Here is a 57,671-nt window from a genome sequence, read left to right as displayed (position 1 = left end):
GATGACGGGGTTGATTGAGCTCATCTCTGCATAGACGGGGATGGGCTGCGGACGCGCTTGGGCATGGTTCAGTAGGGCGGTGCCACCACTACGCGAGCCGGTGAACCCGACGGCTTGAATCTCTGGGTGCTTCACTAGCGCTTGGCCCACTTCACGTCCTGACCCAAATATCAGGGAGAAGACGCCCTCAGGCAGCTCGCAGCGTTTCACTGCCTTTTGAATAGCCCGACCGACCAATTCACTGGTGCCGGGGTGAGCAGAGTGTGCTTTCACAATCACCGGGCAGCCTGCTGCGAGTGCTGACGCCGTATCTCCCCCTGCGACAGAGAAGGCCAGTGGGAAGTTGCTGGCGCCAAATACAGCGACTGGCCCCAGTGGAATCTGCTGCTGTCGAAGATCTGCACGAGGCAAGGGAGCCCGCTCTGGCTGTGCTGGATCAATCCGCACATCGAGCCATTCCCCGGTACGAAGCGTATTGGCAAACAGGTGAAGTTGACCGCAAGTCCTTCCACGCTCTCCCTCAAGGCGTGCTGACGGGAGCCCTGTTTCTTGAAGAGCACGTTGAGTGAGATGCTCACCGAGCAACTCGATCTCTTCGGCAATACATTCCAGGAACTGCGCGCGTTTCTCGATCGACGTTGAGCGATAAACCTCAAAAGCGTCGCTTGCCAACAGGCATGCCTTGTTGACATCGGATGACTTACCGCCTGGATAAGCGGGACTGAGTTGCTGATTGTCAGCAGGGTTGATGGCATAAATAGGGGCTTGGTCGCCCAGTATCGCGGATTGACCGATTAGCATCTTTCCTTCCAATAGCATATTAAATCTCCGTAGTAGTAAGAGGGGGAAATCTTTACAGTAATGATGATAGTTCTTGATAAAGATGGTCAGGTAGCCAGACACCCTCGCGCTGAGAGCGTTCGCGTGCCTCGTAACGCCGCTGTGAGGGGAGGCGTGCACCTTGTGATGTAATGGAGGTGAACACCTCTTCGGCTTGCTGGAGGAAGTGTTCCGTCCTCTCGCCAAGGAAGCGCTTCGGATCCATGGCGATCAGTAGCTCTCCGTGGTACGGGGAGCCTCCTGCCCCTGCATCATGCTTGAGTGACTGGGCACTGGTCAGGTCGCCGATCAACGGGCCTGCAATCAATTCAATCATGGTGGACAGGGCAGATCCCTTATGGCCGCCGAACGTCAACATAGCGCCTTCCAGCACGGCTTCAGGGTCGCGAGAGGGATGGCCACAACGATCAATTCCCCAGCCTTCAGGCAATGCCTTGTTCTCTCGCCGATGTAGCTCGATATCCCCTCGCGCGATGGCACTGGTAGCAAAGTCGAAGAGGTAAGGTGGGCTGGCAGCGCGAGGCCAGCCAAAGGCCAGCGGGTTGGTGCCAAGTACCGGTAAGATTCCACCCGCCGGGGCGACCCACGCATGGCTTGGGTTGCAGGCAAGCCCGACTAACCCGTGGCCGGTAATGGCTTCTATCTCTATCCACAGGGCAGAGAAATGGACGCAGTGATTGATCGCCATTGCCGCGATACCCTGTGTCCGAGCCTTGGAGGCGAGTAATGGCAAGCCTGATTCGAAGGCGAGTTGGGAAAAACCGCCCTGAGCATCGACTCGGACGATACCGGGGGCAATGTCGTCGATTATCGGTGCGGCTTCTGCATTGACTTTGCCAGCGGCGAGTGTCTTGATGCAATTGAGCAATCGATAAAGGCCATGAGATCGGCATTCATCACGCTCGCCAGCGACAACGGCACGGGCCAGTGCCTGGGATTGTTCCTGGCTGAACCCGTGGCGACTCAATACGTTCAAGGCCAGCGTATGGGCTTCGTCTAGCGTTAGAGGATGCATGCTCAACTCCTCACGACAGATGCATCGGCCCCTTTCGAGAGGGGCCGATGATGAATGGAGCAAGGGGGGAGAGTTAGACCAGGTTTTCTGCCTTTGACCAATGTGCATACCAGCTGCGGAACTGGTCGTACTGCATCTCTACATAGCGTTGCTGAGATTTACTCAGTTTGTCTGTCTCATTGAAGTGTAAGGCGTATTCGTTATCCCCATTGATGACCATCAGGTGCTTGTAATACAAAACGAGGTCGGCTCCTTCATCGAAAGAGGATAAAACATTTAGGGCCTCTTCCAGTTCCTGGGCCTGGCGGCGTGCAGTGGCATCTCCCTTGGCGGCCTTCTTGCTAAGTTCCACCATCTTGAGAACTTCTTTTGGAAGTGCGTTACCGATACCAGTAATCGCTCCCGTTGCACCACAGTTGACGAAGCCATGATAGACCGCAGTATCGACACCCACCATCAGAGTCACATCTTCATCTTGAGAGGTAATGTTTTCTGCGGCATAGCGGAGTGCCTCTGCGCCACCGAATTCTTTGAAACCAATCAGATTCTGGTGATCTTTGCGCAAATCAAAGAATAAGTCAGCGCGCGTTTCGAAGCCATAATGAGGGCTGTTGTAGATCACGGACGGAAGGTCAGGTGCGGCTTCCAGGATGGCCGAGAAATGCGCTTTCTGTGCGGTAATGGAAGAGCCACGCGATAACACACGAGGAATGACCATGAGACCGGCGGCGCCGACTTTATGCGCATGTGCAGCATGAGACACCGCTTCTTTTGAGTTGACTGCGCCAGTGCCCACAATCGTCGGTATCCCCGCTTCTACCAGTCGTGCCACGCCTTCCTGTCGCTGCGCTTCTGTCAGTAACGGCCAATCCCCCATGGAACCGCAATACACGACACCACTCATGCCGGCCTCAATCAGTGCATGCCCTTTCGCAACAAGTGCGTCGAAGTCAGGCTGACGTTCTGCGTTGCAAGGAGTCATGAGAGCCGGGATACAGCCAGTAAAAATGGAATGATTCATTGTTTATCCTAATTTTATAAAGGGTGTTTAATGCGAGCTCTTGAGAGCTGACGTATTGTTGTATGCGTTTGTATGAAACCGCACTAGTGGTGTATTCCCCAGGCGAAGGGGTCATCGTCATCAATTACTAATATACTTTCTGCACTGATATAGGCATGGCCTTTGATAGAGGGGATGAGGTCAGTGCCTTCTTGTGTAAAGAAAGCTTCAAATATACCACCACAGATACCTTCCTGCCGCCAAGTATGGCCAGGGGACAGTGCACCTTCAGCCGCAAGGCATGCTAATTTCGCACTTGTCCCAGTACCGCATGGTGAGCGGTCGTAGGCTTTTCCCGGACACAGTACAAAATTTCGACTATCGGAATTACTTCCTTTTGCAAATAGCTCGATGTGATCAATGTCGCCGCCACATTCCCCCTGTATATTTTGTTGAATCAATGCCTGCCTAACAGACCAGGAATATTCTGTTAGGGCATCAACATTTTCCAAGCTGAGTTGCTGGCCATGGTCGCTGATCAAAAAGAACCAGTTACCCCCCCAGGCAATATCTCCCTTAACGATCCCATGCTCCGGAAGCGTTACTTCTACTTCTTTCCGGAAGCGATATGAGGGCACGTTGTGAACGGTAACCGCGCCATCTTCATCTAGTTGCACCGTTACGGTTCCTACCGGGGTGTCGATCTTGTGAATGCCTGAGGTGATCTTTCCTGTATGGGCAAGAGAGGCGACTAACCCCATCGTGGCGTGACCACACATGCCCAGGTATCCACTGTTATTGAAAAATATGACCCCGCACAGGGAGTCCGGGGCCGTGGCCTCGCACAATAGTGCCCCCACCAGCACGTCATTCCCACGCGGCTCAAGAACGGTAGCCCGTCGCCAAGCATCGTGGTTCTCACGTAGATCAATGAGTTTCTCGGCTACAGTGCTGCCCCTGAGAGCCGGGAACCCATCAAGCACCAGGCGCGTCGGCTCACCGGCAGTATGAGAGTCAATGACATGCACACGCTTCATGGGACACCTTTAGAGTTGTTGTGGCGGAACGAGGGCACGCTGCGCCTCATTTGGATGATTTATATTTTATACAATCTTCAATGAGAGAAGGGAAGAGGAGCTGGTGCCTCATATGAGATCACGATAGGAGAGGAGGAGGGCCAGTGAAGTGCCAGGCCGCGTGGTTCTTGGGGTGGCTGAGGAATGGGCTTAAGCGTGTAAGGTGGGTATAGGAGACTAAAGTTTAACCAAGATGGGGTATTGTTAGACCAGATCCGGCAGTGAGAGCACCCGATGAGAGTGACAGCGTCATCGAGGGTGATAGTTCACTGATAAGCCGCTCAAGTGCGAAGCCCTGCAGGTGCTGAAGAGATAGCGTTTGAGGTCTCGTTAGGTTTTGTACGAAAAGTCATTTTTGCTAATGTCACCCATGCATATCCAGCATAGGTGCGGCATGGCAGGACGCTACGAAATCTCGGATAGCCAATGGCAGTTGATCGAAGACATTGTCTCACCGGCTCAATCGATGGGCAGGCCCAGGAAAGACGACAGACAGAAACTGAACGGCATCTTTTGGGCCCTATGTTCTGGCGCCAAGTGGCGCGACCTTCCCGAACGTTATGGCCCTTGGAGTACTGTCTACGCCAGGTTCCGACAATGGCGTGATGACGGTACCTTTGAGGCAGTCTTGTCGCGGCTTCAACTTCGGCTTCGTGAAGATGGCCTGATGGATCTCGAGACTTAGATGATCGACTCAACCGCCGTTCGTGCAACACGCGCCTCCGCTGGTGGAGGCAAAAAGGGGGATCTGAAGACCCCTTAGACCATGCGTTGGGCCGGAGTCGTGGCGGCATCACGACCAAAATCCATTTGATCTGTGATCGCCTTGGCTGGCCCGTCGCCTTCACGCTGTCGGCGGGGCAAGAGTCGGATACACGGTACTTCATGCCCACTCTGGTAAAGGTTCATCTACCAGGAAGTCTTGGTCGGCCACGAAAACGTTGCCGCTACATCGTGGCAGACAAGGGCTATGACAGTGACGAGTTGCACCGTTACTGCGACCGTGTACGAATCAAGCCGGTCATCGCTCAACGAAACATGAAGCGGAAACCCCGGCCAGGTTTCCCACGCGGTTTCGATAAACCCATGTACCGCCAGCGAAATATCGTGGAGCGCTCTTTCAGTTGGCTGAAAGAGTTCCGTCGTATTGCGACGCGATATGAGAAGTTGGCCCGTAGCTTTTATGCGATGGTATGCGTAGCTTGCATACGCCGCTGCCTACCAGCCGACTTTTCGTACAGAACCTAGGGCTACTCAAGTGAAATAGTGGTGCAAAAGCGTTCGCTCCCGGGAAATATCGCGACGATTGTCCGAACGATACGCATTACACAGCAAGTTGACCCCTATCGGGATAGTCCCGTGTCGGCGACTCACGCGTCTGCTGTCTCGCCGCCGTCGTCTTCCTTGAGCGAGCCTTCTGCCAGAGGGGATGAGAAAGGTTGCGGGTCGTGAGAGGCAGACCTTGCGTCACTTTCCATAGTAAAGGGCAGTAGGGCTGACAACAGGACCGCCGCGAACAGCGAGAACAATGAATCGAAGTGTTTCATGTGCATACCCCTCTAGACCATGAGTGTGTCTACAGAGCCTATGCCGCCCAAGGCCTGATTGCCTTTCGGTAATCTCGATATGGGCTAGTGGCGCAACCGATGTCACCCCCTTCAGGCGTAGTAACCTAGGTATCAGCGAGCGTCGGGTTCTCGCTCGGTATCATTCCAGTCGATCACATGGCTGATGATCTTCCAGCCGGCCTTGCGTGCCGCTTTCTCGGCATGGATGCGCGCTTCCATTCGCGAGATGCTGTCGGTCTGAACCGTGAAGGGCACTTCCAATGCCAGCCGCTTCTGCTTGACGCCAAGCGTCACACGCAGTCCCTTGAGGGGAGTGGTGGTCTCTCTGGCGCGTGGTGCTTCAGGACGCGCGCGAGGAGCGGACTCACGGGAGGTTGAGCTGGCGGTTCTGTTGGTACTGCGCACGAACTTGTCGAGTTCGCGTTTCATGCTTTCTTCGAATTGGTCGACTGACATGTCACTCATCTGGGTAACCCCGTTTGATCAAAGGAATTCACATCTGAAGCAGCAGGGAGTCAACACACAAAGGTGGTGATGACTTGCGAGATTTCGGTAAGGCGTGTCTTGCCGGTAAATTCAAATCTCACTGTACCGAGTGCCGAGAAATAGATCGTGAGCTCTGAATCAAGATCAAAGGTGCCGGAAGTTTCGATGGAATAGGTTTCAATCTTCTTGTAAGGGAGGGAGGTGAAGTCTTTCTTGCTGCCCGTCAATCCTTGAACATTGACAGCGATAATACGCTTGTTGGTAAACACGACCCCGTCACGCATTGATTTATAGGCTGATATGATTTCTTCGCCATCGATCAGCAGGTCATTGACGCGTTCGGCATATTCATCGTTCTGTTTGAGTTTAAAAAAGCCTTTATTATTGAAATCTATCATTGTATTACCTTGTGATTCGACAGTGCTGCCATCTGGGGATACTTCGCTAGCGCATGAGCAGGGGCCATCCCTCGGCCTCTGGCGGGACATGCGGTTTTTTCAGTATCACGACTAGAATAATCCATCCCGCGCCAACGGAGTAGCCCCGTGCTCTGACACCAGAGCTCCGGAGCGATCAAGTGTGCTGCATGGCCGTGCAAGAAGGGAGAACGCGGAATGCACACCGGCCTCTCTGGTCAGCATGACGCTTGCTGTCCGATCTCGGAAGGCCACCTTCCTTCACTCGGTCGGCCAGACCTCTTCGAGACTTTGCAGGGCGGCTTCGACACAGGGTTCGTGTTGCTTGTCGTGACGCCATACCACGCTCAAGGCGCAGGGCAGGCGGGTGTCCGGCACGATATTGAGGCCACGTTCCTGACGCTCGGCCAGCGCCATTACATCGCGGGCCAGTGTCAGCCCGACGCCGGCACGCACCAGGTCCAGCATGCAGACTTCCTGATCCACCTGCGCGACGCGATGAGGCGTGCACTGACTGTCGCGCATGGCATGCGCCAGCAGGCGTGAGTGAACGGAGTTTTCCGGCGTCACGATCCATGGCAGGGCGGCCAGGGAGGGCCAGTCAGTCTCCGTCAGGCGCGATGACCAGCCGCTGGGGGCGAGAATGAAATAGTCGAAGAATGCCAGCTCGCGATAACAGAGGGAGTCATCGCGCGGGCCTTCTCCGGGGGGAGCGAGGTAGAAGCCGATTTCCAGCTCATTCTGGCGCAGCGCCTTGAGGACGCAGCCGCTCATGCCGTGGTGGAGTTCCGTTTCCAGATTGGGCGCACGCTCCAGCAGATGGCGCAGCAAGCTGCCCAGACGAATGAATTCTGGGTCGACGATGGTGCCGATGCGCAGCTTGCCGCGCACTGTGCTGTGCAGTGCCGCGGCGGCCTGCTCGAAGCTACGTGCGCTGGCCAGGGTCTTCTCGGCACTGGGCAGCAAGGCCTGGCCATCGGCCGTCAACAACAGGCCATGGGGGTGACGCTCGAACAGGCTCAACCCCAGGCCTTCCTGCAATTGCTTGAGCTTGAGGCTGATCGCGGGCTGGGTGAGGTGCAACGCCTGCGCCGCTCGCGACACGCTACCGGTGCGCGCCACGGTGACAAAGGCATTGAGTCGGGACAGATCCTGCATCAGTGACATCCATGTGTTTGGCATTTTCTGGCCGGCGAGAGACGTGCTGCTGGCCCTGCATCACGCATTGTGGCCTGAATGCGTTCGCTGCCACCTATTGGCCATTGGTCGCGGTAAGCCGTGTTCACCCGGGTCAGGCCTCGTGATCGAAGCGCCTGCCGCTGTCGAAACCTCTTCCTTCTTATTCGTTGTAACTAATTGATTGTAAACGATTAACTGTTGCTCTGGTTTTCGAGGGGAGCGGAGAAATTTCTGAGCGAAATCGGATATCAGCAATCGTTATATCTCACCCAAGAATTACTCAATTGCACCCTGCGCGTGGCGGCGTAATTTCATGAACACCTGCTGATGGCATGTCCTCGTTCGTCATTGACCAGGCGAAGGACCTTCAGCGCCAGACATGTGCATTACACAGGCTTATTCCTATAAAACACCGCCAGCGGAGATCAGCACCATGACGACAGCAGCCAACGCTATCCAGCATTTCATCAACGGCCAGGTGACCCGAGGCGATTCCAGCGCCACTCAGGATGTCTTCAATCCGGCCACTGGCAAGGTGACCGGCCAGGTCGCGCTGGCACGCAACAGTGATGTCGATGCCGCCGTGGCTGCTGCCGACGCCGCTTTCCCGGCCTGGGCCGACACGCCGCCGATTCGCCGTGCCCGAGTGATGTTCAAGTTTCTCGCACTGCTCAACGAGCACAAGGACGAGCTGGCGGAGGCGATCACCCGCGAGCACGGCAAGGTGTTCACCGACGCCCAGGGCGAAGTGGCACGCGGCATCGATATCGTCGAATTCGCCTGCGGTATCCCGCAGCTGCTCAAGGGTGACTTCACCGACCAGGTCAGCACCGGTATCGACAACTGGACGATGCGCCAGCCGCTGGGCGTCGTCGCCGGCATCACGCCGTTCAACTTCCCGGTGATGGTGCCGATGTGGATGTTCCCGGTCGCCATCGCGGCAGGCAACAGCTTCGTGCTCAAGCCGAGCCCGCTGGACCCCAGCGCCTCGGTGATGATGGCGGACCTGCTCAAGCAGGCGGGCCTGCCGGATGGCGTCTTCAACGTGGTGCAGGGCGACAAGGATTCCGTCGAGGCGCTGATCGATCACCCCAAGGTGCGCGCCCTGTCCTTCGTGGGCTCGACCCCGATCGCCAACCTGATCTACGAGCGCGGCGCACGTCACGGCAAGCGCATCCAGGCACTGGGCGGCGCCAAGAACCACATGGTGGTGATGCCGGACGCCAACCTGGACAAGGCGGTGGATGCCCTGATCGGCGCGGCCTACGGCTCCGCCGGCGAGCGCTGCATGGCTATCAGCGTCGCGGTGATGGTGGGCGATGTGGCGGACACCCTGGTGCCGCGTCTGGCCGAGCGTGCCCGCGAGCTCAAGATCAAGGACGGCATGAACCTGGACGCCGAGATGGGTCCGATCGTCACCCGTCAGGCGCATGAGCGTATCTGCGGTTACATCGAAAAGGGCGTCGCGGAAGGCGCCGAGATGATCGTCGACGGGCGTGAGTTCACCGGCAACGACATCGGCGGCGACAGCACTGAAGGCTTCTGGATGGGCGGCACGCTGTTCGATCACGTCACGCCGGACATGACCATCTACAAGGAAGAGATCTTCGGCCCGGTTCTGGCCTGTGTCCGCGTGCCGGACGTCGCGACCGCCATCCAGCTGATCAACGACCACGAATTCGGCAACGGCGTGAGCTGCTTCACCGAGAGCGGCAGTGTCGCGCGTGAATTCGGGCGCCGCATCCAGGTCGGCATGGTCGGCATCAACGTGCCGATTCCGGTCCCGATGGCCTGGCACGGTTTCGGTGGCTGGAAGAGCTCCCTGTTCGGGGATACCCACGCCTACGGAGAAGAGGGTGTGCGTTTCTATACCAAGCAGAAGTCCATCATGCAGCGCTGGTCGGATTCCATCGATGCCGGTGCCGAATTCGCCATGCCGACGGCCAAGTAAGTCGCTCGCGACTGGGCCATCTGCACTGTCGCCATCTGCATCGTAGTCATCTGCATTCTGGTTACCTACCAGCATACGCCAGCTGTCTGGAGAGGGACGCGCCATGTCAGACAACAAGAACAACCCGCATCGATCCCCGGAGGGCGAGCAGGACGCTCGCCCCGCCAAACCGGGCAACGATCTCTCTGAATTCGATTACATCATCGTGGGCGCCGGTTCCGCCGGCTGCCTGATGGCCAATCGCCTCAGCGCCAACCCTGACCACCGCGTGTTGCTGGTCGAGGCGGGCGGACGTGACAACTACCACTGGATTCACATTCCGGTGGGCTATCTGTACTGCATCAACAACCCGCGCACCGACTGGATGTTCCGCACCGAGCCGGACAAGGGCCTCAACGGCCGTTCGCTGATCTATCCGCGCGGCAAGACGCTGGGCGGCTGTTCCAGCATCAACGGCATGATCTACATGCGCGGCCAGGCGCGGGATTACGATCACTGGGCCGAGGTGTCCGGAGACGACGAGTGGCGTTGGGAGCAGTGTCTGGCTGACTTCATGCGTCACGAGGATCACGCGCTACTGGATGACGGCGCCAGCAGTGATCCTGAGCAGCGTGATTTCCATGGTCACGGTGGGGAATGGCGCGTCGAGCGTCAACGCCTCAACTGGGAAGTGCTGGATGACTTCGCCAGTGCGGCCGAGCAGGCCGGCATTCCGCGCACTAAGGATTTCAATCGCGGCAGCAATGAAGGGGTGGCCTATTTCGAGGTCAACCAGCGTGCAGGCTGGCGCTGGAACACGGCCAAGGCCTTCCTGCGCCCCGCGCTCAAGCGCAGCAACCTGACCCTGTGGCATTCCACCCAGGTCAATCGTCTGCTGTTTGAGGGCGGCGAGCAGGGCATGGGGGCTGAAACAGGGGCGGCGAAAGAAGCTACCGATCTGCGCTGCTCGGGGCTGCAGGTCGTGCGTGACGGCAAGGTCATCAACCTCTCGGCGAAGCGTGAGGTCGTGCTGTGTGCCGGCGCCATCGGCTCGCCACATCTGCTGCAGGTTTCGGGCGTCGGGCCCAGGGCATTGCTGGAGGAACATGGTGTCGAGGTGGTCAAGGACCTGCCCGGTGTCGGCGAGAACCTGCAGGACCACCTGCAGATCCGCTCGGTCTACAAGGTCACCAATGCCAAGACCCTGAACGCCATGGCCAGCACCTTGCTGGGCAAGATGGGCATCGGCATGCAGTACCTGTTCAAGCGTTCCGGGCCGATGAGCATGGCACCGTCGCAGCTGGGGGCCTTCACGCGCAGCAGCGATGACTACGCCCATCCCAACATCCAGTACCACGTCCAGCCGCTGAGCCTCGAGGCCTTCGGGCAGCCGTTGCATCCCTTCCCGGCGATCACCGCGAGCGTCTGCAATCTCAACCCCACCAGCCGTGGCACGGTGCGTCTGCAGAGCGCCGACCCGCGCCAGGCCCCGGCCATCGCGCCCAACTACCTGAGCACCGAGGAAGACCGCAAGGTCGCGGCCGATTCCTTGCGGGTCACGCGGCGTATCGCCTCCCAGCCTGCCTTTGCGCGCTACAAGCCCGAGGAGATCAAGCCGGGGGTCGAGTACCAGACTGATGAAGAGCTCGCCAGGCTCGCCGGCGATATCGGCACCACCATCTTCCATCCGGTGGGCACCACGCGCATGGGGCGCGCGGATGACCCGATGGCGGTGGTCGACAGCCGTCTGCGTGTGCGCGGTATCCAGGGATTGCGGGTGGCGGATGCCGGCATCATGCCGACCATCGTCAGCGGCAATACCAACTCGCCGACCCTGATGATCGCGGAAAAAGCCGCGGGATGGATCCTGAACGCACAGTAATACGCCACGACTTTGGGAGTTGACCGATGGCCATCTCGACGCAGACGGAACTCAAGAAGGGGCCACTGGACGGGATCACCGTGCTGGATTTCTCACGGGTACTCGCCGGGCCTTATTGCACCATGGTCCTGGCTGACCTGGGCGCGCGTGTCATCAAGGTGGAGAAGATCGGGACCGGAGACGATACCCGCGAATTCGGTCCCTTCGTGGAGGGAGAAAGCGCCTATTTCAGCTGCTTCAACCGCAACAAGGAAAGCATCGTGCTGGACATCAAGTCGCCTCGTGACCGCGAGCTGCTTGAGCGCCTGCTGGATGAGGCGGATGTGCTGGTGGAGAACTTCCGCCCCGGGGTGATGGATCGCCTGGGCTATGGCCCTGAGCGCCTGGCCAGAACGCATCCTCACCTGATCTATTCCTCGATCTCGGGCTTCGGGCACACCGGACCCTTCAGCGAACTGCCCGGCTACGACATGGTCGTGCAGGCCATGGGCGGCATCATGAGCCTGACCGGCTGGCCTGATGGAGAGCCTGCCCGCGTGGGGACCAGCTTTGGCGACCTGAGCGCGGCGCTGTTTGCTGCGGTGGGCATTCTCGCATCGCTCTATAGCCGCACCCGGGATGCCCAGGGCACGCGGGTGGATATCGGCATGCTCGACTGCCAGGCGGCGCTGATGGAAACGGCGCTGGCGCGCTTCGATATCGAGGGCAAGGTGCCGCATCGCACCGGCGATTGCCATCCTTCGCTGGCGCCGTTTGAAAGCTTCAATGCGCAGGATGGCAAGCTCGTCATCGCGGCCGGCAACGACACCTTGTTCCTGTTGATGGCCGATGCCATCGGTGCGGCGCGGTTGGCCTTCGATCCGCGTTTTCTCAGCAACGACATGCGCTGCAGGAATCGTCCGGAACTGGTGATCGAGATGGAAAGGATCCTGGTGCAGCAGCCGGTTCAGCATTGGGTGGATCTGCTCAATGAGGAGGGCGTGCCGTGCTCGCCGATCAATACCATCGACAAGCTGTTCGATCACCCGCAGCTGAAGGCCCGCAACATGATCGTGCAGGTCCAGGGCAAGGCCGGCAAGCCATTCAGGACGGCGGGCAATCCGATCAAGCTCACGGGTCGTCGGGACATCGACAGTCAGGTGCCCTGCAGTGCGCCGGGCCTTGGCCAGCATCGCGAGGCGATTCTGGACGAGCTGATGGCACGCCATGGTGCCTATCATCTGCCCGAATCTGACCGCCAGAAGCACGGCGGACAGCCTGTCGAGAATGGCAGCGAACAGACAGTCGAGAATCGCAGCGAGAATGGCAGCGCACACAAGGCCCGTCCGGCTCGCAAGTCATCAGGTACCGCCGCGAAAACGCGCGGCGCAGCGCCAGACGCCGCGTCATCCAGTGACGCGTCATCGCCCAGTACCGCAACGTCCTGCGATGCGCAGTAAGTACGCCGAATTTACGCAGAACTCACGCCAGAGTGACGCCACCCGACATCGGGAGACAAGAATGAACAAGATGGTGAAATCGCAACCCCAGGCCAAACAGTCGGCGTCTGACGCGCCGGAGCCGGAAACTCTCGAGATGATCGTCGTCGAGCGCCGCGAGCGCGTCGGGTTGATCATCCTCAATCGCCCGAAAAGCCTGAATGCGCTCAACCGCCAATTGGCCGAGGAGACGCTTGCGGTCCTCCGCGAGCTGGACGCCGACCCGGGCATCGGCGCCATCGTCATCACCGGCAATCCCCGCGCCTTTGCCGCCGGTGCGGACATCGAGGAAATGGCCGAGAAGTCTTTCACTGATTTCTACATGGATGACTTTCTCTCGCCCTGGGACGAGGTGCGCAGGATTTCCAAGCCGATCATCGCCGCCGTCAGTGGTTTTGCCCTCGGTGGCGGCTGTGAACTGGCCCTGCTGTGCGACTTCATAATTGCCTCGGAAGACGCCCAGTTTGGTCAGCCGGAAATTAAGCTGGGCATCCTGCCGGGCATCGGCGGATCACAGCGCCTGGCCCGCTCGGTCGGCAAGGCAATGACGATGGATATGGTCTTGACCGGCCGCAACATCGGCGCTCAGGAGGCCAAGGAGATTGGCCTGGTGGCGCGGGTCGTGCCCAAGGATGAGCTGATGCAGAACGCGCTCGAGGCCGCGCATACCATCGCGGGCTACAACACGCCGGCGGTCAAGATGGCCAAGTCAGCCGTCAACACGGCCTTCGAGACCCCGCTCAATGAAGGGCTTCGTCAAGAGCGTCTGCTCTTTCAGGCTGCCTTCGCGACCGAGGGGCAGAAGGAGGGCATGAGCGCCTTCGTTGCCAAGCGTGCGCCGGTCTTCCGTCATCGCTAGGCCCCGGGGTCTGGCAAATTCGATGTTCATTCACCGCACCCCTTGCCCGGGTGCCAGCGGAGGCCATGATGCCCTTTGTCACCATCAATGTTCTGAAAGGCAAGTCTGATGCTTATCGCAAGGCGATTGCCGATGAGGTCAATGCCGCCGTCATCGAGACCCTGGATTTTCCGGCAGATGATCGCTACCAGGTGATCCATGAATGTGCCGATCAGGACCTCGAATTCCAGTCACGCGATCAGGACCGCGTGATGATGCATCTGGTGATGCGCAGCGGAAAGCCGGACCAGGCCAAGAAGGCGTTCTACGCCAGAGTGGTCGAGGCACTGGCCAGAAACCCGGGAATTGCCCCCGGCAACGTCCTGATCACGATCTCGGAGAATCACGATATCGATTGGTCCTTCGAGGATGGCATTGCGCAATTCTGTCCCGATTGAGCGGGACTGACGAGTCTCGGCCTCGTTTGTGCCGTGTCTGCCAATTGACGGCAAGCGATGGACGCGTCAGAGCTTCCGACTTTGGACAGCCAGACCCTTTAGCCCCTTTCAACACCATGCGTTGAGTGGTCCACCAGCGATACGCCGATCGCGGTGGACCTCGCCTAAACACCGAACCGCATAACCACAATAACGGTGATCAACATGAGCAGTTCTGCGCCCAAGACGGCTTCCGGCAGCGGGAGCCCGACACGCGAGCCCCGCGCCTCCCACAAGGCCCGCGACGAGATCGACTGGCGGGTTTTCCTGCCCTCGGTGCTCGTCATCGCCGGCCTCATCATTCCCATCATCCTGTTTCCTGAATCCGGTGAGGCTGCCGTCAATGCGGCCTTCGCCTTCGCGACCGACAATTTTGGCTGGCTTTACCTGCTGGCGGGCTTCTCCGTCGTCGTGTTCCTGATCGGTCTGGCGTTCAGCCGCTACGGCAACGTCCGTCTGGGCGGCCCGCAGGACACGCCGGAGTTCTCGTATTTCAGCTGGGTCGCGATGATCTTCGCCGGCGGCATCGGTATCGCCATCGTCAACTGGGCGTGGGTCGAGCCGATCTACTATTTCACCGGCCCCCCATTTGACGTCAAGGCCGGCAGTGATGCGGCCGCCGAGTGGGCGTTGGCCTATGGCCAGTTTCACTGGGGGCTGACGCCCTGGGCGTTCTATTGCCTGCCGGCGATTCCCATCGCCTATTCCATGTATGTGCGCAATCGCCCGGGCGTGCGTCTTTCCGTGGCCTCCAGCGGCGTGCTCGGCAAGCGTGCCGATGGCTGGTGGGGCGTGTTGCTGGATGCCGTGGTGGTGTTCGGCATCGTCGGCGGTGTCGGCACCTCGCTGGGACTGGCGGTGCCGCTGGTATCACGACTGCTTGGCGATCTGCTGGGCATCGAGCCGTCCTTTGCGCTCAATCTGGGGGTGCTGCTGATCTGGACGGCGATCTTCTCCGCCAGTGTGTGGTTCGGGCTGGCCAAGGGCATCAAGATTCTCTCCGACATCAACGTGATTCTGGCCATCGCCTTGCTGGCCTTCACCTTCATCGCCGGGCCGTCGCTGTTCATGGTGGAAGGCTGGGTCAACAGCCTCGGCACCATGCTGTCGAGCTTCGTGACCATGAGCCTGTGGACCGACCCGGTGGGCGATTCGACCTTCTGGAAGGACTGGACCGTCTTCTACTGGGCCTGGTGGATCGCCTACGCACCGATGATGGGGCTGTTCGTCGCCCGTATCTCGCGGGGGCGCACCATTCGTGAGCTGATCATCGCCGAGCTGGTGTTCGGCTCGCTGGGCTGCTGGGTGTTCTTCGCGGTCTGGGGCGGCTATGCGTTGGACCTGCAGGTGAGTGGCACCCTGGATGTCGCGGCTGCACTCAACGACGGCGGTATCCCCGGCGCCGTGTCCGCGATTCTCGCCACGCTGCCGTTCTCCGAGCTGATCACCGCAAGCTTCATCCTGCTGTGCTTCATCTTTTTGGCCACCACCCTGGACAGCTCGGCCTATGTGCTGGCATCGGTGACCACGCGTGAGCTCTCCGGCTATCAGGAGCCCAAGCGCAGCGTGCGTCTGATCTGGGCCTTCCTGATCGCCGGTGTCGGGGTGGCATTGATCCAGCTGGGCGGCCTCAAGGCGGTGCAGACTTCCACCATCGTGGTCGCGCTGCCGATGATTCCGGTGCTGTTCATCCTGACCTGGTCGCTGGTGCGCTGGTTGCGCCAGGACTTCGCGCGCAAGGTGCTGGAACCGCATCTGGTGCTGGAGACTCCCAGCCCGCGCGATGACGCCAAGCCTCGCTGAGTGCACTTTTTCCTGTCTCTCTCAACACATGCTCTCAACACATGACGCTCACCGGGGCTGACGCAACCCGCATGCCCCCCGGACAGAAGGACCGCACCGATGACAATCCACTCCGAAACCCGCCTGCCGCTGACTGACGTCAAGGTCATCGATTTCGGTCAATACATGGCGGGCCCGGCCGTCGCCATGATCCTCGCCGACCTGGGCGCCACCGTGGTTCACGTCGATCCGCCCGGCGGGCCGATGTGGCAGTCGCCGGCCAACGCCACGCTCAATCGCAACAAGCTGATCGTCTCGCTGAACCTCAAGTCAGAGGAGGGCGTCGAGCAGGCGCTGGCGCTGATCGAGGAGGCCGACATCGTGATCGAGAGCTTCCGCCCCGGGGTCATGAAGCGGCTGGGCATCGACTTCCAGGCCCTGCGCGAGGAGCGCAATGAGCTGATCACGCTGTCGATTCCAGGCTTTGCCTCCAATGACACCCTGCGCCGCGACTGGCGCGCCTTCGAGAGCGTGATCGCCGCCAATTCCGGCGTCTTCACCGACATGGGCCTCAACCGGGTGCTGATGGGCATCAACCCGTCCTTCTCGCCGCTGCCGCTGGGCTCGGCCTACGGCACCATGCTGGCGGCTTCCTCGGTGGTACTGGCGCTGCAGGCCCGCGAGCGGACCGGCATGGGCGACGAGATCGAGGTGCCGCTGGTCTGCGCGCTGATGGAAGGGCTCTGCTACAACTCGATCAAGATCGAGGGCCTGCCGGAGCGCTACAAGACCCAGCGCGAGAAGGAGATCGAACGTCGGCGTATCGAGGGCCAGCCGATGAATCTCGACTACGACGAGCTGCAGGAGCTGCTCGATCCCTTCTATCGCAGCTACAAGTGCAAGGATGGCCGCATGTTCTATGTGGTCTGTCCGAGTCACCGCGAGCACGCCAAGCGCTGCCTGAAGGTATTGGGCCTCTACGATGAGCTGGTCGCTGAAGGCATGAGCGAGGAGCCGGATACCTATCGCCCGAGCAGCGAATGGCAATCCGACATGTCGCTGGGCGTCTATCCGTTGCCCAAGTCCTGGGCGGACCATATCGCGGCGCGCATGAAGGAAGTCTTCCTCACGCGCACCTCCAAGGAATGGGAGAAGATCTTCGGCAAGGGCAAGTTCCCCGGTGCGCCGCAGCGCTGGCTGCAGGAGTGGATCCACGATGACCACGCCGAGACGGCGGGCCTGATGGTCGAGGTCGAGGACCCGGAATTCGGGCTGATGATCCAGCCCGGCCCGATGGTGTGGATGGCCGACAGCGGCCAGGAGATGCTGACGCCCAGGCCGCGGCGCTGGGTGAGCGTCACCCATGCGCTGTCGGTGCTGACCCGTATCGAGACCAAGCTGCCGCGGGTGCGGGCACGCAATGCCCGCGATGGCTGGCTGGAAGGCGTCAAGATTCTGGATCTGTGCAACGTGATCGCCGGGCCGCACTCGGTGGCGTATCTGGCGCGCTTCGGTGCCGAGGTCATCAAGGTCGATCCGGCCAAGCCGTTCTATGACTGCTGGAATACCGTCATCTTCGGCCTGTCGCACATGCGCTCCAAGCGCTCGCTGCTGACCGACGTCAGACAGCCCCGCGGGCGCGCCATCCTGGATGAGCTGATTCGCCAGAGCGATGTGGTGGTCTGGAATGCCACCGACCGACAGGTGGCCTCCATGGGGCTGAGCGAGGAGGCCATGCGCGAGCTGAATCCGGACGCCGTCTTCTGCCAGCTGGACTGCTTCAGTGGTGTGCTGCCCGGGCCGCGCACCAACTACCTCGGCTATGACGATCTGGTGCAGGCCACCACCGGCATCATGCTGCGCTTCGGTGGCAGCATGGATACCCCCGAAGAGCATGCCCACGTCGGCACCATCGATGTCATGTGCGGCTTTGGCGCGTCGCTGGGGATTGCCACCGCGCTGTATCGCAAGCTCAAGACCGGTCGCACCTCGCGCATCAAGACCTCGCTCTCGGCGCTGAGCGGCCTGGCCCAGTTGCCGTTCTGCTATGACTATGAGCGCCGTGGCCTGTTCGACGAGCCGTCCGGTCGTGAGGCGACCGGCTACGATGATCTGGCGCGTTTCTATTCGGCCTCCGATGGCATCCTGCTGGTCAGTGTCTATGAGTCGGAGCTGGAGAAATTCCGCAAGGTCGAGGGGCTGGAAGAATTGCCGGAAATCCCGCGTGAGGAGCGTGCTGCCTACCTGGCACCGCGTTTCATCAGCGCGCGAGCCAATGACTGGGTCGAGCGACTGCAGGCGGCGGATATCGCCGCGGCCGTGTGCGAGAACCTGGAGACATTGCGCTCCTACAACGTCCACCCGGCTGGCGAGCGGACCGGGATCGATGCCGGCAGCTATTCGTTCTCGGTCTACTCGGACCACCCCAGCGGTCACGAGATCACCCAGCTTGACCCCTACGCCATCCGCCCGCGGCGTGGACGCATCTACCCGCTGTCGCCGGCCGAGAAATACGGCGCCTCGACCCGCTCGGTGCTCAAGGGCCTTGATCACAGCGACGAAGAGATCGATCAGTTGATCGAGGAGGGCGTGGTGTCCGAAAGCTGGAGTGAAGAGTATCTGCCAAGCTGATCCCGCCATATGGTGATTGTTCACTGAGGGCCGCCGACTGAAGGCAGTCGATAGCGCCTGAGACGTTCCAACGCCCCATCTCGTGATTCACGAGGTGGGGCGTTTTTTTGTGCTGACCGGCTGGCTGATCTCAAGGCGGCCTGCGCGTGAGCGCTGCAGGAAAACCATTCGCGAAGTGGGTCACCTGCACCCATCACGACCTTGCTGCGCGCTGAGCCACCACAGGTGTCATCTGGCGCTACGTCATTAGTCGCAGGCAGGCGGAAAAGCGGGGGGATTGCATGCTGAACAGCCGAGGCTTCCCACCCGCTCGCAATCTGCAAGAACCCAGTCGCCATGCGGGGTGACGGGCCACAAGAGGGTGGCGTTGCAGTGGCATTTTGCAAACATAAGTAAACCTAAGGGGTAACATTAAAAAATAGCGTTTGTCACTGATTGGGCGTGGGTCGATATTGCCTGAGCGCCAACGATAACTATGACAATAACGACATGCCAAACGCCGAGGTCGTACAGAAATGTCCAACCTGATCAAGCAGTATCCCAAGGTTTATGTGCTGGATAATGGACGCATGAAGATGGACAAGAACTTCATGGTCAGCATGCATGATCCCGCCAGTGCACAGGATCCACACAAGCCGAACACGCTGGTCGAATTCCCTGTCTATACCGTGTTGATTGATCACCCTGATGGCAAGGTATTGTTCGATACTGCCTGCCATCCGGATGGCATGGGCGAGAATGGCCGTTGGCCATCGGCGATCCAGAATCTGCTCCACTTTACCGCCGAAGTGGACGGTCAGGATTGTCATCTGCACAGCCGACTCGAAGAGATTGGCATGGACCCGCGCGAAATCGACTATGTCGTGGTGTCGCACCTGCATCTTGATCACTCAGGATGTCTCGAGCTTTTCACCAATGCACAGATCATCGTTCATCAGGACGAATTCAATGCCGCCCTGGTGCATTACGCCCACAACCGTGACGCCGATGGCTTCATCTGGGCTGACATGGATGCCTGGATAAAGAGCAACCTTGCCTGGCGCATCATCAAGCCGGAAGAAGACAACCTTACCTTGCTGGATGGCATCGAGATTCTCAACTTCGGCAGTGGTCATTCCTACGGGATGCTCGGTCTGAAGATCGAGATGGCCGGCAGCAACAACATCATCCTGGCCTCCGACGCGGTCTACTCCGCCGAGAACTACGGGCCTCCCGCACGCCTGCCCGCCACGCTCTATGACTCCATCGGCTACATGAAGACCATCGAGCGCATCAAGAAACTGTCGGCCGCAAGCAAGGCAGATGTCTGGTTCGGTCATGATGGCGAGCAGTTCAGCACCCTTATCAAATCGACTGATGGATATTACGAATGAATAGCTCAGTGGCGTGCGACATCCAACTGGTAGAGTCCTACCGTGTTCGCGTCTTTGTTCTTGAGGAATACCTCGAGAAGGTGTTGGCATCAGTCAAGACGGCGACCAACCTGAAGTACGGAAATTATGATGGGGTTTCCTGGTGTTCGCATTCCGGTACCGAGCGCTGTACGCCGCGTGCCGGCTGCGATACCTATGCGGGAAATATCGATGAGCCTTACATGACGGATTCCACACTGGTCGAATTTTCCATCGTGCGTGACAAGAAGATTCTTGATCAGGTGATTCTGAGTATCTTTGCCAGTCACCCTTGGGATGAGCCGGTCATTTCCATTCAGGAAACCCTGGAAACACGCAAGAATGGTGTGATCTGATTTTTGGCGATCCGTCACGCCGTCACGCGGATGTTGAGAGCGCGATTGAGAGCATGATTGAAAGCGCTGTTGCGCACTTGTTGAGCGCCTGTTGATCAACTTTCGAGAGCCAGTCGAGAGAGAGAATTGAGCGGGCTCCACAGAAAGCCCCCTTTTTACCAGTCTTGCGTTTGGGTAGCGCGCCATTGGCGGGTACGACGTCTTGTTCAAGTACCCGTATTTTTATCGCGCAAGCTGGACACATAATTCAGAGGTGGAACATGAAAGGCAAGATTGCAGTGATGAGTGAGCCGGGCAAATTGGGCTATCAGGAATTCGATGTGCCAGCCCCGGGGCCGGGCGCCGTGGTGGTCAAGGTATTGTGCAGCAACGTCTGCGGGTCAGAGCTGCATATCTGGAAGGGCGAGCACCCCAAGAAGAGCGGTGGTCTGGGACATGAGACCGTCGGGGTGATCGATCAGCTGGGCGAGGGCGTCACGACGGACAATGCCGGTGTGCCGCTGGCCGTGGGCGACCGCATCGCGGCGACCTATTTCATCGCCTGCCAGCGCTGTCCGGCCTGTCAATCCGGCAAGCTCAACCTGTGTGAGAACGCCTACAGCTTCTGGGCCAGATCCCCCCAGGAAGCGCCGCACTTCCACACTACCTTCTCTACCCATTACTTCATTCACCCCGGCCAGTTCTTCTACAAGGTGCCGGACAACGTGCCCGACAAGCTGGCGGCAGGCGCCAACTGCGCCCTATCACAGGTCTTCTATGGCCTGGATCTGGCGGAGGTCAAGATGCAGGACCACGTCGTGGTCCAGGGTGCGGGTGGCCTCGGCATCTACGCCACGGCGATCGCCCATCGCAAGGGCGCGACTGTCACCGTGATCGACGCCGATGAAGGGCGCCTGGCACTGGCGCGGGAGTTCGGCGCCGACAACGTGATCAACTTCAAGGACTACCCGAGCAAGGAATCGCGTATCGAGCGTCTCAAGGAGCTGACCGGTGGCAATGGCGCCGATGTCTGCCTGGAAGTCGCGGGCGTCCCGGAAGCGTTCGTCGAGGGCATCGAGCTGGTGCGCAGCGGCGGCAAGCTGGTGACGATGGGCAATGTCACGCCGGGCAAGACCATCGCCGTTGACCCGGGCTTCATCACCCGTCAGCAGGTCACCATCATTCCGGTGATGCGCTACCAGCCTCGCTATCTGTGGCACTCGCTGAAATTCCTCAGCGACAACATGACGACATTGCCGTTCGAGAAGCTGCTGGATACCGAGTATTCCCTCGAATGTGTCGAGAATGCGCTGGCCGATTCACTGGCTCGCAAGGTGACACGCGCCTCCATCGTGATGAGCGGCGAGGGCTGATTGCCCGCAGGGACAGCCTGGCTGTCTCTGCCACTCGCTGCTATCCGCTTCTTCATTCGCCAGCCGCTCAGCCAATGATCCGTGACAGGGGAGTCCCTTGCGCGGCCCATCAAGCGCTCCCTGTCACCGGGGAGCCGCCAGGACATCGTCATGACCGCTTCCATTACCGACTCACAACTCTTCGCGCCGTTGTTTCACTCCGAGGCCATGCAGGCCGTCTTCAATGATGAGGCGCGGGTAACCGCCATGCTGCAGGCGGAGGCCGCGCTGGCGCGCGCCCAGGCACGGCTCGATATCATTCCTGCCCAGGCAGGCCAGCAGATCGATGACGCCGCGCGCGAGATGCGCGTCGACATGCCGCGCCTGGCACGCGACGCCGGCATCGTGGGCTACCCGGTACTGGGGCTGGTGCGTCAACTGTCCGAAGCCGCCGGCCCCTCGGCCAGTGGCTATGTGCACTGGGGAGCGACGACCCAGGACATCATGGATACCGGCACCGTGCTGCAGATACGCGAAGGTCTGGCATTGATCGATCGCGACCTTGAGCGTGTCGAGCAGGCACTGGCGGCGCTGGCACGTGAGCATCGTGAGACCGTGATGGCGGGGCGCACGCATCTGCAACATGCCTTGCCGGTGACCTTCGGCTACAAGGCCGCCATCTGGCTGGACGGCGTGCGCCGAGCGCGTACCCGCCTGAGCGAGATGCAGCCGCGGGTGCTGAACGCCCAGCTGTGGGGCGCTGCCGGCACGCTGGCCTCCATCGAGCACAATGCCGAGGCACTGACCTCAGCCTTCGCCGAGGAGCTGGGACTGAATGCGCCGCAGGTCCCTTGGCATGCGACCCGCGATGGCTTTGCCGAAGCCGGTTGCCATCTGGCGCTCATGACCGGAGCGCTGGGCAAGATCGCCTTCGACATCATGATCATGTGCATGGATGAGATTGCCGAGCTGTCCGAGCCGTTCGTCAAGGACCGCGGAGCCTCTTCCACCATGCCGCAGAAGCGTAACCCCATCTCCTGCGAGGTGATTCGTGGCTGCAACATGGGCGTCAAGAAGGCGGCCGCGTTGCTGATGGATGCCCAGGAAGCTGATTTCGAACGCGCAACCGGCCCCTGGCATGCCGAGTGGATCGGGCTTCCGCAGGCCTTCGTGCTTGCTCATTGTGCGGTCTCCCAGGCGGTCTTCGTGCTCGAGGGGCTGGAAGTCTTCCCGCAGCAGATGGAGAAGAATCTGGGGCTGAGTCAGGGCCTGATCGTGGCCGAATCGGCGATGATGGCGCTGGCCAAGGGCATGGGGCGTCAGGAAGCCCACGATGTCGTCTATGCGGCCTGCCGTGACGCGCAGCGTGATGGTATCTCGCTGCATGCCGCGCTGTGCGCCAATCCGGCCGTCACCCGCCACCTGAGTCCGGAGCAGCTGGCCACCGTGCTGTCGCCAGCCTCCTACCTGGGCATGGCGACCACCATCGTCGATCGCATGACGACGTCGGCCCGGGCTGACTGACCCGCTGCGCCAATTAAAGGACCAGAGCTTGAAAGACAGGTCATGATTACAGGATTTGAAAAAGGATATGAAAAAAGGATTTGAATAAAAGAATTTGAAAAAAAGGATTTGAGGAATACGTCGCGAGTCGACGAGCCATGTTTGCGAAGCGCCATCGCCATGCCTGCCAGGCATTGGCCAGGACTCCTCGGGTGCGCCAACCCGAGGAGCCCACCCCGCATTCAGGCCGAGCGTTCGCCACGCCGATTCAACAGCACCATGCACTTATAACGATAAAAAGGATAACGCCATGTCTTACGCCGCCTCTGATAAGGGCGCGCAGGAGAGATCTGCCTCCGCGCCGTCCAACAGCAATCGCAGAATGCAGATCATCAGCATCCTGATCGTCGCCGCCGTCGCCTTGCCATTGATCCTGTTCCCCGAGCAGGGCAAGCAGTCGATGGACATGATCTTCGGTTGGATGACACGCAACTTCGACGTCGTCTTCCTGGGCATGCCGCTCGCCTGCATGCTGTTTCTGGTCTATCTCGCCATCTCACGCTTCGGCGACATTCGCCTGAGTGCCCGCCAGACCGACAAGCCCGAGTTCTCCAAGAGCTCGTGGATCATGATGGTCTTCCTGGCCGGCAACGCGACCGGGCTGATGCTGTGGGCGGGCACCGAATGGGGCTTCCACTTCAATTGGCCGCCACTGGGCATGGACGCCAAGGACCCCGCGCTCTACACCATCGGGCAGGCCTACGGCATCTTCCACTGGGGGCCTTCCGCCTGGGCCATGTACTGCGTCCCCGCCGTGGCGATGTCCTACATCTTCTATGTGCGCCAGACCCACATCTACAACCTCAGCGAGTCCTGCCGTGGCGCTCTGGGCGGGCTGGTGGACGGGCCGCTTGGCACCGCCATCAATTACCTGTTCCTGTTCGGCATGCTGGGCGCCGCCGCCACCTCGCTGGGACTTGGCACTCCGATGATCAGCACCGCACTGGCGAGTGTCTTCGGCCTGACGCCGGGGGTGGAGCTGGATATCGCCATCATTCTGGTCTGCACCGCTGTCTTCACCATCAGTAGCGGTCTCGGGCTGGACAAGGGCATCAAGCGACTGAGCATCTTTTCTACCGTCGTCACGCTGGCCATCGTGGCCTACATCCTGCTGGTCGGCCCGACGCACTTCATCATCAGCCTGGGCTTTGATTCCGTCGGCTATACGCTGCAGCACTTCCTCGAGCTGAGCACCGTGACCGACAGCGTGGCCAAGGGTGGCTTCCCGCAGGCATGGACCGTCTTCTACTGGGCCTGGTGGATCGCCTACGCCCCCTTCGTGGGCATGTTCGTGACGCGTATCTCCCAGGGGCGCACCATCCGCGAAGTCATCGTCGGCATGCTGGTCTTCGGGACCGCCGGCACCGCGCTGTTCTATGTCGTGGTCGGAGGGTATTCGGTGGATCTGCAGATGACCGGTCAGCTGCAGGTGGCAGAGCTGGTCAATTCCGCGGGGGCGCCGGCGGCGGTCATCGAGGTCTTCAATCAGCTGCCCGGCGCTGCCCTGGTGCTGATCGCGCTGGTCATCTCCGGCATCGTGCTGCTGGCGACCACCTTTGACTCGGCGGCCTATGTGCTGGCCTGTGCCACCTCGCGCCAGCTGGGCGAAGGGCAGGAGCCTGAAAAGAGCAATCGCCTGTTCTGGTGCTTCGTCATCACCATCTTCCCGCTGTCACTGCTGTTCGTGGGTGGCCTGAAGAGTCTGCAGACCGCCTCGATCATCGTCGCCTTGCCGTTGGTGTTCGTGATGATCGCGATGATGATCTCCACCTTCCGCTATCTGCACGCCGATGCGGACTTCGAGAGCATCAAGATCAAGCTAAAGCCGGTGGAAAAAGTCTGAGAGTGGTCGTAATGCCGCGTGCCTGTCAGGCGAGAGCGTTAGGATGCCAGGCACGCCGCCCCGATCAAGGAAGCGACGGGGTATCGAGGCTCGAAATCGGAAGGTTCGAGCATGGTCCAGGCAGGCAGCAGAGAAGCAGCGATGAAACGTCCCCCTCCCCATAACTGGTTGTTCATCTTCAAGGCCGTCGTCGACGCCGGCTCCATCACGCTGGCGGCTGAACGCCTCAGCGTGACCCAATCCGCGGTGAGCCAGCAGCTCAAGTCGCTGGAAGAGTATCTGGGCAAGCGGTTGATTACCCGCAGCAAGAAGGGCGTGGCACTGACCGATGTGGGACGCCATTACTACAACGTCATCAAGGTATCGCTGGACAGCATCTCGAACGCGACCGATCAGATGTTCGGCCGTGATCGACGCGACACGGTCACGGTGCGGGCGAACTACTCCTTCGTGGAGCACTGGCTCACCCGCCACCTGCATGAATTCCATGCCCTGTGTCCGGGCGTCTCCTTCGAGCTCTACACCGGGTTCTGGTTGTCGGACTTCGATCAGAGCAGCGCCGGTGTCGAGATTCGCTACGGCGAGGGCGGCTGGGCAGGCTATCACTGCCATCGCCTGAGCCGGGACACCACCTACCCCGTGTGCTCGCCCGAATTGGCCGCTCGGATCACCTCACTGGAAGACGTCTTGACGCATCCACTGGTGGCCATCATGGGCAATCGCACCGGCTGGCTGGAGTGGGCCCACCAGAATGGCATCCCCCTGCAGAGCTGCCAGCCGGCCCTGTCGGTGGAGAACAATCTGCTGGCCTATGAGCTGGCCGCCAATGGGCCTTACGTCACGCTGGCACTGGACTCGCTGGTCGGTGACCACCTGGCCAGCGGCCAGCTGGTCAAGGTTCCGGGCGGCGAGGTCGCCAGCGTCGAGGATTTCTATGTGCTCGAGCCGGCCAATGGCACCCATACGCCAGGTGAGGCGATGTTCATCGACTGGTTGAAAGGCAAGTTCAAGGCCGGTTCAGCGGCGCCGGAATCTGCGCCGCAGCCGGCAGGTATCGCGCGCTGAGTCAGGCAAGCCCATGAGTTCACGCAAGCCTTCAGTTCACGCAAGTACGTGATTTCACATACGTCATAATCCCTTCGCTATGGCCGGCTCAGGCCGTCATCAGCGAGCTAGATGTCACCAAGAGGACGCCATGAACAATTACAAGCTTTTGATCAATGGACACTGGACCGACGGCAGCAGCGACGTTCGCGAGCAGGTCATCGACCCGGCCAACGAGTCGGTGATCGGGAAGTTCTTGCATGCCAGCGCCGAGGATATCGACGCCGCAGTGGCTTCCGCCAAAGAGGGGCTCGAGGAGTGGAAGGCGGTACCGCAGTGGAAGCGCGGTGAGATCCTCAAGCGTTCTGCCGATCTGCTGCGCGCACGCAAGTCGGACATCGCAGCCATCCTGACCCAGGAGCAGGGCAAGCCGCTGGCGGAGTCAGAGGGTGAGATCGAACGCGCAGCAGACTTCCTGGAGTGGGGCGGTGAAGAAGCGCGTCGTATCGCCGGGCGCTTGATTCAGGGCCGTACGCCGGGCAATCGCATCGAGATTCGCAAGATGCCGGTGGGCGTCGTCGCCGCCTTCTCGCCGTGGAACTTCCCGGTCGTGCTGACGGCCAAGAAGCTGGCGGGGCTGCTGGGGGCGGGTTGCTCCTGCGTCCTCAAGCCGGCGGAAGAGACGCCGGGCTCGTCGATCGCGCTCGTGCAGGCCCTGCTGGATGCCGGTGTCCCGGGCAAGGCCATCAACCTGCTGCTGGGCAAGCCGGGGGATATTTCCTCGCGTCTGATCGAGCATCCTGCCGTGCGCAAGATCACCTTCACCGGCTCATCGCCGGTGGGCAAGCTGCTGGCCTCCAAGTCCGGTGAGTACATGAAGCCGGTCACCATGGAGCTGGGGGGCCATTCGCCGGTCATCGTCGCGCAGGACAGCGACGTGGAGAGCGTCGCCGGAATGCTGGTGGCCAAGAAGTTCTTCAACGCCGGTCAGGTCTGTGTCTCGCCGACGCGTTATTTCGTGCACGAGAGTGTCTATGAGCGCTTCGTGGCGACCTTCACTGCCGCTGCCGCCGAGCTGAATGTCGGTGATGGCCGCCAGGCGGGTACCCAGATGGGGCCCCTGGCCAATATCCGCCGTCTGGATGCCATGCAGGCCCTGGTGGATGATGCCTGCCATCGTGGTGCCAAGGTGGAAGTCGGCGGCAAGCGTCTGGGCGACAAGGGCTTCTTCTTCGCCCCGACCGTACTGACGAATGTGCACCCGGAGTCCGAGTTGATGAAGACCGAGATCTTCGGCCCGGTCGTGCCCATTACGCCTTACCGCACGGATGAGGAGGTCATCGCGCTTTCCAACAGCGTCGATTACGGCCTGGCGGCCTATGTCTTCACGCACGACCCGACGCGTCAGCAGTTCTTCAAGGACAACATCTATGCGGGCACGATCGGCGTGAATGACGTGCCGGCGCACTTTGCCGAGGTGCCGCTCGGGGGCTGGGGCGATAGCGGCTATGGCGTCGAGGGGGGCATCGAAGCGCTGGATTCCTATATCAAGACCCAGTACGTCAGCCAGTGCTGATCGCTCAAGGCCGGCTTGCCTGACCCTGAGCTGGCAGGGGGCAGCTTCCGGCGCATGAGAAGTGCTCAAGCGCTGAGTGTCTTGTGACACGAGGTGAACGTCGAGGCTTCTGCGTGTGACGTTGGCGCATCGGCTGGCGAGACCCTCGCGAAGTAAGGGGCGGTAAGACTGCCGCGGCAGGTGCTGGCTTCTGCGTGACAGTCGCCGCTCATGAGCGCTTGAGAACCACAGGCCGCCGACATTGACGTGTCGGTGGCCTGTTCGCGTCTGGCGGAAACTTGGTCGAGGAAGGCGTTAAGAAGGCACGAGGAGGGCGCGAGGAGGGGGAGCGTGCAGCGCGGGGTTAATGAATGAAATTCATGTTTGCATGAGAAAATACCGTGTCGCGATTCATGCTCCCCGCGGTTGCCGGGAAAGTATAATGCGCGTGGAATAAAAAAATGTATAATACCGCGCTCTTTTTATTACGAAAAATTATTGAATACAGCGAACTGCCCGAGCAAGAGCGACGTCTCGCCCCTCTTGCTCGGGCTTTCTCACTAAGGTGGTAGTCGTGCAAGAAGCAGTTCCCCCCGCCAGTGATGGCGATCATCTGGACCCGCGTGTCTTCATCCCCGCCGTATTGGTCATCCTGGCCTTCATCGGCCCGGTCATCCTGTTCCCGGATGCCAGCACCGCGCTGATCAATGCCGCTTTCTCCTTCGCCACCGGCAAGTTCGGCTGGCTGTATCTGGTGGCCGGCCTGAGCGTCGTCGGATTCCTCATCTGGCTGGCCTTCAGCCGCTACGGCAACGTCCGCCTGGGCGGGGCAGAGGACACGCCCGATTTCTCCTACTTCAGCTGGGTGGCGATGATCTTCACCTGCGGGATGGGGATCGCGATCGTCAACTGGGCGTGGGTCGAGCCGATCTACTATTACACCTCGCCGGCCTATCACGTGGCGGCCAAGAGCCGTGAGGCCGCGGAGTGGGCGCTGGCCTTCGGTCAGTTCCACTGGGGGCTGACGCCGTGGGCCTTCTATTGCCTGCCGGGCCTGCCGATCGCCTACTCCATGTACGTCAAGAAGCGTGATGGCGTGCGTCTGTCCGTCGCCTCGCGCGGCGTGCTGGGCCGTCATGCGGATGGCGCCTGGGGCGTGCTGCTGGACTCCATCGTCGTGTTCGGGATCGTCGGCGGCGTGGGCACCTCGCTGGGGCTGGCGGTACCGCTGGTCTCGCAGCTGGTCAGTGGCATCCTCGGCATGGAGGCCAACTTCGGGCTGGAAGTCGCGGTTCTGTGCATCTGGACGGCGATGTTCTCGGCCAGTGTTTGGTTCGGCCTGGCCAAGGGCATCAAGATTCTCTCCGACGTCAACGTGATCCTGGCGATCTTCCTGCTGGCCTTCACCTTCATCGTCGGTGACTCGCAGTTCATGGTCGAAGGTTTCGTCAACAGCCTCGGCAAGACCCTGGGCAACTTCATCCCGATGAGCCTGTGGACCGATCCGGCAGGGGATTCCACCTTCTGGAAGGACTGGACCGTCTTCTACTGGGCCTGGTGGATCGCCTACGCGCCGATGGTGGGGCTGTTCGTGGCGCGTATCTCACGCGGTCGTACCATCCGTGAGCTGATCATCGCCGAGCTGGTATTCGGTTCGCTGGGCACCTGGGTGTTCTTCGCGGTGTGGGGCGGTTACGCGCTGGATCTGCAGATCAGCGGCGCGCTGGATATCAAGGCGCTGTTGGACAGTGGCGGTATCCCGCTGGCGGTGGAAGGTATCCTGCAGACCCTGCCGTACGCCAAGCTGGTCACGGTGGCCTTCATCCTGCTGTGCTTCATCTTCCTGGCAACCACGCTGGACAGCTCGGCCTACGTGCTGGCCTCAGTGACCTCACGCAAGCTGTCCGGGTATCAGGAACCCAAACGCTCGTTCCGTTTGATCTGGGCCTTCCTTATCGCGGCCGTCGGCGTTGCGCTGATCCAGTTGGGAGGCCTGCAGACGGTACAGACCTCGACCATCGTGGTGGCGCTGCCGATGATCCCGGTGATGCTGATTCTGGCGCTCTCGATGCTGCGCTGGCTCAAGAATGACTTCCCCAAGGAAGAGCTGAATCCGGTGCTGGTCATCGATGACATGCCGGCCTTCCAGCGCAAGCCGAAGAAGACGAATCGTCAGGCGTAACCGCGGGATGCGCTGACAGATACGTCGCAAGACTTCACGACAACGGCTCCTCAACATGAGGGGCCGTTGTCGTTTCTGGCCTATGGACATGCCTGACAAGGCGTTGGCAGCGAAGGACAACGCGGAAAGTGGGGGAGTGGGTTCACGGTGGGCCTGCGTCCGTGCGGATGGATGGTGGTTGAGGGGCAGCATCGAGTATCCAGAGCCGCTCGGATTGGATGACAGGACGCAACAATCCTGGCCTGAACGTCTGGCCCTCAGGTCTTGTGTTGGCGGTCTCCCGCTGGGCGATCGATGATGGAGGAGTTTGCATCTGACCTGAAAACCGCAACAGAGAGACCCCTGTATGCATGAACATGCAGAAAGACCAGTTCATCGTGCCGGACGCCATCTTTGATTCCTCTCGGCAGGGAGCAATCAATTGTTGCTTATATTGCAACGCATTAGGTTTTCACTATTCCATGGTTAGTTATTATTTATTTTTGCTATGGGAGCTTCTCGCCAATACTCCTCGCCCCGTTACTCCCTGATTTAACGAGGAATTTGCGAGATGCTGAACGTACGTTTTCCCATGAAGACCCTGACGGCCGTGATGGCGCTGGGCCTTTCTGCCAGCAGTCTGGCACAGCAGGAAGTGATGACTCGCTCCAATGGTGCGCCGGTCGGCAACAACCAGAACTCTCTGACCGCCGGCCCGAACGGCCCGACACTCCTGCAGGACCACCACCTGCTGGAGAAGCTGGCGCACTTCGAGCGCGAGCGCATACCGGAGCGTGTCGTCCACGCTCGCGGTACCGGTGCCTACGGTGAGTTCCGTGCCACCGCGGACCTGACCGACCTGACCGTCGCGGCACCTTTCCAGGGCGAGGGCCAGGTGACGCCGGTCTTCGTGCGCTTCTCCAGCGTGATCAACAGCAAGGGCTCGCCCGAGACCCTGCGCGACCCGCGTGGCTTCGCCGTCAAGTTCTACACCGAGCAGGGCAACTGGGACATCGTGGGCATCAACTTCCCAGTGTTCTTCATCCGCGATGCGATGAAGTTCCCGGACATGATCCATGCGCTGAAGCCGGACCCGCGTACCAACTTGCAGGACCCGAATCGCTACTTCGATTTCTTCAGTCACATCCCGGAAAGCACCAACATGCTGACCTATCTCTACTCGCCGCTGGGGATTCCGACCAGCCTGCGTGAGATGGATGGTTCCGGTGTGCATGCCTTCAAGTTCGTCAACGCCGAAGGCGACTGGAAGTACGTGAAGTTCACCTGGAAGTCGCGTCAGGGCAACCACGGCATGACCCCGGAAGAGGCGGCCAAGGTGCAGTCCACGGACTTCAACCACCTGACCGATGATCTCTACACCCATCTGGATGCCGGCGATGATCCTGTCTGGGATCTCTACATCCAGACCCTCGACCCGAGCAAGCTGAACAGCTTCGATTTCAATCCGCTCGATACCACCAAGATGTGGCCGGAAGACCTGATCCCGGCGCGCAAGGTCGGTGAGCTGACGCTGAATCGTACGCCGGACAACTTCTTCCAGGAAACCGAGCAGGCGGCCATGTCGCCGGCCAACCTGGTGCCGGGTGTCGAGCCGTCCGAAGACCGCATGCTGCAGGGGCGTCTGTTCGCCTACGCCGATGCCCAGCGTTATCGCCTGGGGGCCAACTTCATGCAGCTGCCGGTGAATGCGCCCAAGAATGAGGTGCACAACAACCACCAGGACGGCGCGGGTTACTCCAAGCCGCGTTCCGGCTCCATCAACTATCAGCCGAGCCGCAACGCCGACTCGCTGGTGGATGACAGCCAGTACGAGTACAAGCGCTACACCCTGAATGGCACCACCCAGCAGCAGCCGATCGGCAAGCAGCAGAACTTCGCCCAGGCCGGTGAGCTGTATCGCTCCTTCTCCGAGCAGGATCAGGACGCTCTGATCCAGGCGCTGGGGACTGACCTGAGCAAGGTCAAGAACGAGGAGATCCGCGAGATCATGGTCAGCCACTTCTACCAGGCCGACCACGAATATGGTGAGCGTCTGGCCAAGGTGGCAGACGTCGACATGGACGACGTGGAAGAGCTGATCGAGGACTGAGGCATCTGAGGCAGCGGCTGAAAGCAAAGCGTATGAAGAAAAGCGTGATGCGATCGCGATGAACCGCTGCACGGAAGTCCCGGGCTTGTTTCACCCGGCAGGGGAGCTTGCGCTCCTCTGCCGGCCGCAACACGAGAGCAACATCAGAGCATTATCAGAGAGGAGCGCAAGATGCACCATGCGATGCGAGCCAAAGACCACCGCGGGCCGCAACACGGCCTGGGCAGAAGATGGCTGGCGGTGTTGGCCAGTCTGCTGCTGATGGTCATGGCGGGTCAGGCTGTCGCGGCAGACGACATCGATATCTTTGATGCCGCACGCGACGGCGACAATGCCGCAATCCAGGAATATGTTCAGCAGGGTGGTGACCTTTCCGTCACCAACTCGCGAAGCTATACGCCGTTCATTCTCGCGGCCTACTACGGGCATACCGACACCCTGGCGCTGCTGAAGTCCGCTGGTGCTGATGCGTGTGCTCTGGATGAGAAGGGCAGCAATGCCTTCATGGGCGTAGCGTTTCGCGGCTTTGACGAGACAGCCAAGTGGCTGCTCGCCAATACCGACTGTGATGTGAATCATCGCAATTACAGTGGCCAGACGGCACTGATGATGGCGTCCCTGTTCGGCAACGAAGACATCATCAAGCAGCTGCTGCAGGCCGGTGCGGACCCCTCGATCAAGGATGCGCGTGGTAATACTGCGCAGTCATTGGCAGCGGCCCAGGGCCTGTCACGTATCGTGACGCTGGTGAAGTTCAATATGTGAGGCAGGGCGTGGCCAAGGCTGGCCGGTGAAGTCTGTTCGGGGAATCTATCGGCTGACAACGCAACTGGCTCACAGGCCTTGAGTGCCACGAACCTGACGTATCAATTCCGCATTCCATCAATTTTACGTTCTATCAATTTTACGCTCTATCAATCTTGCGTTGCATCAATCTGACGTTTGGGAAATCGCAAGTTTGATAGATCTGACCTACCCATCAAAAAGACGAGAAGTGACATCATGAAAGCCATGAAAGTACTGTGTGTGACAGCTGCCCTGTGTGCTGCGAGCAATGCGGCGCTTGCCGACAATGGCGAAAGCGACACCCGTGTCCGTGAGGCATTGAGCGAGAGCCGTATCATGGGGCAGGCGCAGCCAGCCGAGCGTAGCACGCAATTTTATGTGGAAAGCGGCATGAGTGTGGCGGCAGGCAGAGTGCAGCATGCCTTGAGTGAGGAGGGCAGCCGCGGACATGCTCGCAAGTGGGCCATTGAAGACAAGAATCACGCGACGGATTTCGTGAATGATGCCGGCAAGAGTGTCCCTGCTACCCGCATCGAACATGCCTTGAGCGAGAGCGCTTGATAGCCGATATCACCTCCGGGATGGATGTGCGTGACACCCTGGTCGAGTCTTTCTGAGCGCTAGCTGCCAGCCTGCAATGATCAGCACGATACAATAACGTGAAGCCCGCCATTTGCGGAAAGACGCTTGACCACGACGATGTCATCTTGCTCCCGGAACCGGCAGGAACCCTTCAGCAAGGACTTTTATTGAATCACGCTTGCAATCGCTGATGCCCGAATGTCCTCAATCAGCGTGACTCAGCGGCCCAGAGTCCTTGCTCAAGCGCTCCTTGCGCCTATCTCGCTACCGACTGTGCCCCTCCACCTACCCCCAGTGCTGTGATCTGATCACTCCTTTACGCATCTCACCGAGAACATGCCATCCTTGCCCAGTGCCGCTCGGCGGATCTCGCCCTTGTGGGTATTCCACCAGGAGTAGGCCAATGTTCTGGCAAACGCTTTCGCCGGTGCGGCCTCCGTGCGGGTCCAGAATTCCGTGTACGCCCCCTGGGTGATATACCAGCCCTTCCACTTGACGCCCGCCGGCCTGGCAGAAAAGCCGGTGAGGTTGATGCGCGCCTGATCAAAGGACGTCAACAGGGAGTCAGGTTGAGCCGCCTTGAGCGTGATGGCGATATCGTCATCGCCACGCCATCCCGTCGACTCGATATCCTTCTCCGCAATGCCAAGGGTGCGTTCCAGTGTCTTCCAGTCTTCATCCGAGGCGACTCTCCAGCCCACCGGGCACAGATTGCGTTCATCACTGACATCGTACCAGTCATATAGACGGCCATATGGCAGCAGATTGTCGGGATCATCCTCGGGGATGAAGGCCGTCCTGATGAGAGAGCCATCCTGGTAGCGAGTCGTTCTGAGGTTGTCGGCAAGCCAGGTCTGAGCGCCGATCTTCACGGTGCGATAGAGATTGCCTTCACTGTCCTGAATGGACGTCTCCGGGGCATGCATCTCCTCGTAGAGGCTGTCGGCAAGCGAGAGGTTCGTGTGCAACATGAGGGCTCCTGCCCAGAATATTGCCGCGGTCATCGTTTCGACTCCCAGGGTGTCACTTCCCATTGGTACACAGCTTATGACTACGCGTCCCTCAAGATGGGCGGGAAGGGCGGTGGTCGGCAAAAGATCAGATTGACCAGCGAAACCGCGTTGCCCGCTTAGAGACTTGCCAGAGCCGGGTCATGGTGCGCTTATCGAGAACGAATTCCCCCAATTCACACTCGCCCACCGGACCGCCAAAATTCATGAGCCCTGTCGGGCCGTAGTAGGCCCGCTGCTTGAGGGGCTCCTCGGTGGCGCACATGACCTCCGGGTAAGCGCCTTTCTCTGCCGTCTGCGCCATCCCTGTCTTCACCATCAATGCCCAGCTGAGTCGAGTCGCCAGATTGGCGTTGTCTCGAATCAATGAGGTGTTGGACGCGCCTGGATGGCAGACAAGGACTTCTGCCTGGCGGTCGGCCGCCTCAATCCTGTCCTGCAATTCATAGGCGAACATCATCTGTGCCAGCTTGCTGTGGCTATAGACCTTGTTCGGGTGATAGTTGTGCTCCCAGTTCATGTCGTCGAACTGGATGGTTTTGAGGCCCATCTTGTGGCCTTCACTGGAGACCACGACGATCCGCCCGTGGGAGACATCGATGCGCTCGAACAGCAGCCCGCACAGCAGGAAATGCCCGTAATGATTCACGCCGAGCTGACTTTCGAAACCATCGACGGTGAGTTGCTGTCGGGAAACCTGAGCGATGGCGCCATTGCAGATGAGGGCATCGATCTGCGGGACCTTCTCCAGTACTTCCGCGGCCGCGCTGCGTACGCAGGCCAGCTCCGCCAGATCCATGCGGATATGCCTGACATTCGCCGCGGGGCCAAACTCCTCTTGCAGCGCCGCGATGGCGGTCTCTGATCTGGTCGGGTTGCGATTCAACATCACGACGCCCGCCCCCTTGCTCAGCAAAATGCGCGTCGCCTGAAAACCCGCGCCGCTGTTGGCGCCGGTGATGACATAGGTCTTGCCGACAAGCGAGCCGATTCTGTCCGGGGTCCAGCCTTTGGGGCCAAAGGGGGTATTGCGAGTCATGGTCATGATCCTGATATCAGGTGTGCGGCGGTTGCGCTCTGATCACGTCAGGGACGCGCATGACAGCTGCGTCTGGCTATCCGTGCGGCCGTGTCCTGCGAGCCTTGCGTGTCTTGCGCGGGTTTGCTGTAGAGGCACTATAGGTATCGGGAAGAGTGATATATAGGCGTTTTAGTCGCTAAAAATTGCCTATTTGTATCAAAGGAGGAGAGGGTGCTGTCACGTCACGGGTGCAAGAGGCGTATGACAGGGCAGGTATCCAGTTCACACAAGCCACTGTACTGACGATGGATGTAGCTGAAGTGTGTGCTGAACTCGGGTCTGGTACGCGAAATGAGGTGAGAGTTATCCGAAGGGGCAGCGTCCGAATACGACTTCCATGAGAGAAGTGTGCTGCCACCCCCCCGCTGATCTGATTGGGGCATCACTGTTCTCGACGGGCTACCTCTGTAGAGCCTGTGCTTTCTCTTGGTAGAGAGCACAAGCGTCGTACGTCCGCTGTTCGTGCCTTTGAGACGTATGGAGTGCGTCGTGAAGTGAAGAGGGGGAAGCGTCCTGGGGCTGTTGTCCAAGGTTCAGGGACTGCGTATCAGTCCGGGGGCTTGGCAGGGGTTGCTTTCAGGGCACTGTCGCCAAGACTCAACGCTGGAACCGTTTCTGCAACATATTCTGTACCAGCTCGACCTTTTCCTCGCGTGCTCGTTGTAGATGCAAGGCCATGAACTCCGCGGCACGCGCCAGTTCGCCGGCTGAGACCATTTCCAGCAATTGCAGGTGTTCGTGACACTCACGACTTGAAGTATCGCGAACGGGGGACAGGGTATATTCGATGAGTCGTCGAAGACGATTGGCTTTCTGAAGCCCATCCAGCAGGAAGGGGTTATGGGCAAAACCGACCAGGGACTCATGCAGGTCGGTACCACTGGTGAACATGCTGCCTGCGTGCTGTGGGGATTTACCGTCCAGCAGGTCCTGCTGGTCGCTTATCAGGCGCGTGAGTTCACCAGGTTCGGCTCGAAAGGTAGGCTCCAGCAGTGCAGCGGGTTCGATCAGGGCGCGATAGCGGTAACACTGATCATAACTGTGAGGCGAGGTCAGGGTGGTGTTGAACTCCCAGCCATGTCCCAAGCGCGGGGTTATCCAGCCTTCAGCTTCCATGGCCTGCAACACCTGCTGGGCATGACTTCGCGTCACGTCATAAACGCGTGCCAGCTCGGTTTCCTGCAGCTCGGGATTAAGATCACCCTTCAGGTAATCCAGTGCCAGCGTGAAGCTCAACTCCGGCAGTGCCTCGCGATATTCTTCCGCTTCATGTTCGACAATGAAACGCTGTAGGGCTGCCGTGTCCTTCAGAAAGAAGCCCCGGTTGGGACGGCGTTCCAGCACACCTTCTTCACTCAATAACACAAGGGCACTACGAATGGGTGTGCGTGATACTTTCAGCATGTCGGATAGTCGACTTTCTGGCAGGTGTTCTTCCTGAGCCAATGCCAACTGCTGCATGCAATGACAGGCCTTGAGTGCCAATGTTCGTGAGGAAGCGCCTTTGGATTTGGCAGCCGGCATCGAGAATCTCTCTAGTGTAGTGTCGTCAGGTCAGGAGTGTGGTCAGACCGACAGCGGTCAGTTGCTGTCGTGACACGTGGCTTAGCAATGTTTGTCCACGAGCGCTTTGCGCGACACCTCATGACGAACGTGCTGTTGGGGCGAGTATATCGAAGTGAGAGTGTGCCACCTACCGGGGGAGACTCATTGAGATGGTGCCTACTGAAAGACCTCGCCCCGGGCACTGTGGCCCGGGGCGAGATGCATTGGCCGTATTGAATGCGCGTCCTGGTGTTAGAGAGTGTCATCGCAAATGGAGCAATCTCAATGCTGGTTCAGGCATGGCGTAACGATAAGCGACGTACCTGACGAATCAGCATGGGGGCGAGAGCTGCGATCAGCACCATGCAGGTCAGAACCAGCGAAATCGGTCGCTCGAGGAATATCATCAGGCTGCCATCCGAAGTAATCAGGGATTGCAGCAAGGTGTTTTCCGCCATCGACCCTAGCACCAGTGCCAGAACGGTTGCCGCCGGTGAGTAGCCGTAGAGCTTCATGCCCAGCCCCAATAGCCCGCCTGCGATCAGCATCCAGGTTTCAATGATGCTGGAGTGCAGCGCATAGGTACCGATGACGCACAGCACCACGAAGATGGGCACGATCAGACGATAAGGAATGTCGAGGAACTTCACGAACAGCGGGATGGCCAGAATACACAGGGCAATCAATACCATGTTGCCCAGATACATGCTGGCGATAAGCCCCCAGACGAATTCCGGGTCATTGACGATCATCAGTGGCCCCGGACGCAGCCCCCACATCATGAAGGCGCCCAGCAGCACGGCGGTGGCACCTGAACCGGGGATGCCAAGGGCCAACAGTGGCACCATCGAGCCTGCCGAGGCGGCATTGTTGGCGCATTCCGGTGCGACCAGGCCGCGCATTTCTCCCTTGCCGAATTTCTCGGGATCCTTGGCGATCTTCTTCTCGACGGAGTAGCCCATGATCGACCCAAGGGTGCCGCCGGAGCCCGGCAACAGCCCGGAAATGAAGCCGATCAGCGAGCCACGAATGAAGGTGAATCGAGAGCTCTTGAAGTCCTCTCTGGTCGGCCAGAAGTCGGCGCTCTTGTAGGACAGGCGCATCTTCTGCACATCCTGACGATGCTGCCCCTGGTATACGCAATACAGAAGCTCTCCGATACCGAACAAGCCGATGGCTACCGGCACGAAGTAGATGCCGCCGATCAACTCGGAGGAGCCGAAGGTATAGCGCTGTGATCCGCTGATGACATCCACCCCGACCATGGCAATGGCGAAGCCGATCAGTGCGGAAATGGCTCCCTTGAGTTTGTTGTCACCCATCACTGCCGTCAGCATGATCAAGCCGAACAGGATGATCAGGAAGTACTCCGAAGGGCCGAACGATGAGGCGAAACTGGCCAGAGTCGGAATCAAGGCACTGATCAACAGTACACCGAGGGTGCCACCGACAAAGGATGCCACTGCCTGCATGACCAGTGCCGGGCCTGCTCGCCCATTGCGAGCCATCGGGTACCCGTCCAGTGTCGATGCGACAGTGGCAGACTCGCCGGGGGTATTGATCAGAATGGACGTGATGGTGCCACCGTACATGGCGCCATAGTAGATACCTGCCAGCATGATGATGGCGGTGGTCGGGTCCAGCCCGAAGGTCAGAGGCAGCAGAATCGCGATACCTGCAGCAGGGCCGAACCCCGGGAACAGGCCCACGATCATGCCGACCGTGGCACCGATGAGCAGGAATAACAGGTTGGTCATGGTGAAGGCTACTGATAGCCCCAGACCCAGATTCGCAAACAGGTCATGAATCATTGTGGCATGCTCCGGTCTCTTGTTGTTATCAAGACGCTAAAGGGGCGTAGTTGTTTGTGTGATGGCGGCTTGTACGATCAAAGGCTGGGATGGTCAGTTGGCTACTGTCCGCGTGTCTCCTCTCGTTGCCTATCACATGCAAGAACCTCAATTGCCCAGCAACCCTTGTGGCAAGCCTGCGCGTAACCACAACTCGAACAGGCCATAGACACATAGCGGGAATATCACGCTGAACAGCACGTTCTGCACATGCTTGCCAGGATTGAAGACCTGCAAGAGCGCCAGCATGAAGAGAATCATGGCAAGAATGGCGCCTACGGCCTTGAGTATCAGGATGAACCCGGCGATCAAGACCAACAGAATGGCGGCATCTCTTGTATAGGTGGCAGGCGCAGCTGTTGCGCTGGCATCCGACTTCTCGAAGATATTTCCATGTGCCTCTTCATCGGCCGCTGCGTCTGAGGTGACGCTGGGGGTGGAAACTTGGCTTGCCCCGGTCGATAGATCCTTCAGCAGGTCATACGCCGTCATCACGGTAAGCAGCCCGCCGACGACAAGCGGGAAGAAGCCTGGCCCTGGTCGGCCTGAGCTGGTGAATATATCGAGCGTCCATAGTCCGTAACCTAGATAGAAGGCCGAAAGTGAGAACAGCGCGAGACCGAAGACTGATTTCATCGAGAACTTCATGGCCGATATCATCGAGGGCCTCGCAGGGGACGATCTTGAGGTGTTGGCAGAGCCTTGTGTGGCCTGCTGCGAATCTTTTTTCATGGCGATGTTCATGGCAGTGCCCTGGAAGTGCCGGAAGCGGGTAGCCCCCGGCACGGTTGAGTATGGGGCAGTCTGATGAGGCGCGAGCCACCTGTGACCCTTGACTCATCAGTGTTGTCAGTCGAGATGACCGAGCCCGATTCAGTTCAGGGATTTCAGGGATTCGGCGAACTTGGTGTTGGTGTCTTCCAGGTAGAGACCGAAATCGTCACCCCACAAGGTATTGCCCGACATGCTGTTGGTGGTCAGGTACTGCTGCCATTCATCGGTCTCCACTACCTTCTGCAGCGTATTGACCCACCACTGTTGTACATCCTTCGATACTTCAGCCGGCATCACCACCCCGCGGGGTAATGAGAAAGCCACGTCATAGCCTTGCTCGATGAATGTCGGGATATCGGGGTAGACGCTGCTGCGCTGGGGTTCGGAATAGGCGAGTGCGCGGAAGTTGCCCGCAGCGATCTGACCGGATACTTCGGAGGGGTTGGAGATGATGGCATCGACACTGCCGGAGGTCAGTGACGTCACGACCTGGCCGCCATCCTGGGAGGGAACGTACTCGAACTCCACGTCCGCCGACTGCTTGAGTAGACGAGCGACCACACGGTCAGGGCCGGCGGCGCCAATACCGCCGACGGTCATGCGTTTTTCGCGTGCCAATTTGACGAAGTCATCCAGCGATGTCACCGGTGAGTCCGCCTGTACCACCATCATCATGGCATCGTTGGCGAGCAGGCCGACGGGCGTGAAGTCCTGATAGCTCCAGTCGGTATTGGACACGAGCGGCGTGGAAATGAAGTTGCCACTGGTGGACGTCAGGTAGTACGGCGAGCCGGACTTGTTCTTCACGTAGCTGAAGCCGACGGCACCACTGCCGCCTTCACGGTTGGAGACGATGATGTTCTCGTCGCCGTAGAGGTCGTGCTTGTTGAGTATTTCCACTACGGTGCGTGACATCAGATCATTGCCTCCGCCGGGGCCGAAGGCGATCACGTAGTTGAGCGTCTTCTCTGGATACTCGTCGGCGCTGGCGGAGGTCGATAGCGCCATCATCGGTACTGATAGCAAGCTGACCAGGCTGATGGAGAGTGCTTTCGATGCAGCGCCTGTAAGAGTCGTGGCAGAGTTCTTGAGGCGCGAATTGGCATGGCGTGTAGCGTGAGTCATGAGGATCTACCTTTGTTGGAATTATGGTGATGGCGATCATCGAGCCCAGGGGCCCGCTTCAGGGTATGGCGATACTGAACTCAGGCGGTGGTGGTCAGCTGCTGTGCCACAGCTTCACCGAAGGCGCGACAGCCCATCGTGCCGCCGAGATCTGGCGTACGGCTTTCCGGGTTCTCGAGGCAGCGGTCAACCGCCTGGGTGAGGCTTGCGGCGGCAGCGGTGTACTCGGGTCTGGTGTGGTGATCGCCGATCCAGTCCAGCAGCATCGCGATGGACAGAAGCATCGAGGTAGGGTTGGCGATGTCCTGACCCTGGATGCCAGGAGCGGAGCCATGTTGGGCTTGCGCGCAGCAGATGGTGTCGCTGGCCATGACGGAACCTGCCAGCCCCAGGCTGCCCGAGAGTTCGCTTGCAAGGTCACTGATGATGTCGCCATAGAAGTTGGTGGCGACGACGACATCGAACTGCTCTGGGTTACGAACCAGGTGGGCGGTCGATGCGTCAACCAGCAGATCATCGAGGGCGACGTCAGGGAAATCGCGGGCTACTTCCCTGACCACATCGAGGAAGAGTCCGTCCGTCATATGGAAGCTGTTGGCCTTGTGAATGGCCGTCACCTTGCGACGACGAGTCATGGCCAGTTCGAAGGCACGGCGTGCGATGCGCTCGCTGCAATGGCGGGTGATCTTGCGCACGGAAAGCGCCATGTCTGGGGAGGGCATCAGTTCGGCCCAGCCGCGTGTCATGTTGCGGTCCGGATAGAAGCCTTCGGTGGCTTCGCGCATGATCACCAGGTCCATCTGCTTTCCAGGCTTGAGATTGGACTCAAGGAAGGGGCGAGTGCGCGCAGGGCGCACATTGGCATAAAGATCCAGCCCGATGCGGAAACCCGCCGAGACATTACGACCACCTTTTTCCGGAGCTGGATAATCGGCATGTGACTGGGTGCCCAGAATCACGCCGTCATAGTGGCGCGCCTTTTCCAGAACCTCATCTCTTAGCGTGGTGCCGTGCAATTCCAGGCTCTTGAAGCCGACGTCCTCGTAATCGAATTCGAGTCCGAGTCCGTGCTGCTCGTTGACGGCTTCGAGAGCTGACATGCTGGCCGCGATGATTTCCGGGCCAATACCATCACAGGGGAGTACAAGAAATTTCATGGGCTGACTCTTTTCAGTGGGTGTTGCTGAGGGAGGGAAATTCGAGAGAGTTCTCTCGAGCGGAAGATTCACTGCCGAGCTGTGTCAGCACGCGGCGGAGCGCGATGACGGCGGCTTCCGGGCTGCTCAGTACCGGGCAAGCGCTGTCGCGGCGCGCGTTGTCCAGTGCCGTCGCGGTCGAGAAGTGCGCCAGCAGAATGACGTCACAGTGCGCGAGGCTGGGAAGGGCATCACAGATCAGATGGTTGTGCTTGACCTCATCTCCCTCGCGCAGTGCCTGGTTGGCCTCCGGCAGGCAGCGTATCTCGAGGCTGGCGCCACGATTCCGAGCGCGGCTGAGTGCCTCGAATTCGGCATGCATGCTTTGCATGGCGGGAGAAAAAGTGCCGATCATGCCGATGCGATCGCCATACTCCAGTGCCGCTTCAAACATGGCTTCGTTGGGCTTGTAGACCGGAATGCGGCTTTGGCTCGCGACCTGCTCGATGGCGGGGCCGAAAGCGGAGCAGGTATACAGCACCGCATCCGCTCCACAGCTCAGGGCATGACGGCCAAGACTGGCGATACGCTCATCCAGTGCCTGTTGGGGAATGTCCTGATTGTCACGATCACGACCCAAGGCATCGTCAAGCAGATTGACCAGCTCGGCTTCTGGCCATTGACGAGCAAAGGCGGAGTGTATGGGCGCCATGGCGATGTTGACGGCATGTACCAGCACGATTCTCATCAAAAGCTCCTGACTGAGGTGATGATCTCAATATTGTTCTTTTGTTTTCATAAGTACAATCTAGGCGTATGCTGATTTGTCTGTCAAACATCGAGATCTCGCCATTGGTCTTATGACCGCCTCGATGGCATCTCTCGTGGCAGCTATTGCGACAGCATTCAAACAACATCACACGTCGAGGGTATCCCCATGCGCCAGTCGTCAACGCACAGTTCACCTCCCGTCCATCGTCCATTGCTGGGCGGTATCGCCGATGATTTCACCGGTGCGACGGACCTTGCCAACAATCTGGCACTTTCCGGAATGCGCACTCTGCAAGTGATTGGCGTGCCGAGCGTCATGCCGAACCTGGAGGGTGTGGATGCGGTGATCGTGGCACTCAAGACGCGTTCATGTCCTGCGGAGCAAGCGGTGAGCCAGTCACTGGCAGCGGCTGAGTGGTTGCAGTGCCTGGGCATCCGGCAGCTGTACTTCAAGTACTGCTCGACGTTCGACTCCACTGTTGACGGCAATATCGGCCCGGTAGCCATGGCACTCATGGAAGTGACCGGGGCGCAGCTCTGTCCGTATGTACCGGCGTTTCCCGCCAATGGTCGCAGTGTCTATCAGGGGCATCTGTTCGTCGGTGACCGCCTGCTCAATGACAGCGGGATGCAGCATCACCCACTGACGCCGATGACTGATGCCGATATCGCTCGAGTGCTGACGCGGCAGCTGGGCGAGCATGCTCCACGGGTAGAGCTGTTGCCTCATTCCACCCTGAAGAGAGGAGAAAGTGCGGCAAGGGAGCGGTTGTCTTCGCTCACGATGCGCGAGGTAAAGCATGTGGTGTGTGACAGCATCGATGAGGATGATCTTGCCGTGCTGGCTGAGGCGCTGGCCGATCAACCGTTGGTCACTGGTGGGTCAGGTCTTGGGCAGGCGTTGCCTGCTGCCTTCCGGCGTCGCCAATGGCTATCAGCAGGCAAGGATTCAACACGTCTGGCGCCCGCGAGTGGCGCGGCCATGGTGCTGTCAGGCAGTTGTTCACGCATGACATTGCGCCAGGTAGAGAACTTCCTGACCCATCACGCCGGTTTTGCACTGGACCCGCTGTCGTTGCATCAGAGCGAGGAGCAATTCGAAGAGGCGCTGACCTTCGCTCGCCAGCAGATGTCCCGCCAACCGGCGAGCCCATTTCTGATCTATGCCTCGGCGGACCCGGAGCGTGTCGCGGCAGCACAGAAGGTTCTGGGTGTTCAGCAGGCCGGAGAGCTTGTCGAGCGGGCATTGTCGAAATTGGCCTGCCAGCTGGTGTCCGAGGGAGTGGGGCGCTTGGTGGTCGCGGGCGGGGAAACTTCCGGGGCCGTGGTATCGGCGCTTGGTATCGAGCAATTGTGCATCGGTATGCAGGTGGCACCGGGCGTTCCCTGGACGCAGAGTCCGCATCCCTGGCGTGCCGGTGACAGCCTGTCATTGGCGCTCAAGTCAGGAAATTTCGGCGACGAGGAGTTCTTCATCCGAGCCTTTGAGGTTCTCGACACTCCTCATTCTGTCAAGGAGCACGCATGAGTCAGTCACGGCACGACATCAACGTGTTGCGTGAGCAGATCGCCACCTACGGCAAGTCACTGTTCGACCGTGGCCTGACGATGGGGTCAAGCGGCAACATCAGTCAGCGGCTGGAAGATGGTGGCTGGTTGATGACACCGACCAATGCCTGTCTGGGGCGTCTGGATCCGGCACGTATCTCACGGTTGGATGCCCAGGGCGTGTTGATCGATGGCGATGCCCCGACCAAGGAGCATTTCCTGCATCGTGCCATGTATGACGAGCGCCCGCAGTCCGGTGCCATCGTTCACCTGCATTCGACCCACTCGGTGGCGGTGTCCTGCCTGCCGGACGTGAATTCCTGCGAATGCATTCCGCCGCTGACGGCCTATTACGTGATGCGGGTCGGCAAGCTGCCGCTGGTGCCTTACTACATGCCGGGTGACCCCGCGCTGGGCGATGCCGTGCGTGGCCTGGCCGGCAAGCATTGTGCCGTGTTGCTGGCCAATCATGGCCCGGTGGTGGCTGGCAAGACGCTTGAGGCGGCGGTCTATGCCACGGAAGAGCTTGAGGAAACCGCCAAGCTGTTCCTGCTGATGCAAGGCAAGAATCCACGCGGCTTGTCACCAGAGCAGGTGGCGGAACTGGAAGCCACCTTTGGTCGCCCTTGACCATCACGCGGCCGGGCTTGATGCGAGAAATGCCCGGCTTTCATCACTGCTGGATTCATGCAGAAGGAGCAAGTCGTGATGTATGCCTATATCGGTTGTCGCACTACCCGACGACGCGCTGCACGGGGCCGGGGAATCGAAGTCTATCGCGTCAGTGGCGAGGGGCGGGAGTGGTCGCATGTCCAGACGTTCACCGATCTGACCAACCCCTCCTATCTGGCTATCAATGATGTGGGAGATCGTCTCTATTGCATTCACGGAGACCTTAGTGACATCAGCGCCTTTGCCATCTCGGCGGAAGACGGCACGCTGTCACTCTTGAATCAAAGGAGTACCGGTGGGGCAAATCCCGTTCATCTGGCGATTAATCCGACGCAACGCTATATCGTGGTCTCGAATCATCTCTCCAGCTCACTGGCCGTCATGGCGCTGGAAGAGGATGGCTCGCTGGGGGAGCGTGTCCAACTAGTGGAGCTTCAGGGAACGCCAGGCCCACATCGGGTCGAGCAGATGTTATCCAAGCCTCATGCCAACCCTTTCACCTGTCAGGGGCGTCATGTCGTGGTGCCTGACAAGGGGCTGGACTGCCTGTTCATGATGCCATTTGATGCAGAGCGTGGTCGTCTCGATGAGGAAGCCATGAAGCGGGTTGCCCTGCGTGAAGGAGCTGGCCCTCGGCATATCGCCTTTCATCCGTGGCTGGATCAGGCCTATGTCATCAATGAGCTTGACGCTACCCTGACGCGTTTTCATTTCACCGAAAGCGATGCCAAGGGGCTTGAGATGGTGGCCTGCCAGCGGCTTTCCAGTGTCGAGGAGACGTGGTGTGGAGACAATCGTGCCGCGGCGGTCATCGTCGATGTCACTGGCCGACATGTCTTTGTCAGCAATCGAGGCGATGACAGCATCGGTATCTATGATGTGCTGCTGGAGGATGAGGGGCGCTTGCAGTGGCGCGGAAGTGTGACAAGTGGAGGCAATACGCCGCGTTACCTCGGTATGGATCCGCTCAATGGTCATCTGCATATCGCCAACGAAGACAGTGATTGTCTGGTCAGCGGGATACCCGGCGTGGAGCAGGGCGTCTCTCAATTCACGCAGGTGCATCAACTGGAGACGCCCAGTCCTGTCTGTGTCGTCTTTCGCTACCTCACTTGAGGACTGAAGCCGCCAACGCTTTTGTCAGCCCACTCTCTATCAGTTCACTCGCTATCAAGTCTGCGCAGCGAGCCGTTGTGAGATCTGCGCTACCAGCCTCGGCAGCTCGCGCGCGTGATGCATGCGCAATGCACCATGCGGCGTTTCATGGCCGTCGTCGTGGTGGGCGAAGTGGATGACCTGCATGCCGGCATCCAATCCTGCCTGTACCCCGACGATGGCGTCATCGATCACCACGCAATGTGAAGGCGCAAAGCCCATCTGCTCGGCGGCGAGCCGATAGATTCGCGGGTCCGGTTTCCACACTCCCAGGGTATAGGCACTGAAGATATGCCCATCGAAGAAGCGTGCCAGCCGCGTCGTGTCCAACGCCAGACGCACCTTGCGCTCGGGCCCATTGGACACCACGCCACAGGGATAGCCTTCAAGTTCCATCAAGGCGGCTGACATGCCGGGCATCGCTGTCAGGCGCGCCCTCATCAACTCTTCCAGCAGCGCTCGCATCTCCCGCTCCATGCGCAGTGTGGGCTCTTCTTCCAGAACGCCATGAGCTGCCTCCAGCGTGCGCACGATACTCATGAAACGCATGCCGCGAAACTCGTTCATATAGCGGTCGCTGGTAAACGGCAGACCATAGCGGGGCAGGGTGCTGGACATGGCCTCGGCGAGGAGGATTTCGCTATCAACCAGGGTGCCATCGGAATCAAACAGCAGGCAGAGTTCAGCCATCGATGCCTCTCGGGGGCGTCAGGAATGTGTGGTCTTCGACCTTAGCAGGTTCCCGCTGGCTGTCACCATGTCACGCAGGAAGAGTTGCCGAAAACGCGCATGGCAATGGAAAAGGGGTGATAGGAATATGAGACATTCGGGAATAAGATGAGAATGATTCTCGGTCATGTTTTTGTTGACAGTATCAACCATCTGTCAATATAGTTGACCTATACCAACCATATGGCGAGTGACGCATGAGTCAGACATCACTCAATGATGTGCTGCATCAACTGATGCATGTCTATCGCAGACAACTTCGTCTTGGCATCCAGCGCTACCAGCTTGATCTGCCAGTCACGCACATTCGGGTGCTGAAGGGCATCGGCCGTACCTCCGAGTGCACGGCGCACAAGATCGTGCAGCATCTGGGGCAGGACAAGGCACGCGTGACGCGGGTGCTCAATGAATTGATGACGGCGGGATTGATCGTCAAGACGGAAAATCCGCAGGACCGTCGCAGCCTGTTTCTCGCCCCTACCGAGGCGGGCCACGACATGCTCAAAGAGATTGAAGCCCTGGAACATGAGACCGCACAGCGGATGGCAGGAGACCTCAGCGATGAAGAGGTCGCCACATTCCTGAAGACGGCATCTGCCATGATCCACAATACCAGCGAGTGTGAAGCACGCGATGCTGAACAACTTGAAGGCGTTTGCCAGAGGAGTGCGCAAGATGGGTAAGCCCGCAATGCGAGAGCTTGAAGTGATTCGTTCCACCCCGGTGACGGAGCATATGCTGCGCGTCACCCTGGGCGGTGAGAATATCGGCTCCATCCCCGAGGGGCAGGAGAGCGCCTATATCAAACTGGTGTTTCCGCGCGGGGAAGGCGAGCGCCCGATGATGCGCACCTATACCATTCGTCATCAGCGTGCGACCGAGATCGATGTCGATTTCGCGCTGCACGATCATGCCGGGCCGGCATCCTCCTGGGCCGCCAATGCGCAGCCGGGGGACCGCATCATCATCGGCGGCCCCGGCCCGAAGAAGCTGATCAACATGGAGGCTGACTGGTTCCTGCTGGCGGGTGACATGACGGCCTTGCCGGCGATCAGCGTCAATCTGGCCGAGCTACCGCTCCAGGCGCGCGGTCACGCCGTCATCGAGGTGACCAGTGACGCTGATATCCAGACACTGGAGCATCCGCCGGGGATCGAGTTGCATTGGCTGGTCAATCCACAGCCCGACCCGGAAGGCCAGCCGCTGCTGGAGAAAGTTGCCGCACTGCCTCGACAGGAAGGTCAGATCTCTGTCTGGGCGGCCTGTGAATTCGGCAGCATGCGGGCGCTGCGTGCTCACCTCAAGCAGGTCTACGAGATTCCCAAGTCCCACTTCTATGTCTCCAGCTACTGGAAGATCGGGCAGTCAGAAGACGGCCACAAGCTGGCCAAGCAGCAGGATGCTGAGGCGGAAGAGGCCAATTGATCCTTGCATCAATCGTGATCAGCGACTTGTCGGGCCATGAAAAATGCCCCACAGGCCAAGCCTGTGGGGCAATCTGACAGTCAACATGTTGCGAGCATCAGAGGACTGGATCAGAAGCTGTAGCTGGCACCCAGGCGGATGTCGCGGCCCGGCTCCAGCATGCTGTCACCGCTGCTGAGCAGGTAGCTGCTGTGGTCGCTGTAACGCTTGTCGAACACGTTGTTGACCGCCAGTGTCAGCGTCAGGTCCTGATAGGAGGCGGGTGTCCACTGGGCGCGGATGTCGTGCGTCACGTAGCCCGGCTTCTCCTCGTCGCCTTCTGCCACGCGCTCCAGGCGTTCCACCGCATTGAGGGTGTAGCCCAGGGTCACGTTGTGGTTCGGCAGGCGATACTGGTGATCCCAGGTCCACTTGTCGCCGGTGGAAGCACCGATGTTCATCTCGTCGCCCAGCGGGTCGCCATCGTTGTTCTTCATCACCACCTTGGCATAGCCCAGGCGCGTGTCGTAGCCGCCGACTCCCCAGTTCAGGCTGGCTTCATAGCCACGGCTCTCGACTTCGCCATCCAGGTTGTAGAGCACCGCCGGGTCACTGCCGCGATCATAGGCCTGATAGTTCTCGATATCGGTATGGAAGCCGGTCAGCGCGAAGCCGAGACGATCTCCCTCCATCAGGGCATCTCGCTGATGCCAATCCAGACCGATTTCACGTTGACGCGCCTTCTCCGGCTCAAGCCCCTGTGCGATGGAGACTTCATCGCCGATCAGAATCACTTCCCGCGCCTTGGCGCCGCGAATGGCTTCGCCATAACCGGCATGCAGGGTCATGTTGTCAGTCGCATCGACACTCAGAATCGCGTTGGGGGAGACCTCGCTGCCACTGACGCTGCCGGCCTCGCCGTAATCACTGTCGTAATCATCCAGGCGTGCACCGACGGACAGGGCCCACGGGCCCAGTGTCATGCGGTTCTGGGCGTAGACTCCCAGGTTGCGTGAAGTGTCTTCGTTGTTGGGGCCGGAGCTGCCGGCATCATCGGAACGACGGGTGTCCTGATCGTAGAAATCCACACCAGTGGTCAGAGCATGTGCCACATCACCCGTCTTGAGACGGAAGGTGTTGCGCACATCCGCGCCGAATTCGCTGGAGCGGCTGGTGCTGCCCGCCTCGACACGATCCAGTTCCTGAGTGGTGTGATAGAGAGTGGTCTTTGTGTCGATCAGATCATTGCCCGGGTGCCAGGCATGATTGATGGTGAAGGTCTCACGCTCCATTTCCTGATAGGTCGGCTGCTGACTGCTGAAGCTCGGCATGTGCGGACGCGTGAAATAGGTGCCGTGATCGGTAGTGCGTTCGGCACTGATGCGCAGGTCCTGATCATTGACGTCCAGCAGTGACATCTTGAGCAGATAGCCACGCTGCTGGCCTGCGGTCTGTTCCTGCTCACCGCCACCGCCAACTTCATAGTCATCGCTGTTGCGACCGCTGACATACCCCATCAGGCCGAGATTTTCCCCCAGACGACCATAGAACGCCGTGGTGCCGGAGGTGGCGTCCGCCGCACTTTCGGTGCCGACGGAGACGCGTGCGCCCAGGTCCTGACCGGGCTTGAGCAGGTCCTGGGCATCCTTGGTCACGAAGCGAAGGCTGCCGCCTAGCGCGCCCGGGCCGTCATCGGCGGTCGCCGGACCTTTATCGACTTCCGCCTGCTTGAGCAGAGCCGGATCAATGGTCAATCGCCCGGTATGGTGGAAGAGGTAGCCGCCCTGACGCGCGCCATCGATGGTGACGTTCAGGTTGGTGTCTTCCAGACCGCGTACATAGACCTTCTGGCCGATGGCGATGCCGCCGCCGACACTGACGCCCGGTTCGGAGCGGAACAGGTCTTCCAGATCGCGTGCCTGACGCTGATCAATCTCTTCAGCGCTGATCACGACATTCCGTTCGAGGCGGTCTTCGCTGATGACGAGGGTGGACATGTCGTCGGCCGAGGCGTGGCCCGAGAGGCTCAGGGTCAACGCGCTGGCGGAGAGGACGGCTGCGGTAAGCGGATGGAGACGGAGATGCACGTGGATTCCCTTGCTTGAATAGTTATATCTTGCGGTTGTCAATGCTAATCGTTCTCAATAATGAATTGCAAGATTCTTGCACAGTTTTTGCCTGAAAGGTTTGCTGGCGTCGTATCGGGGAAGAAGGTCGCGATTGAGTTGCTCGCGCAAGGCATTGCCACGTGCAAGCCGATAGGGTGGTGGGTCAAGGGTAGCTGGACAAAGGGGGGCCGGGTATCGGTGCACTCTTGGTCGTGCTCGGTTATCGTGGCCAGTATCTCCCTCCCTTTTGGACCACCGTCACGTGAGGCACCAGAGTGGATCAAGCAGAAGCGCTGTACGAGGCCGTCAATCAGCTCATTCGTGTCCATCAGTTTCGCGACAGGGAAAGCATCTGCCATCACAACGTCTCCGTCGCTCAATGCTATGCGCTGGAGACGTTGGTCAAGCGCGGGCCGCTGAGACTGCAGGCGCTGGCAGACGAGATGTACCTCGACAAGAGCACGACTAGCCGGGTCGCCGACTCGCTGATTCGCAAGCATTACGTGCGCAAGAGCGAAGACCCCAACGACCGGCGTGCCGTTGAGCTCTCGCTGACCCCGGAGGGCAGAGCGCTGCACCAGCAGATTCACGCCGAGCTGGTCGCGGAAGAGGCCTCCATGATCGAGGGCCTGTCGCCGGAGGTCGTCGAGGGGGCAGTGACGTTGCTCAACAAGCTGACCCTTGCCGCGCGACAGCGCCTGGGTGACTGATTGAGCGCCTGGGTAACTGTTTGAATGTCTGGGTGAGTGGATGAGCCACCCTCGCAAGTTCCCCTCGGGAGTAGACATTAGCGTAGAGTGATACTAGGTTTGTTGTTACTGACAACATATAGCTGCGAGAGACTGCCATGAGTCGTGATATCACAAGCTTGCCGGTGGCCATCATCGGCGCCGGGCCGATAGGGCTGAGCGCTGCCGTCAATCTGCTGGAGGCAGGGTTGGAGCCGATTCTCTTCGAGTCAGGCGCATACGCAGGCGCTAACCTGGTAAGCTGGGGTCATGTGCGCATGTTCTCGCCCTGGTCATGGAATATCGACGCTTTAGCGGCTGAATTGCTGCAGGAACAGGGGTGGCGTGCACCGGACGTCGCTGCCTATCCCACCGGGGCAGAGTTTCTCGACCGCTATGTTGCGCCGCTCGCCGCGCACCCGTCGATAAGCTCGCGGCTGCATGTCGATAACCGCGTCACCCATGTCAGTCGTCAACAGCATGATGTGCTGCGCAGTGGCGGTCGCGATGAGGCGCCCTTCGTGCTGCGCGTCGAGGGCCCTGACGGCCCGCGGGACGTACTGGCCCGTGCGGTGATCGATGCTTCCGGCACTTACCAGACCCCCAACTGGATCGGCGCGCACGGCATTCCCGCCATTGGTGAGCAAGCGGCGGCCGACGTCATCGCCTATGGCGTGCCGGACATCCGCGGTACACAAGCGGCTGAGTATGTCGGCAAGTCGGTGCTGGTGATCGGCAGCGGTCACTCGGCGCTGAATGCGCTGCAGGACCTGATCACGCTGGCAGACCACGAGGAGGGGATGCGAATCGTCTGGGGTGTTCGCTCCGCCGATATCGAGGAGGTCATCCGCCCGGCGCCCAATGATGAGCTGGAGGAGCGCAAGGCGCTCGAGCTGCGCATCAAGTCATTGCTGGAGGAAGGCCGGATCGAGGTGGTGACCGAGCTCGCCGTCGAGGCAATCGATCATCAAGCGGGGCGCTGGGTCGTGAAAAGTGGCGAACACAGGCTGCCAGCGGTAGATCGCATCATCGCGGCCACCGGCTTCCGTCCCTCTCTGGGGTTGCTGTCTGAATTGCGTGTCTCGCTGGACCCCGCGACGCAAAGCCCTGTGAAGCTTGCGCCGCTGATCGACCCCAACCAGCACAGCTGTGGGTCGGTGCCGGAACACGGCGCTGCCGAACTGCTGCATGCCGAGCCAGGCTTGTTCATCCTCGGCATCAAGAGTTACGGCAGAGCGCCGACTTTCCTGATGCGCACCGGCTATCAGCAGGTCAGATCCGTGGTGGCCGCGCTGGCCGATCCTGCCTCCATTCGCCCGGCACCTGTCTGTAATGCGGCGGCTACCCGCAACACCTGTTCTGATCCCGCCTGATCGAGTGGTGGTGATCGGTCAGTCCGCGCGACAGAGAGAATATGAAAATGCCCGTTACCTTCCGGTACCGGGCATTTTTCGTTCAAGCTTGTGGCTTTCAGATGGGCTTATTCGCGGGAGCTTGTGGTTGAGCTCATCCTCGGGAGCTTATTGATAGGCACGTTCCCGGGGCCTTGTGGGAGGTTCATCCCGTCGAACCTGCCTTCTCGGGGGCTGCCTGCTTCAACTGCACAGGCTTGCGGATACCGAGGAAGTAGACGAAGACCACTGTCAACACGACGAAGAACAGACTGTCCGGCGTGGTGATGAATGTCATGGGGTTGCCGTTGGAGAGCGTCAGCGCGCGGCGCAGGAACTCTTCCAGATTCGGGCCGAGAATGAAGCCGAGCAGCAGCGTGATCACTGGGTAATCATGCTTGCGCATCAGGTAGGCGACGATGCCCAGCACCAGCGTCATCATCATCTGGAACACGGAGTAGGTGGCCACGAAACTGCCGACGACGGCCAGCAATGCGATGGCACCGTAGAGCACGTCCTTGCGGATGGTGACGATGCGCAGGAAGTAGGGGCCCATCAGATAGAGCGTCAGAGGAATCAGGATCAGGGCGCTGAACAGCAGCGAGGCCAGCATCGGCGCGATCAGTCCGGATTGTGACGCCATCAGTTGCGGCCCCGGCTGGATGCCGTTGATCACTAGTACGCCCAGCACGATGGCCGTGACCGGATCGCCCGGAATCCCGAAGGTCAGCATCGGCACCAGAGCGCCACCACAGACGGCATTGTTGGCACTTTCGGCGGCGGCGATGCCCTGGGGATTGCCCTTGCCGAAGCTCTCGGGCTTCTTCGAGGTGCGCACGGTTTCCACGTAGGCGAGGAAGCCGCCCATCGAACCGCCTGCGCCGGGCAGGGTGCCGACCATGTAGCCGATCAACGTCGACTTCAGATAGCAGCCGATGCCGATCTCGCGAATGGCGCTCAGCGGCGGAATGAAATCACGACGCTTGAGCTGTTGGCTGGCCTTGAGCTGCTGGCGGATGGCGGCGTCCTTCTTGCGATTGCCGACCTGGATCAGCAGCTCGCTGATGGCGAAGGTGCCGATGATGACCGGCATCAGGTCGATCCCGGCAGTCAGCTCACTGATGCCGAAGGTGAAGCGCGCCAGTGGCTGCATGGCGTCCAGCCCGATCGTCGCCAGCATCAGCCCCAGGCAGGCGGTGATGCCGGCCTTGCGGATGTTGCCGCGCTGGGCGACCACGATCACGATCAGCGCGAAGGCGATCAGTGCGCACTTGCCGGTGGTCTTGACCAGCAGTGAGGCCTCGGCGATGAACGGTGCCAGCACGATCAACAGCAATGCGCCGAGACTACCGCCGACCATCGAACCGAAGGAGGCATGACCCAGTGCCAGGGCACCTTCGCCACGCTGTTGCATGGGATAGCCTTCCAGTGCCGTCATCATCGAGGAGGGGGCACCGGGGATGTTGATGGTGGTGGCGGTGATGCTGCCGCCACACATGCCGGCCATGTAGATGCTGGCACACGCCATCAGGGCGGTAGTCACGTCCAGGCTATAGGTCAGCGGCAACAGCAGGGCGAGCGCCAGGGTGGCGGTCAGGCCCGGAATGGCCGAGAAGATGGTGCCGATGACGAAGCCGGCGACCACGTAGAACAGGATGACCGGGTCCAGCAGCAGGGCGAAGCTTGAAAATACCTGAGCGATGAATTCCATGCGTCATCCTCCACTCGTGGCGACGAGAGCGGACAGCTCGAAGGTCGGCAGGTGGACATTGAAGAGTTGTTCGAAGAGCAGATAGCCCAGTGCGGAGATGGCGCAGGCGATCAATGCCTTGCTGATCCATTTCTCACGCCCCGAGAACAGCAGCATCACGCTGAAGACATAGAGCGCGGACGCTAGCAGGTACCCCAGGTGCGAAAACGCCAGGATATAGAGGGCGGTCACCAGCATCAGGCGCAGCGCCGGTGAGAACAGCGGTGCGCTGGCGTCGCCGTCGGTCGTGGAAGACTCCTTGCCGTCATCCGCTGCAGCGCCGCGGCTGGCGCGGTGCTGGCTGATTAGCTGAGCCACGCAGAGCACGAGCGCGATGCACCCGATGAGGGCAGGGAAGAACGAGGCCGTCAGGCGGCCATTGTCCAATGGCGGCGCCATCTGGAAGGCGCTGATCAGATAGAGCGCACTGACGGCCGTCATGACCAGCGTCAGCGGTGTCGCCCCGCTGATCAACCAGTGGCGTCGGGGAGGGGAAGCGGATGAGGACATGACAGAATTCCTTGACGGCGCCCGTTGCCGGACGCCGCTTGACGATGGAAGTGAAGGAGGACGGGTAGACGTCGAGTGGCATCGACACTCAGCGGTGCCGCTTGCCGGCGCGTCTACAGGCCGAGTTCATCCATGGCGGTGAAGGTCTTCTGTTGGTAATCCTCGATCCAGGCATTGACCTCATCGCCGCCCAGCCAGCTGGGCGTGACGCCGACGCCCGTGATCCACTTCTGGAATTCCGGTGTCTCGTAGGCCGTGTGGTAGGCATTCTCCAGCGTGCTGACTACCTCATCCGGCGTGCCCTTGGGCACGGCCAGCACGATGAAGCTGCCGGTTTCCAGATTGCCACCCAGTTCACTCATCGGCGGCACTTCCGGGTAGGCGGGGTTCTGCTCTGACGAGAATTCGACGATGCCCTGGGCATCCCCGGATTCCAGAATGCCGGAGAAGTCTCCCAGGCTCGAGATGGCACCGTCGATCTCGCCGGACAGCAGTGCCTCGGCTTCGGCGGTGGAAGAGCCCGGATAGGTGATGACATTGAATTCGACACCGGCTGCGGCTTCCAGGCGGCGAACTGCCAGATAGGGGCCGGAACCTCGCGGGGCGACACCGATACGCACGGTACCGGGGTTGGCGCGTGCCGCCTCGATCAGCTGCTCATAATTCTCGTAACCGGATTGCTTGGATACCACGATGGCGTCCGCTTCCTTGGTGATGCGAGCGAAGGGAATCATGCGGTCCAGCGAGTAGCCGGGCACCAGGTTGCCGCGTGGCAGGGTGATGATGCTGTCATAGGTCATCACGCCGACGGTATGGCCATCCGGACGGGCCTTGCTGAGTTGCATCAGGCCGGTGGCGGTGATGGCACCCCCGATGTTCTCGACGTAGATCGATTTCGGCAGGTCCTGCTCGGCCAGGTTGCTGATCTTGCGGCTGATGGCATCGGCGCCGCCGCCGGCTGGCCACGGCACGATCAGTCGGATGTCACGCACCGGATAGTCGGCCTGCGCACCGGTGCTGACGAAGGGCGAGGCCGCGACCATGCCGGACAGGGCAATCGGGGCGAGCAACGCCAGCAGTGAACGGGAGCGGGTCCTTGAGCGAGCGCTCGGTGTGAGACGACGTGAGTTGGCTTGACGGGTGTCTTGGCGATTGTCTTGACAGAGCATGGCACGACTCCAGTGTTGTTATGGTTGTGGTCACTCGATACGCATTGATGCAGGAGGGGCGGTGGACGACAGGCCGGCGTGACCTGTCGTCCGGGGCTACCGTGGACAAGACGGTATGGGCGACATGCAGATTACTGCTTGGCTGCCATGTAGCGTTCGAATTCTGCGCGGGCCTCGTCCGTCGGCGGATACAGGCCGATCACGGGCGTGCCGTTACGGACTTTCTCCAGCACGTAATCCTCGAAATCTTCCATCTGACTGGCTTCCTCGGCGATTTCGTCGGCCAGCTCAAGCGGGATGACCATCACGCCATCGGCGTCGCCCACCAGCACGTCGCCCGGGAAGACCGGCACGCCGCCGCAACCGATCGGCACCTGCAACTCTACTGCATGGTGCTTGGTCAGGTTGGTCGGGGCGCTGGGCTTGGCGCAGAAGATCGGCAGGTTCATCTCGGCGGCGGCGCCGGAATCCCGGATGCCGGCATCGGAGACGAAACCGGCGCACTGACGATACTCCAGGCGGGTCAGCAGGATGCTGCCAGCACTGGCGGCCGAGGCATCCTGACGGCAGTCAGACACCATGACATGCCCGGACGGGACGGTTTCCACCGCCAGGCGCTGCGGGTGCTTGGGGTCGCGGAAGGCGGCGACGGTGTCGATGTCTTCGCGTGCCGGGATATACCGCAGTGTGAAGGCCTGGCCCACCATGTGGGTCGTCTTGCGGTTCATCTGCACCACGTTCTGGATGAAGGTGTTTCGCAGGCCACGCTTGAAGAGCAGGGTGTGCAGAGAGGCGGTGGAAGCGCGCATCAAACGCTCGCGGGTCACGGAGGAGAGCTCGGCGTAGCTGGCGTGCTCGGTAGAAGTAATGGCAGTCATATGGCGTCCGTCGTCAGTCTATGGGTAAGGAGGCTCGGCTCTCGGCAACGTGCCAGGCCAGAGTGATCAGTCGACACGTGCGTCTGATGGGGTTTCCGAGATCACTATAGGGGGCTTGAGATGACTGATCAAACAAATATTGACAACTTTGGATGATCAATAAGTCTAGTGTCGGAAGCGAAAATGGCACTCATCACCATGGCTGTCCGGCATGGCACGCGAAGGACATCGTGGGGCACGCGAGCGTCACGTTCCGCACTCGTTACTCGTCATGTCGCTCAATGTGTTGATATTGATGGATTTATTTTGTGGGTGTCAGTGCGAGAGGTGGTCTCGCCCAGTCCCACGATACGGCTTTACGGTGAGGAAGCATGTCGGTGGCAGGAAGCGACATGAGCCGGCTCGTCATCGCCAGCGACATAGGTCGCATGGCAGCACTTGACACAAGTTGTCATATTTTGTCGGTGGGTGTTGTCCGCCCCTTTTTTGACCGTCAAGGAGATGACATGGAAGCGACATGGCGCTGGTTCGGTCCCGAGGATCCCATCACGCTCGAGGAAATTCGTCAGACTGGCGCGACAGGTATCGTCACGGCGCTGCATGAGATACCCAATGGCGAGGTCTGGCCGTTGGCCGCCATTCGTGAGCGCAAGGCGCAGATCGAGGCGGCCGGTCTCAGGTGGTCGGTGGTCGAGAGCATTCCGGTGCATGAGAGCATCAAGCAGGCAGCGCCCGGCAGTGATCGCCATATCGCCAATTACCAGCAGTCGCTGCGCCATCTGGCGGAGTGTGGCATCACCACGGTGTGCTACAACTTCATGCCGGTACTGGACTGGACGCGCACCGATCTCGCCTGGCAGCTGCCGGAAGGTGGCACGGCCCTGCGCTTTGATCAGGATGCCTTCGCAGCCTTTGATCTCTATCTGCTGGAGCGCCCCGGCGCCGAGCGCGAATACACCAGCGAGGAGCAGCAGGCCGCGCGGCAGCATCTCGAGAC

At 59.9% G+C, this 57,671-nt stretch carries 48 protein-coding genes and 1 pseudogene (2 of these 49 cut by a window edge); 27 read left to right on the top strand and 22 right to left on the bottom strand.

Going from position 1 to position 57,671, the window contains the following annotated elements; all coding sequences use genetic code 11:
• The 4 genes from U0O11_RS10605 to U0O11_RS10590 form a co-directional block, all read right to left on the bottom strand.
• Positions 1-819, bottom strand: the 5' portion of a protein-coding gene (locus tag U0O11_RS10605; protein WP_324689867.1) for an aldehyde dehydrogenase (NADP(+)). It extends 759 nt beyond the left edge of the window; the window shows 819 of its 1,578 coding nt (coding positions 1-819); it begins with the start codon at positions 817-819; the stop codon falls past the left edge of the window.
• A 34-nt stretch (positions 820-853) separates the two neighbouring features.
• Entirely contained in the window at positions 854-1,855 is a 1,002-nt protein-coding gene (locus tag U0O11_RS10600; RefSeq protein ID WP_324689865.1) for an Ldh family oxidoreductase, read from the bottom strand.
• Between the two features lie 73 nt (positions 1,856-1,928).
• On the bottom strand, positions 1,929-2,876 hold the full coding sequence (locus tag U0O11_RS10595) for a dihydrodipicolinate synthase family protein (RefSeq protein WP_324689864.1): 948 nt from the start codon (positions 2,874-2,876) through the stop codon (positions 1,929-1,931).
• An 83-nt stretch (positions 2,877-2,959) separates the two neighbouring features.
• Positions 2,960-3,892 (bottom strand): 4-hydroxyproline epimerase, encoded by a 933-nt coding sequence (locus U0O11_RS10590; protein ID WP_324689863.1) that lies wholly within the window; start codon positions 3,890-3,892, stop codon positions 2,960-2,962.
• Positions 3,893-4,325: 433 nt separating this feature from the next.
• On the opposite strand from U0O11_RS10590, the pseudogene U0O11_RS10585 reads away from it, so the two are divergent.
• Positions 4,326-5,179 (top strand): annotated as a pseudogene (locus tag U0O11_RS10585) (IS5 family transposase).
• 122 nt (positions 5,180-5,301) lie between these two features.
• Here U0O11_RS10585 and U0O11_RS10580 read toward each other — a convergent pair.
• From U0O11_RS10580 to U0O11_RS10565, 4 genes are all read right to left on the bottom strand, one after another.
• Positions 5,302-5,478: a hypothetical protein gene (locus U0O11_RS10580; RefSeq protein ID WP_324689861.1), complete on the bottom strand. Its 177-nt coding sequence runs from the start codon at positions 5,476-5,478 to the stop codon at positions 5,302-5,304.
• A 132-nt stretch (positions 5,479-5,610) separates the two neighbouring features.
• Positions 5,611-5,928: a hypothetical protein gene (locus tag U0O11_RS10575; protein WP_216060868.1), complete on the bottom strand. Its 318-nt coding sequence runs from the start codon at positions 5,926-5,928 to the stop codon at positions 5,611-5,613.
• A gap of 86 nt (positions 5,929-6,014) precedes the next feature.
• Positions 6,015-6,383, bottom strand: a complete 369-nt coding sequence (locus tag U0O11_RS10570) for a PH domain-containing protein (protein WP_324689859.1) — start codon at positions 6,381-6,383, stop codon at positions 6,015-6,017.
• Positions 6,384-6,662: 279 nt separating this feature from the next.
• On the bottom strand, positions 6,663-7,559 hold the full coding sequence (locus U0O11_RS10565) for a LysR family transcriptional regulator (protein WP_324689857.1): 897 nt from the start codon (positions 7,557-7,559) through the stop codon (positions 6,663-6,665).
• 454 nt (positions 7,560-8,013) lie between these two features.
• Here U0O11_RS10565 and U0O11_RS10560 point away from each other — a divergent pair, with 454 nt between their 5' ends.
• The 18 genes from U0O11_RS10560 to U0O11_RS10475 all read left to right on the top strand — a co-directional run bounded on the left by U0O11_RS10560 (position 8,014) and on the right by U0O11_RS10475 (position 33,319).
• On the top strand, positions 8,014-9,531 hold the full coding sequence (locus U0O11_RS10560; RefSeq protein ID WP_324689855.1) for a CoA-acylating methylmalonate-semialdehyde dehydrogenase: 1,518 nt from the start codon (positions 8,014-8,016) through the stop codon (positions 9,529-9,531).
• Between the two features lie 103 nt (positions 9,532-9,634).
• The gene (locus U0O11_RS10555) at positions 9,635-11,392 is read left to right on the top strand and encodes a GMC family oxidoreductase (protein ID WP_324689853.1); all 1,758 of its coding nucleotides are present in this window, start codon (positions 9,635-9,637) and stop codon (positions 11,390-11,392) included.
• A gap of 26 nt (positions 11,393-11,418) precedes the next feature.
• On the top strand, positions 11,419-12,831 hold the full coding sequence (locus U0O11_RS10550; protein ID WP_324689851.1) for a CaiB/BaiF CoA transferase family protein: 1,413 nt from the start codon (positions 11,419-11,421) through the stop codon (positions 12,829-12,831).
• A gap of 61 nt (positions 12,832-12,892) precedes the next feature.
• Positions 12,893-13,729: an enoyl-CoA hydratase-related protein gene (locus U0O11_RS10545; RefSeq protein ID WP_215823031.1), complete on the top strand. Its 837-nt coding sequence runs from the start codon at positions 12,893-12,895 to the stop codon at positions 13,727-13,729.
• A 68-nt stretch (positions 13,730-13,797) separates the two neighbouring features.
• Positions 13,798-14,166: a tautomerase family protein gene (locus U0O11_RS10540; RefSeq protein WP_215823030.1), complete on the top strand. Its 369-nt coding sequence runs from the start codon at positions 13,798-13,800 to the stop codon at positions 14,164-14,166.
• A gap of 204 nt (positions 14,167-14,370) precedes the next feature.
• Positions 14,371-16,008, top strand: a complete 1,638-nt coding sequence (locus U0O11_RS10535) for a BCCT family transporter (RefSeq protein ID WP_324689849.1) — start codon at positions 14,371-14,373, stop codon at positions 16,006-16,008.
• Positions 16,009-16,107: 99 nt separating this feature from the next.
• Entirely contained in the window at positions 16,108-18,618 is a 2,511-nt protein-coding gene (locus tag U0O11_RS10530) for a CoA transferase (RefSeq protein ID WP_107334497.1), read from the top strand.
• A gap of 515 nt (positions 18,619-19,133) precedes the next feature.
• Positions 19,134-19,991, top strand: coding sequence for an N-acyl homoserine lactonase family protein (locus U0O11_RS10525; protein ID WP_107334498.1), 858 nt, complete (start codon positions 19,134-19,136; stop codon positions 19,989-19,991).
• Entirely contained in the window at positions 19,988-20,365 is a 378-nt protein-coding gene (locus U0O11_RS10520) for a hypothetical protein (RefSeq protein WP_107334499.1), read from the top strand. Before U0O11_RS10525 ends, U0O11_RS10520 begins: the two co-directional genes overlap by 4 nt.
• A gap of 260 nt (positions 20,366-20,625) precedes the next feature.
• Positions 20,626-21,717, top strand: coding sequence for a zinc-binding dehydrogenase (locus tag U0O11_RS10515; RefSeq protein WP_107334500.1), 1,092 nt, complete (start codon positions 20,626-20,628; stop codon positions 21,715-21,717).
• Between the two features lie 150 nt (positions 21,718-21,867).
• On the top strand, positions 21,868-23,220 hold the full coding sequence (locus U0O11_RS10510) for a class-II fumarase/aspartase family protein (protein WP_324689846.1): 1,353 nt from the start codon (positions 21,868-21,870) through the stop codon (positions 23,218-23,220).
• A 361-nt stretch (positions 23,221-23,581) separates the two neighbouring features.
• Complete coding sequence (locus U0O11_RS10505; protein ID WP_324689844.1) at positions 23,582-25,102, top strand: BCCT family transporter; 1,521 nt, start codon at positions 23,582-23,584, stop codon at positions 25,100-25,102.
• Positions 25,103-25,243: 141 nt separating this feature from the next.
• Positions 25,244-26,167, top strand: coding sequence for a LysR substrate-binding domain-containing protein (locus tag U0O11_RS10500; protein ID WP_215823024.1), 924 nt, complete (start codon positions 25,244-25,246; stop codon positions 26,165-26,167).
• Between the two features lie 130 nt (positions 26,168-26,297).
• Positions 26,298-27,722 carry an NAD-dependent succinate-semialdehyde dehydrogenase gene (locus U0O11_RS10495; RefSeq protein ID WP_324689842.1) on the top strand — a complete coding sequence of 475 codons (1,425 nt, stop codon included), beginning with the start codon at positions 26,298-26,300 and terminating at the stop codon, positions 27,720-27,722.
• A 553-nt stretch (positions 27,723-28,275) separates the two neighbouring features.
• Positions 28,276-29,883, top strand: a complete 1,608-nt coding sequence (locus U0O11_RS10490) for a BCCT family transporter (RefSeq protein WP_054557121.1) — start codon at positions 28,276-28,278, stop codon at positions 29,881-29,883.
• A 550-nt stretch (positions 29,884-30,433) separates the two neighbouring features.
• Entirely contained in the window at positions 30,434-31,972 is a 1,539-nt protein-coding gene (locus tag U0O11_RS10485) for a catalase (RefSeq protein ID WP_324689840.1), read from the top strand.
• Between the two features lie 171 nt (positions 31,973-32,143).
• Positions 32,144-32,737, top strand: a complete 594-nt coding sequence (locus U0O11_RS10480; protein ID WP_324689839.1) for an ankyrin repeat domain-containing protein — start codon at positions 32,144-32,146, stop codon at positions 32,735-32,737.
• Between the two features lie 237 nt (positions 32,738-32,974).
• Positions 32,975-33,319, top strand: a complete 345-nt coding sequence (locus U0O11_RS10475; RefSeq protein ID WP_191237272.1) for a hypothetical protein — start codon at positions 32,975-32,977, stop codon at positions 33,317-33,319.
• 329 nt (positions 33,320-33,648) lie between these two features.
• Here U0O11_RS10475 and U0O11_RS10470 read toward each other — a convergent pair whose 3' ends face one another.
• The 8 genes from U0O11_RS10470 to U0O11_RS10435 form a co-directional block, all read right to left on the bottom strand.
• Positions 33,649-34,311, bottom strand: a complete 663-nt coding sequence (locus tag U0O11_RS10470; RefSeq protein WP_324689838.1) for a fibrobacter succinogenes major paralogous domain-containing protein — start codon at positions 34,309-34,311, stop codon at positions 33,649-33,651.
• 127 nt (positions 34,312-34,438) lie between these two features.
• On the bottom strand, positions 34,439-35,389 hold the full coding sequence (locus U0O11_RS10465; protein ID WP_324689836.1) for an SDR family oxidoreductase: 951 nt from the start codon (positions 35,387-35,389) through the stop codon (positions 34,439-34,441).
• 639 nt (positions 35,390-36,028) lie between these two features.
• Entirely contained in the window at positions 36,029-36,955 is a 927-nt protein-coding gene (locus tag U0O11_RS10460) for a GntR family transcriptional regulator (protein WP_324689834.1), read from the bottom strand.
• A 314-nt stretch (positions 36,956-37,269) separates the two neighbouring features.
• Positions 37,270-38,733, bottom strand: a complete 1,464-nt coding sequence (locus tag U0O11_RS10455) for a tripartite tricarboxylate transporter permease (protein ID WP_324689832.1) — start codon at positions 38,731-38,733, stop codon at positions 37,270-37,272.
• Positions 38,734-38,934: 201 nt separating this feature from the next.
• The gene (locus tag U0O11_RS10450; protein WP_191237267.1) at positions 38,935-39,570 is read right to left on the bottom strand and encodes a tripartite tricarboxylate transporter TctB family protein; all 636 of its coding nucleotides are present in this window, start codon (positions 39,568-39,570) and stop codon (positions 38,935-38,937) included.
• A 129-nt stretch (positions 39,571-39,699) separates the two neighbouring features.
• On the bottom strand, positions 39,700-40,725 hold the full coding sequence (locus U0O11_RS10445) for a Bug family tripartite tricarboxylate transporter substrate binding protein (protein WP_324689830.1): 1,026 nt from the start codon (positions 40,723-40,725) through the stop codon (positions 39,700-39,702).
• Between the two features lie 80 nt (positions 40,726-40,805).
• Positions 40,806-41,882: an isocitrate/isopropylmalate dehydrogenase family protein gene (locus tag U0O11_RS10440; RefSeq protein WP_191237265.1), complete on the bottom strand. Its 1,077-nt coding sequence runs from the start codon at positions 41,880-41,882 to the stop codon at positions 40,806-40,808.
• 13 nt (positions 41,883-41,895) lie between these two features.
• The gene (locus U0O11_RS10435) at positions 41,896-42,609 is read right to left on the bottom strand and encodes an aspartate/glutamate racemase family protein (RefSeq protein ID WP_324689827.1); all 714 of its coding nucleotides are present in this window, start codon (positions 42,607-42,609) and stop codon (positions 41,896-41,898) included.
• Between the two features lie 189 nt (positions 42,610-42,798).
• Here U0O11_RS10435 and otnK point away from each other — a divergent pair, with 189 nt between their 5' ends.
• The 3 genes from otnK to U0O11_RS10420 all read left to right on the top strand — a co-directional run bounded on the left by otnK (position 42,799) and on the right by U0O11_RS10420 (position 45,968).
• Positions 42,799-44,160 carry a 3-oxo-tetronate kinase gene (otnK, locus tag U0O11_RS10430; protein WP_191237263.1) on the top strand — a complete coding sequence of 454 codons (1,362 nt, stop codon included), beginning with the start codon at positions 42,799-42,801 and terminating at the stop codon, positions 44,158-44,160.
• Complete coding sequence (gene otnC / locus U0O11_RS10425) at positions 44,157-44,810, top strand: 3-oxo-tetronate 4-phosphate decarboxylase (RefSeq protein ID WP_191237262.1); 654 nt, start codon at positions 44,157-44,159, stop codon at positions 44,808-44,810. The genes otnK and otnC overlap by 4 nt, the downstream gene beginning before the upstream one ends.
• Positions 44,811-44,888: 78 nt before the next feature.
• Positions 44,889-45,968, top strand: a complete 1,080-nt coding sequence (locus U0O11_RS10420) for a lactonase family protein (RefSeq protein WP_324692516.1) — start codon at positions 44,889-44,891, stop codon at positions 45,966-45,968.
• A gap of 54 nt (positions 45,969-46,022) precedes the next feature.
• Here the strand turns inward: U0O11_RS10420 and U0O11_RS10415 are convergent, their stop codons facing one another.
• On the bottom strand, positions 46,023-46,697 hold the full coding sequence (locus U0O11_RS10415; RefSeq protein WP_324689825.1) for an HAD family hydrolase: 675 nt from the start codon (positions 46,695-46,697) through the stop codon (positions 46,023-46,025).
• A gap of 275 nt (positions 46,698-46,972) precedes the next feature.
• Here U0O11_RS10415 and U0O11_RS10410 point away from each other — a divergent pair, with 275 nt between their 5' ends.
• Both U0O11_RS10410 and U0O11_RS10405 read left to right on the top strand, forming a co-directional pair.
• Positions 46,973-47,419 carry a MarR family winged helix-turn-helix transcriptional regulator gene (locus U0O11_RS10410; RefSeq protein WP_200017137.1) on the top strand — a complete coding sequence of 149 codons (447 nt, stop codon included), beginning with the start codon at positions 46,973-46,975 and terminating at the stop codon, positions 47,417-47,419.
• Entirely contained in the window at positions 47,412-48,161 is a 750-nt protein-coding gene (locus U0O11_RS10405) for a siderophore-interacting protein (RefSeq protein ID WP_324689823.1), read from the top strand. Before U0O11_RS10410 ends, U0O11_RS10405 begins: the two co-directional genes overlap by 8 nt.
• A 110-nt stretch (positions 48,162-48,271) precedes the next feature.
• Here the strand turns inward: U0O11_RS10405 and U0O11_RS10400 are convergent, their stop codons facing one another.
• A complete protein-coding gene (locus U0O11_RS10400; RefSeq protein ID WP_324689821.1) occupies positions 48,272-50,227 on the bottom strand; it encodes a TonB-dependent receptor domain-containing protein in 1,956 nt (651 codons plus the stop codon).
• Between the two features lie 296 nt (positions 50,228-50,523).
• Between U0O11_RS10400 and U0O11_RS10395 the strand changes: the two genes are divergently transcribed.
• Positions 50,524-50,958: a MarR family winged helix-turn-helix transcriptional regulator gene (locus tag U0O11_RS10395; RefSeq protein ID WP_324689819.1), complete on the top strand. Its 435-nt coding sequence runs from the start codon at positions 50,524-50,526 to the stop codon at positions 50,956-50,958.
• Positions 50,959-51,095: 137 nt separating this feature from the next.
• Positions 51,096-52,349: an NAD(P)-binding domain-containing protein gene (locus U0O11_RS10390; RefSeq protein WP_191237255.1), complete on the top strand. Its 1,254-nt coding sequence runs from the start codon at positions 51,096-51,098 to the stop codon at positions 52,347-52,349.
• A gap of 184 nt (positions 52,350-52,533) precedes the next feature.
• Here the strand turns inward: U0O11_RS10390 and U0O11_RS10385 are convergent, their stop codons facing one another.
• The 4 genes from U0O11_RS10385 to U0O11_RS10370 form a co-directional block, all read right to left on the bottom strand.
• The gene (locus U0O11_RS10385) at positions 52,534-54,078 is read right to left on the bottom strand and encodes a tripartite tricarboxylate transporter permease (protein ID WP_084208370.1); all 1,545 of its coding nucleotides are present in this window, start codon (positions 54,076-54,078) and stop codon (positions 52,534-52,536) included.
• Between the two features lie 3 nt (positions 54,079-54,081).
• Positions 54,082-54,627 (bottom strand): tripartite tricarboxylate transporter TctB family protein, encoded by a 546-nt coding sequence (locus U0O11_RS10380; RefSeq protein WP_279875242.1) that lies wholly within the window; start codon positions 54,625-54,627, stop codon positions 54,082-54,084.
• A 113-nt stretch (positions 54,628-54,740) separates the two neighbouring features.
• Positions 54,741-55,796, bottom strand: a complete 1,056-nt coding sequence (locus U0O11_RS10375) for a Bug family tripartite tricarboxylate transporter substrate binding protein (RefSeq protein ID WP_254696518.1) — start codon at positions 55,794-55,796, stop codon at positions 54,741-54,743.
• A gap of 131 nt (positions 55,797-55,927) precedes the next feature.
• A complete protein-coding gene (locus tag U0O11_RS10370) occupies positions 55,928-56,674 on the bottom strand; it encodes a ribonuclease activity regulator RraA (protein WP_077377604.1) in 747 nt (248 codons plus the stop codon).
• A gap of 506 nt (positions 56,675-57,180) precedes the next feature.
• On the opposite strand from U0O11_RS10370, the gene uxuA reads away from it, so the two are divergent.
• Positions 57,181-57,671: the beginning of a mannonate dehydratase gene (gene uxuA / locus U0O11_RS10365; protein ID WP_324689814.1), read on the top strand. It continues 688 nt past the right edge of the window; the window shows 491 of its 1,179 coding nt (coding positions 1-491); its start codon is at positions 57,181-57,183; its stop codon lies off the right edge, out of view.

Origin of the sequence: Cobetia sp. D5 (genome assembly GCF_035666195.1) — a bacterium.
GTDB classification, from domain to species: Bacteria; Pseudomonadota; Gammaproteobacteria; order Pseudomonadales; family Halomonadaceae; genus Cobetia; species Cobetia amphilecti.
This window is presented reverse-complemented; position numbering and strand designations above follow the sequence as displayed.

What these genes read in the sequence shown, in the direction of transcription:
- U0O11_RS10600 (WP_324689865.1), bottom strand. Translation starts at nt 1,855, where the DNA reads ATGCATCCTCTAACGCTAGACGAAGCCCATACGCTGGCCTTGAACGTA.
- U0O11_RS10595 (WP_324689864.1), bottom strand. Translation starts at nt 2,876, where the DNA reads ATGAATCATTCCATTTTTACTGGCTGTATCCCGGCTCTCATGACTCCT.
- U0O11_RS10590 (WP_324689863.1), bottom strand. Translation starts at nt 3,892, where the DNA reads ATGAAGCGTGTGCATGTCATTGACTCTCATACTGCCGGTGAGCCGACG.
- U0O11_RS10580 (WP_324689861.1), bottom strand. Translation starts at nt 5,478, where the DNA reads ATGAAACACTTCGATTCATTGTTCTCGCTGTTCGCGGCGGTCCTGTTG.
- U0O11_RS10575 (WP_216060868.1), bottom strand. Translation starts at nt 5,928, where the DNA reads ATGAAACGCGAACTCGACAAGTTCGTGCGCAGTACCAACAGAACCGCC.
- U0O11_RS10570 (WP_324689859.1), bottom strand. Translation starts at nt 6,383, where the DNA reads ATGATAGATTTCAATAATAAAGGCTTTTTTAAACTCAAACAGAACGAT.
- U0O11_RS10565 (WP_324689857.1), bottom strand. Translation starts at nt 7,559, where the DNA reads ATGCAGGATCTGTCCCGACTCAATGCCTTTGTCACCGTGGCGCGCACC.
- U0O11_RS10560 (WP_324689855.1), top strand. Translation starts at nt 8,014, where the DNA reads ATGACGACAGCAGCCAACGCTATCCAGCATTTCATCAACGGCCAGGTG.
- U0O11_RS10555 (WP_324689853.1), top strand. Translation starts at nt 9,635, where the DNA reads ATGTCAGACAACAAGAACAACCCGCATCGATCCCCGGAGGGCGAGCAG.
- U0O11_RS10550 (WP_324689851.1), top strand. Translation starts at nt 11,419, where the DNA reads ATGGCCATCTCGACGCAGACGGAACTCAAGAAGGGGCCACTGGACGGG.
- U0O11_RS10545 (WP_215823031.1), top strand. Translation starts at nt 12,893, where the DNA reads ATGAACAAGATGGTGAAATCGCAACCCCAGGCCAAACAGTCGGCGTCT.
- U0O11_RS10540 (WP_215823030.1), top strand. Translation starts at nt 13,798, where the DNA reads ATGCCCTTTGTCACCATCAATGTTCTGAAAGGCAAGTCTGATGCTTAT.
- U0O11_RS10535 (WP_324689849.1), top strand. Translation starts at nt 14,371, where the DNA reads ATGAGCAGTTCTGCGCCCAAGACGGCTTCCGGCAGCGGGAGCCCGACA.
- U0O11_RS10530 (WP_107334497.1), top strand. Translation starts at nt 16,108, where the DNA reads ATGACAATCCACTCCGAAACCCGCCTGCCGCTGACTGACGTCAAGGTC.
- U0O11_RS10525 (WP_107334498.1), top strand. Translation starts at nt 19,134, where the DNA reads ATGTCCAACCTGATCAAGCAGTATCCCAAGGTTTATGTGCTGGATAAT.
- U0O11_RS10520 (WP_107334499.1), top strand. Translation starts at nt 19,988, where the DNA reads ATGAATAGCTCAGTGGCGTGCGACATCCAACTGGTAGAGTCCTACCGT.
- U0O11_RS10515 (WP_107334500.1), top strand. Translation starts at nt 20,626, where the DNA reads ATGAAAGGCAAGATTGCAGTGATGAGTGAGCCGGGCAAATTGGGCTAT.
- U0O11_RS10510 (WP_324689846.1), top strand. Translation starts at nt 21,868, where the DNA reads ATGACCGCTTCCATTACCGACTCACAACTCTTCGCGCCGTTGTTTCAC.
- U0O11_RS10505 (WP_324689844.1), top strand. Translation starts at nt 23,582, where the DNA reads ATGCAGATCATCAGCATCCTGATCGTCGCCGCCGTCGCCTTGCCATTG.
- U0O11_RS10500 (WP_215823024.1), top strand. Translation starts at nt 25,244, where the DNA reads ATGAAACGTCCCCCTCCCCATAACTGGTTGTTCATCTTCAAGGCCGTC.
- U0O11_RS10495 (WP_324689842.1), top strand. Translation starts at nt 26,298, where the DNA reads ATGAACAATTACAAGCTTTTGATCAATGGACACTGGACCGACGGCAGC.
- U0O11_RS10485 (WP_324689840.1), top strand. Translation starts at nt 30,434, where the DNA reads ATGCTGAACGTACGTTTTCCCATGAAGACCCTGACGGCCGTGATGGCG.
- U0O11_RS10480 (WP_324689839.1), top strand. Translation starts at nt 32,144, where the DNA reads ATGCACCATGCGATGCGAGCCAAAGACCACCGCGGGCCGCAACACGGC.
- U0O11_RS10475 (WP_191237272.1), top strand. Translation starts at nt 32,975, where the DNA reads ATGAAAGCCATGAAAGTACTGTGTGTGACAGCTGCCCTGTGTGCTGCG.
- U0O11_RS10470 (WP_324689838.1), bottom strand. Translation starts at nt 34,311, where the DNA reads ATGTTGCACACGAACCTCTCGCTTGCCGACAGCCTCTACGAGGAGATG.
- U0O11_RS10465 (WP_324689836.1), bottom strand. Translation starts at nt 35,389, where the DNA reads ATGACTCGCAATACCCCCTTTGGCCCCAAAGGCTGGACCCCGGACAGA.
- U0O11_RS10460 (WP_324689834.1), bottom strand. Translation starts at nt 36,955, where the DNA reads ATGCCGGCTGCCAAATCCAAAGGCGCTTCCTCACGAACATTGGCACTC.
- U0O11_RS10455 (WP_324689832.1), bottom strand. Translation starts at nt 38,733, where the DNA reads ATGACCAACCTGTTATTCCTGCTCATCGGTGCCACGGTCGGCATGATC.
- U0O11_RS10450 (WP_191237267.1), bottom strand. Translation starts at nt 39,570, where the DNA reads ATGAACATCGCCATGAAAAAAGATTCGCAGCAGGCCACACAAGGCTCT.
- U0O11_RS10445 (WP_324689830.1), bottom strand. Translation starts at nt 40,725, where the DNA reads ATGACTCACGCTACACGCCATGCCAATTCGCGCCTCAAGAACTCTGCC.
- U0O11_RS10440 (WP_191237265.1), bottom strand. Translation starts at nt 41,882, where the DNA reads ATGAAATTTCTTGTACTCCCCTGTGATGGTATTGGCCCGGAAATCATC.
- U0O11_RS10435 (WP_324689827.1), bottom strand. Translation starts at nt 42,609, where the DNA reads ATGAGAATCGTGCTGGTACATGCCGTCAACATCGCCATGGCGCCCATA.
- otnK (WP_191237263.1), top strand. Translation starts at nt 42,799, where the DNA reads ATGCGCCAGTCGTCAACGCACAGTTCACCTCCCGTCCATCGTCCATTG.
- otnC (WP_191237262.1), top strand. Translation starts at nt 44,157, where the DNA reads ATGAGTCAGTCACGGCACGACATCAACGTGTTGCGTGAGCAGATCGCC.
- U0O11_RS10420 (WP_324692516.1), top strand. Translation starts at nt 44,889, where the DNA reads ATGTATGCCTATATCGGTTGTCGCACTACCCGACGACGCGCTGCACGG.
- U0O11_RS10415 (WP_324689825.1), bottom strand. Translation starts at nt 46,697, where the DNA reads ATGGCTGAACTCTGCCTGCTGTTTGATTCCGATGGCACCCTGGTTGAT.
- U0O11_RS10410 (WP_200017137.1), top strand. Translation starts at nt 46,973, where the DNA reads ATGCATGTCTATCGCAGACAACTTCGTCTTGGCATCCAGCGCTACCAG.
- U0O11_RS10405 (WP_324689823.1), top strand. Translation starts at nt 47,412, where the DNA reads ATGGGTAAGCCCGCAATGCGAGAGCTTGAAGTGATTCGTTCCACCCCG.
- U0O11_RS10390 (WP_191237255.1), top strand. Translation starts at nt 51,096, where the DNA reads ATGAGTCGTGATATCACAAGCTTGCCGGTGGCCATCATCGGCGCCGGG.
- U0O11_RS10385 (WP_084208370.1), bottom strand. Translation starts at nt 54,078, where the DNA reads ATGGAATTCATCGCTCAGGTATTTTCAAGCTTCGCCCTGCTGCTGGAC.
- U0O11_RS10380 (WP_279875242.1), bottom strand. Translation starts at nt 54,627, where the DNA reads ATGTCCTCATCCGCTTCCCCTCCCCGACGCCACTGGTTGATCAGCGGG.
- U0O11_RS10375 (WP_254696518.1), bottom strand. Translation starts at nt 55,796, where the DNA reads ATGCTCTGTCAAGACAATCGCCAAGACACCCGTCAAGCCAACTCACGT.
- U0O11_RS10370 (WP_077377604.1), bottom strand. Translation starts at nt 56,674, where the DNA reads ATGACTGCCATTACTTCTACCGAGCACGCCAGCTACGCCGAGCTCTCC.